Genomic DNA, 57671 nt, shown 5'->3' on the forward strand with positions numbered 1-57671 from the left:
CTTTGCCCACCAGATACAGCGCGAACGCCACGCCTAACGCAATCACTGACATCCAGAAGTATTTCCAACGGGCGATCAGTCCTTTGGTGTCTTTACGCACGACTTTGCGGTAGTCATCGACAAAACCGATAATGCCGTAACCCACCAGCACCACCAGCACGCACCAGACGTACGGGTTAGAAGGATAGGCCCACAGCAGAACGGAAATCACAATCGCGGTCAGGATCATAATGCCGCCCATGGTCGGCGTACCGCGTTTACTGAAGTGCGACTCCGGGCCATCGTTACGCACAACCTGTCCAAATGACATTTTTTGCAAGCGGGCAATCATGCGCGGGCCCATCCACAACGAGATGAACAACGCGGTCAGCAGGCTGACGATGGCGCGAAACGTCAGATAGGAAAAGACGTTAAAGCCGGAATAATATTTGACCAAATGTTCGGCCAGCCAAACTAACATGTCCCATTCTCCTGTAATGCGCGTACTACCTCTTCCATGGCGGCACTACGTGAACCCTTCACTAAAATCGTCATAACCTGATGCTCTGCAATCATTGCCTTAAGATGTGCGACCAGCGCGGGTTTATCCGCAAAATGTTCACCAACACCGCTGGCATCACTTATTGCCTGGCTCAGTTTCCCTGTACTCAATACGCGGTCAATACCCGCCGCCTTCGCAGCAGTACCCACCTGTACGTGACAGGCTTCACTTTCCGCGCCAAGCTCTGCCATATCCCCCACCACCAGCACCCGGTAACCCGGCATTTCGGAAAGTACCTGTACCGCAGCGGTCATCGAACCGACGTTGGCGTTATAGGAGTCATCCAGCAGCAGTTGATTTTCTGCAAGCTGGATCGGGAACAGACGTCCCGGCACCGCTTGCAAATCTTTCAACCCGGCTTTAATTGCTTCATGCGTCGCACCAACCGCCATAGAGAGCGCGGTTGCAGCCAGGGCATTGGCAATATTGTGACGACCCGGTAACGGCAACAGGACATCGATGCTGCCCGTAGGGGTTTGCAGCGTAAATTCAGTGCCGTGAGAAGTGACATGAATATTGGTGGCAGAAAAGTCGCTGTTGGCAGCATTCGGCGAGAAACGCCAGACTTTGCGATCGCCAATAATGCTCTGCCAGTTCAGCCAATCGTTGTTATCGGCATTCAGAATGGCGATACCGTTTTCCGTCAGGCCGGTAAAAATCTCACCTTTTGCCTTCGCAACGCCTGCCAGAGAGCCGAAACCTTCCAGGTGTGCGGCCGCAAGGTTATTTACCAGCGCCGCTTCCGGACGCGTCAACCCGACGGTCCAGGCAATCTCGCCCTGATGATTGGCGCCAAGCTCAATCACCGCATAGTCATAATCGTTGTTCAGTCGCAGCAGCGTCATCGGTACACCGATGTCGTTGTTCAGATTGCCAGCTGTGTATAGGGTATTCCCGCACTGGCTGAGAATCGCGGCGGTCATCTCTTTGACGGACGTTTTACCGGATGAGCCGGTCAGCGCCACGACGCGGGCCGGAACCTGGGCGCGAACCCACGCCGCCAGTTCGCCAAACGCCAGGCGTGTGTCTCTAACAATCACCTGCGGCAGGGAGATGTCCAGCGGACGGCTGACCAACAATGCGCCAGCCCCGCTCTCTTTCGCCCTATCGACAAAGTCGTGTGCATCAAAGCGTTCGCCTTTCAACGCCACAAACAGGCAGCCCGGCGTCACTTTACGCGTATCGGTAGTGACCGCATCGAGGGTGAGATCGCCCCCTTTCAGTTCGCCACCGAGGATCTCTGCCAACTGGCTGAGCGTTACGCAAATCATGCGATCACCCCCAGCAGGCGAGCGGCCGTCACGCGGTCAGAATAGTCAAGGCGATGCGCGCCGACGATCTGGTAATCTTCGTGGCCTTTACCGGCCACCAGCACGACGTCATTTTCTTTCGCCTGCATAATGGCGTTGGTGACCGCTTCAGCGCGACCTTCCATCACCTTCGCGTGCCCAGCATCCAGCATACCTGCCAGAATGTCGTTAATAATGGCGCGCGGCTCTTCGGTGCGTGGGTTGTCATCGGTGACCACCACAATATCGGCGAACTCTTCGGCGATGGCGCCCATCAGTGGACGCTTGCCTTTGTCGCGATCGCCCCCGCAGCCAAAGACGCACCACAGCTTACCAGTGCAGTGCAGGCGTGCCGCCTGCAGCGCTTTCTCCAGCGCATCCGGCGTGTGGGCATAATCCACCACCACCGTCGTTTTACCCGGCGCGCTGAACACTTCCATACGCCCGCAAACCGGCTGCAGACGTGCCGCCGTTTTCAGTAATTCCGCTAACGGATACCCCAGCGCCAACAGCGTTGCCAGCGCCAGCAGCAGATTGCTGACGTTGAATGCGCCCATCAGGCGGCTTTCAATTTCACCGTCGCCCCAGGACGAGGTAAAGCGGATCGTCGCACCGCTGTCGTGATAGTTAACATCAACCGCTTTCAGCCAACGACCGTGGCAATTCGGGTTGATATGGTCTTCCATCGAAACGGCAACCGCATCCGGTAATTTTGCCAGCCAGCGACGACCCACTTCATCATCCGCATTGACGATGGCCTGACCGCAATGGTGCGTGGAGTACAGCAACCACTTCGCGGCTTCGTAATGTTCCATATCACCGTGATAGTCGAGATGGTCACGGCTTAAGTTGGTAAATACCGACGCGGCAAACTTCAGGGCCGCTACGCGATGCTGAACCAGACCGTGGGATGAAACTTCCATCGCGCCTAACGTGGCGCCCTGCTCAACCAGTCCCGCCAGCACATGCTGAACATCAACGGCTGAACCGGTCGTATTTTCGGTTGGAATCACTTTGCCCAGCAGACCATTGCCTACTGTCCCCATCACGGCGCTGGTTTCGCCAAGCAGTTGGCCCCACTGCGCCAGCAGTTGGGTGGTTGTGGTTTTTCCGTTGGTGCCGGTTACCCCCACCAGACACATATTTTCAGAGGGCTCGTGGTAAAAGCGGCCCGCCAGTGCAGATAAACGTTCGTTAAGCTGGCTCAGATAGATAACCGGTACACCGTGCATTTCACGGATTTCGCCGTCGGTTGCCTCATCTTTTGCCTCTGCAATAATGGCAGCCACACCTTGCGCTATCGCCTGCGGGATATATCGACGCCCGTCCGCCTGATGACCTATCACTGCCACAAAGAGATCGCCCGATGCAGCCACACGGCTGTCGAGCGTCATCTCCCGCAGTGCTCGCTCCGGTGCACCCGACACCCATGGAGCAAGAAGGTCGCGCAAATTACGATCTGCCACCTGTCGCCTCGCCTTGATTATTCACAAATTCACTTTTATCGCCCGTTGCCAGCGCATCCGGCTCGATGTTCATGGTGCGCAGTACACCGCCCATGATTGCACCGAAGACCGGCGCGGAAACGGCGCCACCGTAATATTTACCCGCCTGCGGGTCGTTGATAACAACCACCAGCGCGAAGCGCGGCTGACTCGCAGGCGCAACGCCTGCGGTATAAGCAATGTATTTGTTGATGTAGCGACCATCTGGCCCTACTTTTTTCGCCGTACCGGTTTTAATGGCGATGCGATAGCCTTTAATCGCCGCCTTCACGCCGCCGCCGCCGGGCAGCGCCACGCTTTCCATCATGTGTACCACGGTGCGTACGGTAGATTCCGGGAAGATTCGCTCGCCCGGAACTGGAGGATCAACTTTGGTAATCGACAGCGGGCGATAAACGCCATAGCTGCCGATCGTTGCGTAGACTCGCGCTAACTGTAACGGGGTTACCATTAGCCCATAGCCGAAAGAGAAGGTGGCCCTCTCTATGTCAGACCACCGTTGTTTTTGAGGATATAAGCCACTGCGTTCTCCGACCAACCCCAAATTGGTCGCTTTTCCCAGCCCAAAACGTGAGTAAGTATCTACTAACGCTGAGGACGGCATCGCTAACGCCAGCTTGGAAACACCGACGTTACTCGACTTCTGTAGTACCCCGGTCAGGGTCAATTCGCTATAACGAGCCACATCTTTGATTTCGTGACCATTAATTCGATAGGGAATGGTGTTCAGCACGGTATTTTCACGCACCACGCCGCGCTGCAGTGCCGTCATCACCACCATCGGTTTGACGGTAGAACCCGGTTCAAACACGTCGGTGATGGTACGGTTACGCATGACATCTTTTTGCGTACCGGAGAGATTGTTTGGGTTGTAAGACGGGCTGTTAGCCATCGCCAGCACTTCGCCGGTATTCACGTCCACCAGCACGGCACTGCCTGATTCCGCTTTGTTAAACGCGACGGCATTGTTCAGTTCGCGATAGACCAGCGCCTGCAAGCGCTCATCAATACTCAGCGCGAGGTTGTGTGCTGCTTGACTGTCCGTTGACGAGATATCCTCAATAACGCGGCCATAGCGGTCTTTACGCACCACTCGCTCACCTGGCTGGCCGGTGAGCCACTTATCGAAACTCTTCTCAACGCCTTCAATCCCCTGGCTGTCGACGTTGGTAAAACCGATGAGGTGAGCGGTCACTTCCCCGGAAGGATAGTAACGGCGGGATTCTTCACGCAGATGAATCCCCGGTAGCTTCAGTTTTTTGATGTAGTCGGCCATGTCAGGATTGACCTGACGTGCGAGGTAGATAAAACGCCCTTTCGGGTTGGCATTGATTCGGGAAGCCAGTTGGTCGAGCGGGAGGTTCAACGCGGTCGACAGCGCTCTCCAGCGTTCGCCGACGCTCACGCCGCCAGCATCATGCACTTCTTTCGGATCCGCCCAGATGGCCTTCACCGGCACGCTCACCGCCAGAGGACGACCAGAACGGTCGGTAATCATACCGCGAGACGTGGAGACTTCCTGGACACGCAGGGAACGCATATCGCCCTGACGCACCAGCATGTCAGGCGCGATAATTTGCAACCAGGCAACACGCCCCAGCAAGAAGCACAGCGCCAGCAAAATACAGCCGCACAGTAACGCAAAACGCCAACTGATAAAGTTGGCTTGTTCTTCCTGACGTTTTGGTTTGTGCGTCTTTGCCGCTGCTTTCATGCGTCGCGTTTATCCTTATTTTTGTACTACGATATTTTCTTGTGAGGGATCCACATGCTGCATTTGCAGTTTTTCCGTTGCGATCCGTTCAACTCGGCTATGGTCGCCGAGGGCGTTCTCTTCAAGGATCAGGTTGCGCCATTCAATATCCAGCGCATCGCGTTCCAGAACTAACTGTTCGCGCTGTGCGGTCAGTAACCGCGTATGGTGCGCAGTCGTCACGACGGTGACCGCCGTCAAAATAATGCAAATGAACAGGCAGAGTGGCAGCTTCCCGAACCGCAAAAGATCGTCACCGATCACGCCAGGCAAGGCATGGCGCTCGTTGCTTCCTATTGATCCTTTAACTTTGCTGAGGGCTTCTGTCACTCTGCTGATCATGCGTTCGTCCTCTCTGCAATACGCAGAACTGAACTACGGGCACGAGGATTTTCTGCTACCTCTTCTTCTCCCGGCATCAACTTGCCTAATGCTCTCAACTCACGGCCGCCCAGCTTTTTGATCTGCGCTTCGGTCATCGGGATCCCCGCTGGAACCTGAGCACCGCGACTTTGTTCACGCATAAAGCGCTTCACAATACGGTCTTCAAGCGAGTGGAAACTGATGACGGAAAGGCGACCGCCTGGGGCCAGCACGCTGAGTGAGCTTTTTAGCGCCTGCTCTATCTCCTCCAGTTCACTGTTCACCCAAATGCGCACCGCCTGGAAGGTACGGGTCGCGGGATGTTTGAATTTGTCTTTTACCGGCATAGCCGCCGCAATGACTTCCGCCAGTTCTTTGGTACGGGTCATCGGTTCAACGCGGTTACGCTCGACAATGGCTCGCGCAATGCGTTTGCCAAAGCGTTCTTCGCCAAAGGTTTTAATCACCCAGGCAATATCCGCTTCATCTGCAGTTTGCAGCCACTCGGCGGCTGACTGACCGCGCGTTGGGTCCATGCGCATGTCCAGCGGACCATCACGCATAAACGAAAATCCGCGTTCCGCATCGTCAAGCTGCGGAGAAGACACGCCAAGATCGAGGAGAATCCCATCAATCTTGCCGGTAAGTCCACGCTCGCTCACGTACTCAGCCAGCGCAGAGAAAGGTCCATGAATAATGGAGAAGCGAGGATCGTTAATAGTCTGAGCAACGGCAATAGCCTGCGGATCGCGATCGATAGCCAGCAAACGCCCCTCTTCGCCAAGCTGCGAGAGAATCAGACGTGAATGACCACCGCGACCAAATGTGCCGTCAATGTATATGCCGTCCGGACGAATATTCAGTCCGTTTACGGCCTCATCCAGCAACACCGTTGTATGTTTAAAATTTTCCATCATCTTATAGAGACAAATCCTGCAATCGTTCCGACAGCGCGCCGGTAACAGACTGCTCAGCGTCGATATCTTCCTTGACCCGTTGATACCAGGTCGTTTCATCCCACAGCTCAAATTTGTTGAACTGCCCAACCAGCATCACTTCTTTCGTCAAACCTGCATGTTGCCGTAGAACAGGTGCTATCAGTAATCGACCCGCGCTATCCATCTGACATTCGCTGGCATGCCCCAACAGCAAGCGCTGTACGCGGCGCTCAACCGGATTCATGCTGGACAGACGAGATAGCTTCTGCTCGATAATTTCCCATTCAGGCAGGGGGTAAAGCAGCAGGCATGGGTGATGGATGTCAATGGTGCAAACCATTTGACCGGTAGCACTCTCGAGCAGTTGATCCCGATAACGGGTAGGCACAGATAAGCGCCCTTTACTGTCGAGATTAACTAACGTCGCTCCCCGGAACATGCCAGTCTCACCCCCGATTACCACTTTGCCCCACAAAATCCCACTAATAAGGAGTTTACGGAGCGGAGGAAAACCTTGTCAAGCAAGTCACGGCGCTTAGCGGAGCAAAAAACCCAATGTTTACGGCTAATATCAGCGTTGAACAAATTCCGTACAGCAAGCGAAGCAAATTAAAGTCATGAATATTTGTAAGAAAAAAATCCAACAACTCATCATTGTTTAAAACAACTCAATATCATCTCAAAAAAATATAAAGTGTCAGTTTGCGACGCGAGCGGCATTTTAAGACAATATGCAGTGAGATAACAGTACCAGTTAATCGGTCTGTACGCCTTGTACGACAAAGGCAGACGAGAAAAATCTGTAATACAGAAGGAAAGTGTTTGTTAATTCGGCAATTCCACACAAGCATGTAACAAAATAATACAACCGTAACGCGCCGTTACGTATCAATAACGCAAAAATTGATAGCACGATTTTAAATCGAGATATTTAAGAAATAAATTTCAGACAATTCTAAAGAATATTCTTAAATATAATGAGGTTATTTCTGAGAATTGAATAAATGACCGCGCCAGAAGGTTATCTTCTTCCGGCGCGCACAGCAGAGCGACTTAGCTGCGGCTGAGAATACCGCGATGATACAGATTACGTCGGATGCGCGTTAATCCTGGTTTTGGCTTACGCGGCTCATCCAGACTTGCCAACACGATTTCCAATACACGTTCTGCGACATCACGATGACGCTGCGCCACCGCCAGCACCGGACACTGCAGGAAGTCGAGCAGTTCATGGTCGCCAAAAGTCGCAATGGCAAGATCGGACGGTAACTGCCCGTCGCGACGTAATGTCACATCCATCACACCCTGTAGCAGAGCAAACGAGGTGGTAAACAACGCCTGCGGCATCGGGTGCGTTTCCAGCCATTTATCAAACAGCTGTGCGGCAGCTTCCCGCTCATAGCTGTTGGCATAGAGGAAATTCACTTCACGCGGATCGTCCTTCCACGCGGTACGAAAACCCTGTTCGCGCAGGAAACTGACGGATAATTCCGGCAGCGCGCCAAGATAAAGCACGGTTTCAGCCGGGAACTTACGTAATTCCTCGGCCAGCATTTCTGCATCGTCCTGATCGGCCCCGACAACGCTTGTGAAATGTTCACGATCCAACGCGCGGTCTAACGCCACAATCGGAAATGAGCTGTTGGCCCAACGCTGGTAGAACGGATGCTCCGGCGGCAAAGAGGTCGACACGATGATGGCATCAACCTGGCGTTGTAAAAGATGCTCAATACAGCGCATTTCGTTATCTGGCTGATCCTCAGAACAGGCAATCAGCAACTGATAGCCACGCTGACGCGCCTGGCGCTCCAGGTAGTTGGCTATCCGGGTATAACTTGTGTTCTCAAGGTCCGGGATCACCAGCCCGATAGATCGTGTGCGTCCAGCACGCAGCCCGGCAGCCACAGCATTTGGGTGATAATTATGCTCGCGCACCACCGCCATGACTTTTTCAACCGTTTTGTCGCTTACGCGATATTGCTTTGCTTTGCCATTGATAACATAGCTTGCAGTCGTTCGCGAAACGCCGGCCAACCGAGCGATTTCATCCAGTTTCACAATTGCCCCTTGCGTAAAATGTACAAACCATAACCTTTGAGATGGCATGGGTTAAATTTATTAACATCTAAGCGCAGAATAATGACTGCGGCAACCGCTTTTGTCTCTGGTTACTGCTGATTTCGCAAAAAAAGGCCCAACCGGTAGCATTGGGCTTGCGAATTAATAACAGGGCCATCATTAGCGCATGATTTTATCGCCACGGGAGAGCCCCACTACGCCAGAGCGCGCAACTTCGACGATTTTGGCAACTTCACGCAATGTCGCCAGGAAAGCATCCAGCTTATCGCTGGTACCCGCCAACTGTACGGTATAAATGGACGGCGTGACGTCGATGATTTGCCCGCGGAAAATCTCCGTATTGCGCATCACTTCTTCACGGCCATAACCGCTGGCCTGAATTTTCACCAGCATGATTTCTCGTTCAACGTGAGCGCCCTGCCCCAACTCACTTACGCGCAGGACGTCCACCAGTTTGTGCAGTTGCTTTTCGATCTGCTCCAGGACTTTCTCATCCCCAACAGTCTGAATCGTCATCCGTGATAGGGTTGGATCGTCCGTTGGTGCAACGGTCAGGCTTTCAATGTTGTAGCCACGCTGAGCGAAGAGACCAATCACACGTGACAATGCGCCCGACTCGTTTTCCAGCAATACTGATAATATCCGGCGCATAATCAGGTCCTCTCCGTTTTGCTTAACCACATTTCATCCATGCCGCCCCCACGAATCTGCATCGGGTAGACATGCTCACTGCCATCAACGGTTACATCGACAAACACCAGACGATGGTTACGCACGTGCTCCAGCGCCTCACCCAGTTTGCTTTCGAGTTCATCCGGATGGTTTATCTGGATCCCGATATGGCCATAAGCCTCAGCAAGACGAACAAAGTCGGGCAGCGACTGCATATAAGACTGCGAGTGACGCCCGGAGTAAATCATGTCCTGCCACTGTTTAACCATACCGAGGTAGCGATTGTTAAGATTGAGTACCAGCACCGGCAGCTCGTATTGCAGCGCTGTCGACAGCTCCTGAATATTCATCTGAATACTGCCATCGCCGGTAACGCACACCACTGTTTCATCCGGCAGCGCCATCTTCACGCCTAACGCCGCAGGTAAGCCAAATCCCATGGTGCCGAGACCACCGGAGTTAATCCAGCGGCGCGGTTTATCAAACGGGTAATACAGCGCGGCAAACATTTGATGCTGACCAACGTCCGAGGTCACATACGCATCCCCTTTCGTGAGACGCCAGATCGTTTCAATGACGGCCTGCGGTTTAATGCTCTCACTTTGCGTGTCATAATTCAGGCACTGGCGAGCACGCCATTGCTCAATCTGTTGCCACCAGTCGCGGTTATCATCGAGCGGCTGCTGCGATTTCTCCTGCGGTAGCAGTTCCAGCATCTGATCAAGCACCAGGCGGGCGTCGCCAACAATCGGGATATCCGCCGTGACGGTTTTTGAAATTGAAGTCGGATCGATGTCTATATGCAGCACGGTCGCATTTGGGCAATATTTTGCCAGATTATTAGTTGTGCGATCGTCAAAGCGGACGCCAACGGCAAAAATCACATCGGAATGATGCATCGTCATATTGGCTTCATAGGTGCCATGCATTCCCAGCATGCCCAATGCCTGACGATGTGTAGCCGGAAATGCGCCCAATCCCATCAACGATGAAACAACCGGCAGGTTAAGGGCATCAGCAATCTGCCCCAGTTGCTCATGACAGCCCGCATTGACAGCACCGCCGCCAACATACACCACCGGTTTTTTAGCGGCGACCAGCGTTTGCAGTGCACGCTTTATTTGCCCCTTGTGTCCGGTCGTCGTCGGATTATAGGAGCGCATGCTCACTGAGTCCGGCCAGCTATAGGGCAGTTTCTTCGCCGGATTCAGTATGTCCTTCGGCAAATCCACCACCACCGGGCCAGGACGGCCGCTTGCCGCCAGCCAGAACGCTTTTTTCAGTACCTGAGGAATATCTTCCGTTTGCTTAACGAGGAAGCTGTGCTTCACCACCGGACGGGATATACCGACCATGTCGCACTCCTGAAAGGCGTCATAGCCAATCAGCGACGTCGCGACCTGCCCGGAGAGGATCACCAATGGAATGGAATCCATATACGCCGTGGCAATCCCGGTGATCGCATTGGTTGCGCCCGGCCCAGAAGTCACCAGCACAACGCCGACATCCCCCGTGGCGCGCGCCAAACCATCAGCCATATGTACTGCAGCTTGTTCATGACGGACCAGCACATGATCAATACCCCCGACCGTATGCAGCGCATCATAAATATCGAGGACAGCGCCCCCAGGATAACCAAATACCTGCTTCACACCCTGATCGATGAGCGATCGCACGACCATCTCGGCTCCAGACAACATCTCCATGGCTTGCCTCCACTCTTATAATGACTAACGGTTTAACAACACATTAACCGCTGAGGATGACGCATGGCAATTGACAGCGAAGGGCCAGTATTCGCGTGAATAAGAATAAAAAGGAGGAAAGCGGCGAATAAATGGAGATTTAAACCAGCTTCAGCAAATGAAATGATAAATAATCTCTTAAAAATGAGGACTTACAGCGATTACTCTATTTTTTACAATTCTGGATTAACGTAAAAAAACAAATTCAGCACAAAATTTCAGATAAAAAGATAAAAGCAGAATAAACCAGACGTATCGCCCGATTTATTCTGCCAAATGCTACTGCTTACAGACGGAGACTAACAATTCTTCCATCCACTGATGGCCTTTATCTCTGCCCGCAGCTTCATGCCAGGAAAGATAGCATGTGCGGCTATTCAATTTTAAAGGTAAAGGTAATATTTGCAGATCTAACTGTTCAGAGAATTCTTCCGCTAACCAACGTGGCGCGATAGACACCAAGTGCGTTTGCGAAACAATATTCAACACGCTAATTAGTGCCATTCCTTGATAAGCGACACAAGATTGTTTATCCATAGTGTCATACCAAGGTTGGCTGAATGATGCAAAGCGATCGAGAGAGACTACTGCATGCTGTTCATTATAGACATCATTTTCCAGCAATGGACCGCTAATACGTGGATGCTTTCTGCTCGCCACTAACACCATCTCGTCGTTGAATAAGGGAATACTGGTGAATTCAGGGCGACGGAACTCTTCATAGCTAATAACAAACTCAGTTTCCTGATAGCGTAATTGATGTTCGGTATTTTGATTAAGCGAAGATTTAAATACGACATTAATGTTTGGCGCAACTTGCTCAACCCGATTATAAATCAAGGACGTCAGAATATTATCCAATGGGCTACATACACAGAGGTTGAATACGCGTTCGCTGCTGGCAGGTTCAAACCCCGACCCAGGCAGTTCATTCTGTACCAATTGTAATGCCTGGCGCACGGCGCCAAAGAGCTGGAATGCCCTTGCTGTCGGCTGGATCCCGCGACCATAACGAACAAAGAGTTCATCATTGAACATGATTTTCAGGCGAGCCACAGCATTACTGACTGCGGGTTGCGACATCCCCAGAGTATGCGCAGCACGTGTAATATTTTGTTCCTGCATCACCGCGTCAAAGACGGTTAATAAATTAAGATCAACCATACGAAGCTGCGGCTTCCCCATCTCGATAGAGATAGGTTTATCTATTATTTTCACTTCTGGCATATTTAACTCCACTGTCACTCTAAACTCCCTTTTCCCAAACGGAGTGAAGAAATAACCTCCGTTAATATGATTTACCATGTATATGAAATAAGAAAAAGGAAAAACATTAAAATTAGGAAAACATAAAGGTACAAACCTAAATGAGCAAAAGAGCAATGCGAGCACAGTGTGGCGGATGTCACTGCACGATGATTCATACGTTTAAATTTCACGAACAATATAACCATAAGCATGGCGAATACACAATCATACGAATGATGAATATATATTTAAGAATTAATTAAATGTTTATATTATTAATACATTAAAAGTTAACATTAATTTATCAATCACGGGTGAGTTCGCCTCCCACACCCATTCATGGTTACTATAAAAACAGATAAATCATAAAGATAAAAAACGTTTCTCTGCCCCACGTCCTCAGCATGCAGTTACAATAGTTGCAAACAAACATGCTCAAATATGTCAAAACATGAAAAGTATGTACGGCCATGCACTGATTTATTTTCTACAACCCTAAAAATTCAGCACAATTCGCTTAGATTACGAAGGGTATTTTCTTCTGAATGCGGATGTTTATCGGGGGCGGGGTTGACATCAGCTTTCATATCCAGTACCACTAAAAGCATATCGCATTCGCCTGGAGCTAGATTGATGACTTACATTGCTCGTTTTAACGGTCTACTACTACTAAACGCATCTTCGTTGCGCGGTAGACTGGTGAACGACATTTAGTATTAAGTCAGCTCCAGTTAAGACAAAAAACCCGCGCCGCTGCGCGGGTTTTTTTATGCTCGAAGCAAGGCGCCAATAAAGACAAAGGACCTAAACCATGAGCCAGCAAGTCATTATTTTCGATACCACCTTACGCGACGGTGAGCAGGCGTTACAGGCAAGCCTGAGTGTGAAAGAAAAACTGCAGATTGCTCTGGCTCTCGAGCGTATGGGCGTTGACGTGATGGAAGTCGGTTTCCCCGTTTCTTCCCCTGGTGATTTTGAGTCGGTACAGACCATTGCCCGGCAGGTCAAAAACAGCCGCGTTTGCGCATTAGCCCGCTGTGTAGAAAAAGATATCGACGTGGCGGCAGAGTCCCTGAAGGTGGCTGAAGCTTTCCGTATTCACACGTTTATCGCTACCTCGCCGATGCATATCGCCACCAAATTGCGCAGTACGCTGGATGAGGTTATTGAGCGCGCTGTCTATATGGTTAAGCGTGCGCGTAATTACACTGATGACGTGGAATTCTCATGCGAAGATGCCGGACGTACCCCTATCGCAGACCTGGCTCGCGTGGTAGAAGCGGCGATTAATGCCGGCGCCAAAACGATCAATATCCCCGATACCGTCGGGTACACCATGCCCTTCGAGTTTGGCGCAATCATTTCAGGTCTGTATGAACGCGTCCCGAATATCGACAAAGCGATCATTTCAGTGCACACCCACGACGATTTAGGTTTGGGCGTCGGTAACGCGCTGGCGGCGGTTCATGCCGGTGCGCGTCAGGTCGAAGGGGCGATGAACGGGATCGGTGAACGCGCCGGTAACTGTTCGCTGGAAGAAGTCATCATGGCGATCAAAGTGCGCAAAGATATCCTGAATGTACAGACCCGCATCAATCACCAGGAAATCTGGCGCACCAGCCAGTTAGTCAGCCAAATCTGCAATATGCCAATCCCGGCCAACAAAGCGATTGTCGGTAGCGGTGCCTTTGCTCACTCCTCCGGTATTCATCAGGACGGCGTGCTGAAAAACCGTGAAAACTACGAAATCATGACCCCTGAGTCCATCGGCTTGAACCAGGTGCAGTTGAACCTGACTTCCCGTTCTGGACGTGCTGCGGTCAAACACCGTATGGATGAGATGGGCTATAAAGAGAGTGAATACAGCCTGGATAACCTGTACGACGCTTTCCTGAAGCTGGCGGATAAGAAAGGCCAGGTATTTGATTACGACCTGGAAGCGCTGGCCTTCATTAATAAACAGCAAGAAGAACCCGAACATTTCCGTCTGGATTACTTCAGCGTGCAGTCTGGTTCAAATGATATAGCCACCGCCTCCGTCAAGCTGGCCTGCGGCGAAGAAATCAAAGCCGAAGCCGCCAACGGTAACGGTCCGGTCGATGCAATCTACCAGGCCATCAACCGTATTACCGACTACAACGTCGAGCTGGTGAAATACAGTCTGACCGCAAAAGGCCACGGTAAAGATGCGCTGGGCCAAGTGGATATCGTCGCCAACTTTAATGGCCGTCGTTTCCACGGCGTAGGTCTGGCAACGGATATCGTCGAATCCTCCGCCAAAGCAATGGTGCATGTGCTGAACAATATCTGGCGTGCCGAAGAAGTCGAAAAAGAATTGCAACGCAAAGCTCAAAACAACGAGAACAATAAGGAAACCGTGTGATGTCGAAGAATTATCATGTTGCTGTTTTGCCGGGTGACGGTATTGGCCCGGAAGTGATGGCGCAGGCCCTGAAAGTACTGGACGCAATTCGTACCCGTTTCGCTATGCGCATTACCACCAGCCACTATGACGTGGGCGGAATCGCCATCGACAACCACGGACAACCGCTGCCGCCTGCAACGGTTGAAGGTTGTGAACAGGCCGATGCGATTTTGTTTGGCTCCGTGGGCGGCCCGAAATGGGAAAATTTGCCGCCAAACCAGCAACCTGAACGTGGTGCACTGCTTCCATTACGTAAGCACTTCAAATTATTCAGCAACCTGCGTCCGGCTAAGCTGTATCAGGGACTGGAAGCATTTTGCCCTCTGCGTGCCGATATTGCCGCCAACGGTTTCGACATCCTGTGCGTGCGCGAACTGACGGGCGGTATCTATTTCGGTCAGCCAAAAGGCCGCGAAGGTAGCGGCCAACATGAAAAAGCCTTTGATACCGAGGTCTATCATCGTTTCGAGATCGAACGTATTGCACGCATTGCGTTTGAGTCAGCACGCCAACGCCGCTGCAAAGTCACTTCGGTTGATAAAGCAAACGTGCTGCAAACCTCTATTCTGTGGCGCGAAATCGTCAATGAAATTGCCAATGAATACCCGGACGTTGTCCTGACGCATATGTACATCGACAACGCGACCATGCAGTTGATTAAAGATCCGTCTCAGTTTGACGTGCTGCTGTGCTCCAACCTGTTTGGCGACATCCTGTCTGATGAATGCGCGATGATCACCGGCTCCATGGGCATGCTGCCGTCTGCCAGCCTGAATGAGCAGGACTTCGGCCTGTACGAGCCAGCCGGTGGTTCGGCACCGGATATCGCCGGGAAAAACATTGCCAACCCGATTGCCCAAATTTTGTCGCTGGCACTGTTGCTGCGCTACAGCCTGGATGCTAATAACGCTGCCACCGCCATTGAAAGCGCCGTCAACCGCGCATTAGCAGAAGGTATTCGCACCGGTGATTTAGCCCGTGGCGCCGCCGCAGTCAGTACCGATGAGATGGGCGATATCATTGCTCGTTACGTCGCAGAAGGGGTGTAATCATGGCTAAAACGTTATATGAAAAATTGTTCGATGCGCACGTGGTCTTTGAAGCGCAGAACGAAACTCCGCTGCTGTATATCGACCGTCATCTGGTACATGAAGTGACCTCGCCGCAAGCATTTGATGGCCTGCGGGCGCACAAGCGTCCAGTACGCCAGCCGGGTAAAACCTTCGCCACCATGGATCATAACGTCTCGACGCAAACCAAAGACATTAACGCTTCAGGCGAAATGGCGCGTATCCAGATGCAGGAACTGATCAAAAACTGCAATGAGTTCGGCGTCGAACTGTACGATCTGAACCACCCTTTTCAGGGTATCGTCCACGTGATGGGACCCGAACAGGGCGTGACCTTACCGGGTATGACCATCGTCTGCGGTGACTCCCACACCGCCACGCACGGCGCGTTTGGTGCGCTGGCGTTTGGAATAGGGACGTCCGAAGTCGAACACGTGCTGGCTACGCAAACCCTGAAACAGGGGCGCGCAAAAACCATGAAGATCGAAGTCAATGGCACTGCCGCGCCGGGGATTACCGCCAAAGATATCGTGCTGGCGATTATCGGTAAAACCGGTAGCGCAGGCGGTACTGGTCACGTGGTTGAGTTTTGTGGCGACGCCATCCGTGCGCTGAGCATGGAAGGTCGTATGACCCTGTGCAATATGGCGATCGAAATGGGGGCCAAAGCGGGCCTGGTTGCGCCGGATGAAACCACCTTTAACTATGTGCAAGGGCGCTTGCATGCACCAAAAGGTCAGGATTTTTCTGATGCCGTCGCATACTGGAAAACGCTGAAAACCGACGACGATGCGACGTTTGATACCGTCGTTACCCTGCAGGCAGAGGAGATCGCACCGCAGGTCACCTGGGGTACGAACCCCGGTCAGGTGATCTCAGTGAACGATAACATTCCCGATCCGGCATCTTTTTCCGATCCGGTAGAACGCGCGTCGGCGGAAAAAGCGCTGGCCTATATGGGGCTGAAGCCGGGCATTCCGTTGACGGAAGTGGCTATCGATAAAGTGTTTATCGGCTCCTGCACCAACTCCCGTATTGAAGATTTACGCGCCGCCGCTGAAATCGCCAAAGGGCGCAAAGTCGCTCCTGGCGTGCAGGCGCTGGTAGTGCCGGGTTCTGGTCCGGTCAAAGCACAGGCAGAAGCGGAAGGTCTGGATAAGATTTTCATTGAAGCCGGTTTTGAATGGCGTTTACCGGGCTGTTCCATGTGCCTGGCGATGAACAACGATCGTCTGAATCCGGGTGAGCGCTGTGCTTCCACCAGCAACCGTAACTTTGAAGGTCGTCAGGGCCGCGGTGGACGTACGCACTTAGTCAGCCCGGCAATGGCCGCCGCTGCCGCCGTCACCGGCCATTTTGCCGACATTCGCAGCATCAAATAAGGAAACTACCATGGCAGAGAAATTTACCCAGCATATCGGCCTGGTTGTCCCACTGGATGCCGCCAACGTCGATACTGATGCAATTATTCCCAAACAGTTTTTGCAGAAGGTAACGCGCACCGGTTTTGGTGCACACCTGTTTAATGACTGGCGTTTCCTCGACGAAAAGGGTCAGCAGCCTAACCCGGAGTTCGTGCTGAACTTCCCGGAATATAAAGGGGCGTCAATCCTGCTGGCACGAGAAAACTTTGGCTGCGGCTCCTCACGCGAACATGCGCCCTGGGCGCTGACCGATTACGGCTTTAAAGTAGTGATAGCACCAAGCTTCGCCGACATCTTCTACGGCAACAGTTTTAATAACCAACTGCTGCCAGTGAAATTACGCGACGAAGAGGTAGATGAACTGTTCACTCTGGTGCAGGCAAATCCGGGTATTCAGTTCGAAGTGGATCTGGAGGCGCAAGAAGTCAGAGCCGAAGGCAAGACCTACCGCTTTGTTATCGACGCATTTCGCCGTCACTGTATGCTGAACGGTCTCGACAGCATCGGGCTGACGCTGCAGCATGAAGCGGCTATTACCGAGTACGAAGACAAACAGCCAGCATTTATGCGCTGATTTCAGGATGCCGGATGCGCTTCGCGTTTCCGGCTCTCTCGTTAAACATCCTTCACCCGCCCGGTCATCACCAGTGTGACGACAGAAATTCCCGCAATCACCCAGTAGACGGCAAAATGCCCGTAACTTTGCGCCACCGCCCCCTGAATGACCCCTGCCAAAATCACGCCCGTAGAGATACTGTTAGTAAATAATGTGGTGGCCGAACCCGCCCTACCGGGCATCAGATCCTGAAACCACAGCATACCTATTCCGGCAATAATGCCGATGAATACCGCGTTAAACAGTTGCAGAACCAGCAGCGCCGTGTGGCTGTGGAAGAAGATCAACCCAAGGTAAAACATCACGCCTGCCGCCACGGCGACGATCATCATCCGCCGTTTGCCAAAGCGCTTCACGTAGTAGCCCGCCAGAATCATCGCCGGAATTTCCAACCCGGCAGCGGTACCCATCAGTATCCCGGCAAGTTTGTCCGGTAGCCCCAGTTCGAGGCTAATCCACAGCGGCATATCGATAATATACATGGTGTTGCAGGTCCACATCAGCGTGGAGGCAATAAATAACATGCGCACGTTTTTGTCCTGCCAGCCGCCGGTCTGTTCAAGCGGTACATCAACGGGCTGTTCGACCCGCGCCACCGACGGCAGTATCAGCGCGATCAGCACCAGGCTAATAGCAAAAATCCCGGCAGCAATAGAAAACATCATCGTGAAGCCGTAATTTAACGCCAGCATAAAGGCCAGCGGCGGCCCGATCACCCATGCCAGCGAAAGCTGCGCACGCATCACCGAGCTGAACATCACCACTTCGCGCGCCGAGTTATCGGCATACTCACGCGCCAGCGCAAACAACTGCGGCATGGCGGTATTTGCCAGCGAAGCAAGCAGCACACCGCAAGTAATCAGCGTTAAATAGTGGCGGTTAAAGGCAAACAGCAGCGCGTTGCCAATTGCCATCAGACAGCAGAACATGATCAGCTTGCGCCGATCGCCCCGGCTGTCAGAGCGTTTCGCGAGACCAAGACTGACCACGATCCCGGCAATTGCATTGACGGTGTAAAACAGCCCGACCCAAAACGGTTGCGCTCCCACTTCACGGCTCAGAAACAGGCTCAGCGTGGGCGCCTGTAACGCGCCCGCCACGCCCATCATAAAGGCGACCAGCATAAATGCCGCATATACGCCGTTGAGGCGCCGTCCCATGGTCATAATCCAGAGCATATTTATCCCTATAAGCGCGGCGGAAACGAAAAAAGCCAGCAGATAATACCTGCTGGCGCGGCGAATTAAGGCTGTATCCTGCCATTATACCTGGCATCGACGCTGGGTAAAAAACGCATTATCAAGGCGGAGGGCGCAGGGTATAGAAATCTATTCCCAAGCCTGACAACGCGGAGAATGCGTTTTTTACACGCGTCCCGGAGGGCTGGGGCTATTTTTTCACATTGCTGTGTTGCTCACACCTTATTTGGTTCACCAAATTTCACTGTTCGCGCCTTGCCATGTGAAAAAATAACCACCAGCGATGCTCAGGGATAATAGCAGGATACAGCCTGTACCAATACTCAGTCACACATGATGTCTGCAATTCCCAATTCAGAGGTCAGTCTCTCAGCTCCCACTGCATCAGTTCTTCGAGCATCTTTAAGCGCTGCGGCGCGCTCAGGCAAGCCAACCAGGACAATCGTTCTGTCGCGGTAAAGTATTTCAACCAGAACTGACGCATAGATGACCCCTTCGTTGTCTCATCGCTTCATCGGAATCTATTATTGGCTTAATATGGGGATAATAAAATTGCTGAGTTTTGTTCAGGAGTTCCCCTTTTATGTCTTCAGGTCGTTTGCAACAACAGTTCATCCGCCTGTGGCAATGCTGCGACGGTAAAACGCAGGACACCACGCTGAACGAGCTGGCGGAGCTGCTCAGTTGCTCCCGCCGCCATATGCGCACTCTGCTCAATACTATGCAGGAACGCGGCTGGCTAACGTGGGAGGCCGAAGTCGGTCGCGGCAAACGCTCACGTCTGACCTTTCTCTATACCGGGCTAGCGCTCCAGCAGCAGCGAGCAGAAGACCTGCTGGAACAGGATCGCATTGATCAACTGGTGCAACTGGTTGGCGACAAAACGGCCGTACGGCAAATGCTGGTTTCTCATCTGGGCCGCAGTTTTCGTCAGGGCAGGCACATCATGCGCGTCCTCTATTATCGCCCCATGCACAACCTGCTCCCCGGCTCGGCACTGCGCCGTTCCGAAACACACATTGCCCGGCAAATCTTCAGCGCTTTAATCCGTGTAAATGAGGAAAATGGGGAACTGGAAGCCGACATTGCGCATCACTGGCAACAAATTTCCCCTTTGCACTGGCGATTCTTCCTGCGCCCAGGGATCCATTTTCATCATGGCCGCGAACTGGAGATGGAGGATGTCATCACCTCACTGATGCGTATCAACAGCCTGCCGCTGTACTCGCACATTACGCACATCGCCTCTCCCACGGCCTGGACGCTGGACATCCACCTGGCCCAACCGGATCGCTGGTTACCCTGGTTACTCGGGCAAGTGCCCGCCATGATCCTGCCGCGCGAATGGGAAACGCTGAATAATTTTTCCAGCCACCCGATCGGCACCGGCCCGTATGCGGTCACCCGCAATACGAGTAACCAGCTAAAAATTCACGCCTTTGATGATTATTTTGGCTACCGGGCGCTGATCGACGAAGTGAATGTGTGGGTATTACCCGACATCGCCGAGGAGCCTGGCGGCGGATTAACGCTCAAAGGACCTACGGAAGATGAAAAGGCAATCGAAAGCCGTCTGGAAGAAGGTTGCTACTACATGCTGTTTGATTCCCGATCCCAGCGCGGGGCAAATAAGGAGGTGCGCGAATGGATAAGCCGCATTCTCTCACCGACGAATTTAATCTGCCACGCCGATGAACAGTACCAGCGACTGTGGTTTCCCGCCTATGGATTACTGCCTCGCTGGCATCATGCCAAACCCGGTCATGGTGAAAAACCAGCCGGGCTGGAAACGCTGACGATCACCTACTACCGCGATCACATCGAACACCGGATTATCGCGCAGATCATGAAAACGTTGCTGGCGGAGCATCAGGTACAGTTGAATATTCAGGAGATCGACTACGATCAATGGCACGCAGGCGAGACCGTCAGCGATATCTGGCTCAACAGCGCCAACTTTACCTTGCCGCTGGACTTCTCACTGTTCGCACATTTATGCGAAGTCCCGCTGCTACAAAACTGTATTTCTCTGGACTGGGAAAGCGATGCCGCCCGCTGGCGAACCGGCGAAATGAGCCTTGCGGCATGGTGCCAGCAACTGCTTGCCAGTAAAGCGATTGTGCCGCTGATCCATCACTGGTTGATCATTCAAGGGCAGCGCAGTATGCGCGGGCTACGGATGAATACCCTCGGCTGGTTTGATTTTAAATCGGCCTGGTTTGCGCCGCCGGATCCTTAATTGCTGCCGGGCAACAAAATCATTACACTAACGCCGTTCTCAACGGGGTGCTGCGCCGAGTGCGCGGGCTGAGAAAATACCCGTCGAACCTGATCCGGATAATGCCGGCGAAGGGATTTGAGGCTGCAACTCAAGTCCTTTGCCACCCAACTCTTGAGGTGCAAAGTGTTAAAAAAATGTCTTCCCCTGCTGTTGTTGTGCGCAGCGCCTGCCTTCGCTAAACCCGTTCTGACTGTCTATACCTATGATTCATTCGCCGCCGACTGGGGGCCCGGCCCAACCATCAAAAAAGCCTTTGAAGCCGACTGCAACTGCGAGTTGAAGCTGGTAGCACTGGAAGATGGTGTATCGCTGCTTAACCGCCTGCGCATGGAAGGAAAAAACAGTAAAGCCGATGTGGTGCTCGGTCTGGACAACAACCTGCTCGATGCGGCGATGCAGACCAAACTGTTCGCCAAAAGCAATGTGGCGAACGACGCCGTCGTTGTTCCTGGTGGCTGGAAAAACGACACCTTTGTCCCGTTTGATTACGGCTATTTCGCCTTCGTTTATGACAAAAACAAGCTGAAAAATCCGCCGAAGAGCCTGAAAGAGCTGGTCGAGAGCGACCAGAAATGGCGCGTGATTTATCAGGATCCGCGCACCAGCACGCCGGGTCTGGGCCTGCTGCTGTGGATGCAGAAAGTGTACGGCGATAAAGCCCCTGAGGCTTGGCAGAAACTGGCGGCGAAAACCGTCACCGTCACCAAGGGCTGGAGTGAAGCTTACGGCTTGTTCCTGAAGGGTGAAAGCGATCTGGTGCTGAGCTATACCACTTCCCCGGCCTATCACATCATCGAAGAGAAGAAAGACAACTACGCCGCCGCCAATTTTAGCGAAGGACACTATTTGCAAGTTGAAGTCGCCGCGCGCACTGCAGCCAGCAAGCAGCCTGAACTGGCGGAAAAATTCCTGACGTTTATGGTTTCTCCGGCGTTTCAGAATGCGATTCCAACCGGCAACTGGATGTATCCAGTGACCCAGGTCACGCTTCCCCCAGGCATTGCGCAACTGGAAAAACCGTCTACCGCGCTGGAATTCACCCCGCAGCAGGTCGCTACTCAACGTCAAACCTGGATTAACGCATGGCAACGCGCCGTCAGCCGTTAATTCCCGGCTGGCTGATCCCAGGGCTTTCGGCCGCTACGCTGATAGTGGCTGTCGCCCTGGCGGCATTTCTGGCGCTGTGGCTTAACGCCCCCCAGGGAGACTGGCGCACGCTTTGGCAGGACAGCTACCTGTGGCACGTGGTACGTTTTTCCTTCTGGCAGGCATTTTTATCCGCCGCGCTATCCGTGATTCCGGCAATCTTCCTCGCCCGCGCGCTTTATCGTCGCCGTTTCCCCGGACGTATGGCGCTGCTGCGCCTGTGCGCAATGACGTTGATCCTGCCGGTGCTGGTCGCCGTGTTTGGCATCCTTAGCGTCTACGGTCGCCAGGGTTGGCTGGCCTCTATCTGGCAGGCATTCGGCCTGGAGTGGACGTTTTCACCGTACGGCCTGCAGGGCATTCTGCTGGCCCACGTCTTTTTCAATCTCCCAATGGCGAGTCGTTTACTGCTGCAGTCGCTGGAGAATATTCCCGGCGAACAGCGGCAGCTAGCCGCACAATTGGGCATGCGCGGCTGGCATTTCTTCCGCTTTGTCGAATGGCCGTGGCTGCGCCGCCAGATCCCCCCCGTGGCGGCGCTCATCTTTATGCTGTGCTTCGCCAGTTTTGCTACCGTGCTATCACTCGGTGGCGGCCCACAAGCGACCACCATAGAACTGGCTATCTATCAGGCGCTGAGTTTCGACTACGATCCCGCGCGCGCCGCTATGCTGGCGCTGATCCAAATGATTTGCTGCTTAGCGCTGGTGCTGCTCAGCCAACGTTTGAGCCGGGCGATCGCCCCAGGCACGACGCTGGTCCAGGGCTGGCGCGATCCCGACGACCGCCTGCACAGTCGACTGGCCGACTCACTACTGATTATTCTGGCGCTGCTGCTGTTACTGCCGCCACTGCTGGCGGTGATTATCGATGGTTTCAACCGCCATATACTGGATGTGCTTGCACAGCCCATATTGTGGCAAGCCCTGTGGACCTCGTTGCGCATTGCGCTGGCGGCAGGAGCGTTATGCGTTGTACTCACCATGATGCTGCTGTGGAGCAGTCGCGAACTGCGTGCCCGACAGCAGGTACTGGCAGGTCAGGCGCTGGAGCTTAGCGGCATGCTGATCCTCGCCATGCCGGGCATCGTGCTGGCTACCGGATTTTTCCTGCTGCTCAACAATAGTATCGGACTGCCAGACTCTGCAGACGGCATTGTGATTTTTACCAATGCGCTGATGGCCATCCCCTACGCGCTGAAAGTACTGGAAAACCCGATGCGTGACGTGACGGCACGCTACAGTATGTTGTGTCAGTCTTTAGGAATTGAAGGGTGGTCACGGCTGAAAGTGGTTGAGTTGCGTGCACTGAAGCGTCCGCTGGCGCAGGCGATGGCTTTTGCCTGTGTACTGTCGATTGGTGATTTTGGCGTGGTAGCACTGTTTGGCAACGAGGATTTCCGCACGCTACCGTTTTATCTGTATCAGCAGATTGGCTCCTATCGCAGCCAGGATGGTGCAGTCACCGCATTATTGCTGCTGTTCCTGTGCTTTACGCTGTTTACCGTTATTGAGAAATTACCGGGTCGAAATGTTAAAACTGATTGATATCACATGGCTGTATCACCATTTGCCCATGCGCTTTTCGCTGTCGATCGCCCGCGGTGAGCAGGTCGCCGTGCTCGGACCCAGCGGTGCCGGAAAAAGCACGCTTTTGAACCTGATTGCCGGTTTTCTGGCACCAGCCAGCGGCACAATGTTGATTGAGGGAGAAGATCACACGATCACGCCGCCTTCTCGTCGGCCTGTCTCGATGCTTTTTCAGGAAAACAATCTGTTCAGCCACCTGAGCGTACAACAGAACATCGCTCTCGGTCTCAATCCGGGGTTGAAACTGAACGCACAACAGCGGGATAAAATGCACCACATTGCCCGGCAGATGGGGCTCGACACGCTGCTGGAGCGGCTTCCCGGCGAGCTTTCCGGCGGGCAGCGACAGCGCGTGGCGCTGGCGCGTTGCCTGGTGCGGGAACAACCCATTTTGCTGCTTGATGAACCATTCTCCGCACTCGACCCTGCGCTGCGTCAGGAGATGCTAACGCTGGTGGCCGACGTTTGTCGTGAGAAGCAATTGACTCTGCTGATGGTGTCACACAGCGTAGAAGACGCCGCGCGTATTGCGCCACGCTCAATCGTTGTCGCCGACGGACGCATTGCGTGGCAAGGCAAAACGGATGAATTGTTAAGCGGTCACACCAACGCCTCAGCATTGCTCGGCATTGAACGTCAGTAGCCAACGACTTTGCGCAAAATATTAATATAGACAGGCATCAATGGATGGCGCACCAGGGCAACCAGCGCCACAACACCGATACCGAGAACAAGCGGTGCCAGATACAGCAGACGACCTCGCGGCAACCAGGCGCTTAAGCGATCGACAGCGGCTTTGCCGCTTCGCCACAGTCGCCAGCACAACCAGCCCCCAACCCACAGCAGCAGCGCGGTCGCCAGCAACAGCCATTTGAAATCGCCACTTTGTACATCGGAGGGAATATCTATTGCCGCACCCGCCAGGATACCCGGCAGAAAATAGAACGGTGGCCACAGTACGCAGCCGATGATATTGGGCACAATAAATTTCGCGACAGGCAGATCCAGCATCCCCGCCACCATCGGCACCAGCGGTCGCGTCGGGCCAACAAAACGTCCTACCAGAATAGTAAACATGCTGTGCTGATGGAGCGCATGCTCAGTTTTATCCAGTAACGCTTTGTTCTTTTTCATAAAAGACCAGCGGTGCAGCGGCTTTTTAAAACGCCACCCCAACCAGAAGGAGATCCAGTCGCCCATCAGACAACCGACAATGCCCGCAAGCCAGGCGTGCCAGAAGTTTAGTTCACCGCTGCCAATCAGCGCACCCAGTCCGGCCATCAACACGGTGCCAGGCAGAATCAGGCCAACCAGCGCCAGCGACTCCAAAAAGGCCACCAGAAGTACGGCGATCAGAGAGTACAGGGCGGACTGGAGGATAAAGTGTTCCAGCAATGCTTGCATAATGTGTCCGTCAGATTTTCGAAGCAAGGATTCTGATAACCCTTCTCAACTTCGTCAAGCCATCATTTGTCTGAATAGTTTGCGAGATATGACAACTTTTCGGACACATCATTCACTTTTTATTCACAGCCGGCACGAAACTCGCTCGGGCTCGCGCCAGTACATTTTTTAAAAACGCGGGAGAAATATAGCTGATCGTCAAACCCGACGTTGCGACCGACGGTAGCAATCGGCATGCGCGTGGTGCTTAACAAGAGCTTCGCCTGGCTGATACGCTGATCCTCACGCCAGCTCAGTACGCTGATACCGAGCTGCTGGCGGAACAGATGCGACAAACGAGAAGGCGACAGACAGACATGCTGCGCGACGCTGGCAATATCAAAATTGCTGTCCGCCAGGTGATCGCTGATGTACTGGCAGGCATCGCGCACGCGGTTATCCATTGGCGGATGCAGCGATTCGTTAATCGCTTCCATACGTCTGAGCAGCAGTTGTTCAAGCAAGTTAATCGCCAGCAGTTCGGAGTAGCGTCCTTCCCGTTGCCCGGCACTGATTATCTGCCCGAATAGTTCGTTGAAGTGCGGCTGATGCGCTTCATCCGGTCGAAAGAAGCCGGTCTGGGCAAAAATAGCTGGCCAGGTGAGCCACTCCTGCCAGTAAGCACGAGGCCGAAAGTAGACCCACTGGTGATACCATTCGCTGGCATCGGGATGGCGGCCGTAATGGTGAACTTCACCCGGAGGAAACAGCAAAATATCACCCGGCCGGCAGACAAACTGCTTGCCCTGATTGTTGATGACCCCTTCCCCACGAATAGTCAGGTTCAGGATATAACCCTTCATACCCAGCGGCCTGTCGATAAAAAAATCCAGGTATCCGTTCGCCTCGATAGGGGTTAATCCCGCCACTAAATGTGCGTTAAATGAGTAGCCCGGCAACAGGGGATCGTTTTGCGGTTCAGCCATAATTTCAATACTCCCGGTGTTCTGATAAGAAACAAATCGTCCATATTATGCAAGACATCCTCGCCGTCGCCCCTGTAGACCGCTGTGGTTTCAGTGATGGACCATCAACCCCGCTTGTGAAAAGCACTTTGCAAAAAACATGTCCTACGCCAACGATAAAAATGGCTAACAAAAGTGTCTATAACTACGGCAGAAATGTCCACATTGAATATTTGCACGGCGTCACACTTTGTGATGTAACAGCATTTTAGTCCATAAGATTAGCGAATCCTGCCTGACGGTTTTTACCCCCATTATCTACTGTTTATCCATACCCGTATTTTTGGATGGAGTAAGACGATGGCGATTGCAATTGGCCTCGATTTTGGTAGTGATTCAGTACGCGCTCTGGTGGTGGAATGTGCCACCGGCGAGGAGATCGCCACCAGCGTAGAGTGGTACCCGCGTTGGCAGGAAGGACAATATTGCGATGGCCCAAACAACCAGTTTCGTCATCACCCGCGTGACTACATTGAATCCATGGAATCAGCGCTGAAAACCGTTCTTGCCGAACTGAGTGCAGAACAACGTGCAGCAGTGGTCGGGATTGGTGTGGACAGTACCGGCTCAACCCCAGCGCCCATCGATGCCGACGGCAACGTCCTGGCGCTGCGACCGGAATTCGCCGAAAACCCGAACGCGATGTTCGTCCTGTGGAAAGATCACACCTCAGTTGAAGAAGCCGAAGAAATTACCCGCCTGTGCCATACGCCGGGCAAGGTCGATTACTCCCGCTATATTGGGGGCATTTATTCCAGCGAATGGTTCTGGGCAAAAATCCTCCACGTGACTCGCCAGGACGACGCGGTCGCGCAGGCTGCCGTGTCCTGGATTGAGCTGTGCGACTGGATCCCAGCCTTGCTCTCTGACACCACGCGTCCGCAGGATATTCGTCGCGGGCGCTGTAGCGCCGGGCATAAATCCCTGTGGCATGAAAGCTGGGGTGGCCTGCCACCTGCCAGCTTCTTTGATGAACTCGACCCGCTCATCAACCAACACCTGCAATACCCGATGTTCACCGACACCTTCACCGCCGACCTGCCGGTTGGCACGCTGAGCGCCGAGTGGGCGCAGCGTCTGGGACTACCGGAAAGCGTGGTGATTGCTGGCGGCGCTTTTGACTGCCATATGGGCGCGGTCGGTGCGGGCGCACAACCCAATACGCTGGTGAAAGTCATCGGCACGTCGACCTGCGACATTCTGATTGCCGACAAACACAGCGTCGGCGAACGTGCGGTGAAAGGCATTTGCGGCCAGGTTGATGGCAGCGTCGTACCGCATTTTATTGGCCTGGAGGCGGGTCAGTCTGCCTTCGGCGATATCTATGCCTGGTTTAGCCGCGTGCTGAGCTGGCCGCTGGAGCAGCTTGCCGTGCAGCACCCGGAGCTGAAAACGCAGATTAAAGCCAGCCAAAAGCACCTGCTGCCTGCACTGACCGAAGCCTGGGCAAAAAATCCGTCTCTGGATCATCTGCCGGTGGTACTCGACTGGTTCAACGGCCGCCGTACGCCAAATGCCAACCAGCGCCTGAAAGGGGTCATCACCGATCTCAATCTGGCAACCGACGCACCGGCGCTGTTTGGCGGCCTGATTGCTGCAACGGCGTTTGGCGCACGCGCCATCATGGAATGCTTCACCGAACAAGGTATTGCGGTTAACAACGTGATGGCGCTTGGCGGCATCGCCCGTAAAAACCCGGTCATCATGCAAGCCTGCTGCGATGTGCTTAACCGTCCGCTACAGATTGTTGCGTCAGACCAGTGCTGCGCACTCGGTGCGGCTATCTTTGCCGCCGTTGCCGCGAAAGTACACGCCGATATCCCTGCCGCGCAGCAAAAAATGGCGAGTGCCGTGGAAAACACACTGCAACCTCGCCCAGAGCAGGCTCAACGTTTTGAACAGCTTTACCGCCGCTACCAACAGTGGGCGGTTAGCGCTGAACAACAATACCTTCCGACAGCCGCACCGGCGCAAAAAGCCCCGGTAGACCAGGCAACCCTGACACATTAAGGACACGACAATGACGATTTTTGATAACTATGAAGTGTGGTTTGTGATTGGTAGCCAGCACCTGTATGGCCCTGAAACCCTGCGTCAGGTAACCCAACATGCCGAGCATGTCGTTAACGCACTGAATACTGAAGCTAAACTACCCTGCAAACTGGTGTTAAAACCGCTGGGTACTTCACCTGACGAAATTACCGCTATTTGTCGTGACGCTAACTATGACGATCGCTGCGCAGGTCTGGTGGTCTGGCTGCACACCTTCTCTCCGGCCAAAATGTGGATCAACGGCCTGACCATTCTCAACAAACCGCTAATGCAGTTCCATACCCAATTCAACGCCGCCCTGCCGTGGGACAGCATTGATATGGACTTTATGAACTTGAACCAGACCGCACACGGCGGCCGTGAATTTGGCTTCATCGGCGCACGTATGCGCCAGCAGCATGCCGTAGTCACCGGTCATTGGCAGGATAAACAAGCTCACGAACGTATCGGCTCCTGGATGCGCCAGGCCGTGTCCAAACAGGATACCCGTCATCTGAAAGTCTGCCGTTTTGGCGACAATATGCGTGAAGTGGCGGTCACTGACGGCGATAAAGTGGCTGCGCAAATCAAATTCGGCTTCTCGGTGAACACCTGGGCTGTAGGCGATCTGGTACAGGTGGTAAATGCAGTTAGCGACGGCGAAATCAACGCACTGATCGACGAGTATGAAAGCACCTACACCATGACGGCAGCCACGCAAATCAACGGTGACAAGCGTCAAAACGTACTGGAAGCAGCCCGTATCGAACTGGGCATGAAGCGCTTCCTCGAACAGGGCGGATTTCACGCCTTTACCACCACATTTGAAGATTTGCACGGTCTGAAACAACTGCCAGGCCTGGCCGTACAGCGTCTGATGCAGCAAGGCTACGGCTTTGCGGGCGAAGGCGACTGGAAAACCGCCGCGCTGCTTCGCATCATGAAGGTGATGTCAACCGGTCTGCAGGGCGGTACCTCATTTATGGAGGATTACACCTACCACTTCGAGAAAGGCAACGATCTGGTACTTGGCTCGCACATGCTGGAAGTGTGTCCATCCATCGCAGTGGAAGAAAAACCGATCCTCGACGTGCAGCATCTCGGCATTGGCGGTAAAGACGATCCAGCCCGTCTTATCTTCAACACCAAAACCGGCCCAGCCGTCGTTGCCAGCCTGATTGATCTCGGCGATCGCTATCGCCTGCTGGTCAACTGCATCGACACGGTACAAACGCCGCACGACCTGCCGAAACTGCCGGTGGCGAATGCGCTGTGGAGAGCCCAGCCGGATCTGCCAACGGCTTCTGAAGCGTGGATCCTTGCCGGTGGCGCGCACCACACCGTCTTCAGCCATGCGCTGGATCTGAATGACATGCGTCAGTTCGCTGAAATGCACGATATTGAGATCGCCGTGATCGACAACGATACCCGCCTGCCGACCTTTAAGGACGCGCTGCGCTGGAACGACGTGTATTACGGTTTTAAACGCTAAGCGCTTTTGCCTGATGGCAGCGTTCATGCCGCCATCAGGCAGGGAGAAAAAAATGCTAGAAGATCTAAAACATCAGGTGCTGGAAGCCAACCTGGCGCTACCGAAACATAACCTGGTGACGCTGACCTGGGGGAACGTCAGCGCCGTCGACCGTGAACGCGGCGTGTTTGTGATTAAACCTTCCGGGGTCGATTACAGCGTAATGACCGCAGAAGACATGGTGGTGGTCAGTATCGCCACAGGTGAAGTTGTAGAAGGTAAGAAAAAACCCTCTTCCGATACGCCCACTCACCGTCTTCTGTATCAAGCATTCCCGAGCATTGGCGGCATTGTCCACACTCATTCGCGTCACGCGACTATCTGGGCGCAGGCAGGTCAGTCGATTCCGGCCACAGGCACCACCCACGCAGACTATTTCTATGGTTCAATTCCCTGCACGCGTAAAATGACCGATAGCGAGATTAACGGCGAATATGAGTGGGAAACCGGTAATGTGATCGTTGAAACCTTCGAGAAGCAAGGCATTGACGCAGCGCAAATGCCGGGGGTGCTGGTGCACTCTCACGGCCCATTTGCGTGGGGGAAAAACGCTGAAGATGCAGTACATAACGCGATTGTACTGGAGGAAGTGGCCTATATGGGCATCTTCTGCCGCCAACTTGCGCCACAATTGCCGGATATGCAGCAAACTCTGCTGGATAAACATTACCTGCGTAAGCACGGCGCTAAAGCCTATTACGGGCAGTAGCTGTACCAGTCATAACAACTGTATAAAACCACAGCAAACTCATTAGAACCAGGCTATAATAACGCCTGGTTTTTTGATGGATACACAGCGTGGCGCAGGCAGGTTTTATTTTAACCCGGCACTGGCGGGATACCCCGCAGGGGACAGAGGTTTCATTCTGGCTGGCAACGGACGATGGGCCATTGCTTGTCACGCTTGCGCCGCAAGAGTCGGTCGCGTTCATTCCTGCCGATCAGATTCCCCGCGCCAGGCAAATTTTACAGGGTGAGCAAGGCTTTCGTCTGACACCTCTGGCGTTAAAGGATTTTCACCGCCAGCCGGTGTATGGACTTTACTGCCGCGCCCACCGCCAGTTGATGAATTACGAAAAGCGCTTACGTGAAGGTGACGTCACCGTCTATGAAGCAGACGTGCGCCCACCGGAACGTTATCTGATGGAACGCTTTATCACCTCCCCCGTCTGGGTTGACGGCGATCGGCATAACGATACCCTGATCAACGCGCGGTTGAAGCCAAATCCAGACTATCGCCCGCCATTAAAATGGCTATCACTGGATATTGAAACCACGCGCCACGGCGAGCTTTACTGCATCGGTCTGGAGGGCTGCGGACAGCGTATTGTCTATATGCTCGGCCCGGCTAATGGCGATGCCTCGCAGCTTGATTTTGAACTTGAATATGTAGCGAGCCGCCCGCAGCTGTTGGAAAAACTCAACGCGTGGATCGCCCACCACGATCCTGATGTCATCATCGGCTGGAACGTGGTGCAGTTTGATTTGCGCGTCCTGCAAAATCATGCTGAACGTTACCGTATTCCCCTGCGCTTTGGTCGTGACAACAGTGAACTGGAGTGGCGCGAACACGGCTTCAAAAACGGTGTTTTTTTCGCCCAGGCCAAAGGTCGTCTGATTATTGACGGCATTGAGGCGCTCAAATCCGCGTTCTGGAACTTTTCCTCGTTTTCACTGGAAGCGGTGTCACAAGAGCTGCTGGGTGAAGGGAAGTCTATTGATAACCCGTGGGATCGCATGGACGAAATTGACCGCCGGTTCGCTAACGATAAGCCTGCGCTTGCCACCTATAATCTAAAAGACTGCGAACTGGTCACGCGAATCTTTCATAAAACCGAGATCATGCCGTTTTTGCTGGAACGTTCAACGGTCAACGGTTTGCCTGTCGACAGGCACGGCGGTTCGGTTGCCGCCTTTGGTCATCTCTATCTTCCGCGCATGCACCGTGCCGGTTACGTTGCGCCTAATCTAGGTGAAGTCCCGCCACACGCCAGCCCCGGCGGCTACGTAATGGACTCGCGTCCGGGTTTGTACGACTCCGTGTTAGTGCTGGATTACAAAAGCCTGTATCCGTCGATCATCCGCACCTTTTTGATCGATCCGGTGGGACTTATTGAAGGCATGGCGCAGCCGGATCCCGAACATAGCACCGAAGGGTTCCTCGATGCCTGGTTTTCACGCGAAAAACACTGCCTACCGGAAATCGTGACCCAGATCTGGCAAGGGCGCGACGAGGCAAAGCGCCACGGGAATAAACCGCTCTCTCAGGCGCTAAAAATCATCATGAACGCGTTTTACGGAGTGCTCGGCACCACGGCATGTCGATTTTTCGATCCCAGGCTGGCCTCATCGATCACCATGCGCGGTCATGCCATCATGCGCCAGACCAAAGCGCTGATTGAAGCGCAGGGCTACGACGTTATCTATGGCGATACCGACTCAACTTTTGTCTGGCTCAAAGGCGCGCACTCGGAAGAAGATGCAGCCCGGATTGGTCGGGAACTGGTGCACCATGTCAACACCTGGTGGGCGCACTCTCTGCAACAACAAAATCTGACCAGCGCACTGGAGCTAGAGTTTGAAACCCATTTCTGCCGCTTTTTGATGCCGACCATTCGCGGAGCAGATACGGGCAGCAAGAAACGCTATGCCGGGATGATTCAGGAAGGCGATGAGCAACGCATGGTGTTTAAGGGTCTGGAAACGGTGCGCACCGACTGGACGCCGCTGGCACAGCAGTTCCAGCAGGAACTCTATTGGCGGGTCTTTCGTCAGGAGCCGTATCAGGATTTTGTCCGGGAAACCATCGACAGCCTGATGGCCGGTGAACTCGACGATCAGCTGGTTTACCGCAAGCGCCTGCGCCGTCCGTTAAGCGAATACCAACGTAATGTTCCGCCGCACGTTCGCGCCGCGCGGCTTGCCGATGAACAGAACGTAAAACTGGGCCGTCCGCCACAGTATCAAAATCGTGGCACCATTAAATATGTCTGGACGGTAAATGGTCCAGAACCTGTGGATTATCAGCTCTCTGCACTGGATTATGAGCATTATCTCACGCGCCAGATACAGCCGGTCGCCGAGGGAATTCTTCCCTTTGTTGATGATAACTTTGCTACACTACTCACAGGGCAACTGGGGTTATTTTGACGCGTGACGAAACCGTCGCCATCCAGTACCATAGCGCCCTTTCCATTCCTGGACCCATTTTACACCACTACCACTGATTCATTAGCCTGGTAGCGGGGTCGTATGCTCTGAAAACTCGGGTTATCCGAAAAATGACGAGTATTACCTGCAATTAAAGATATAGAGCCGAACACATATGCCTTTTACACTTGGTCAACGCTGGATCAGCGATACTGAAAGCGAATTGGGACTTGGTACCGTTGTCGCCATGGATGCGCGAACCGTCACCCTACTTTTCTCCTCGACGGGTGAAAACCGTCTGTATGCGCGCAGTGACTGCCCCGTGACCCGCGTGATGTTCAATCCTGGTGATACGATAACAAGCCATGAAGGCTGGCAATTGCATGTCGATGAAGTAAAAGAAGAAAACGGACTGCTTGCCTATATCGGAACCCGCCTTGATACCGAAGAAACCGGTGTCGTACTGCGTGAAGTGCTGCTCGACAGCAAACTGGTATTCAGCAAACCGCAGGACCGTCTGTTTGCTGGCCAAATCGACCGTATGGACCGCTTTGCGCTGCGCTACCGTGCGCGTAAATTTCAGAGCGAGCAGTATCGTATGCCGTGGAGTGGTCTGCGTGGTCAACGTACCAGCCTGATCCCGCACCAGCTCAACATTGCCCATGATGTTGGTCGTCGCCATGCCCCGCGCGTTCTGCTGGCAGATGAAGTTGGTTTAGGGAAAACCATTGAAGCCGGGATGATCCTGCATCAACAATTGCTGTCCGGCGCCGCCGAACGCGTACTGATCATCGTCCCCGAGACGTTACAACACCAGTGGCTGGTCGAAATGCTGCGCCGCTTCAACCTGCGCTTTGCGCTGTTTGATGATGAACGCTATGCCGAAGCGCAGCATGACGCCTACAACCCGTTTGAAACCGAACAGCTGATCATCTGCTCGCTGGATTTTGCCCGTCGTAGCAAACAGCGTCTGGAACATTTGTGTGATGCAGAATGGGATCTGTTGGTTGTCGATGAAGCTCATCACCTGGTGTGGAGCGAAGATGCGCCAAGCCGCGAGTATATGGCGATTGAACAACTGGCTGAGCGCGTACCGGGCATCCTGCTGCTGACCGCAACACCGGAACAGCTGGGCATGGAAAGCCACTTTGCGCGTTTGCGTTTACTGGATCCAAGCCGTTTCCACGATTTTGAGCAGTTCGTTGAAGAGCAAAAAAATTACCGTCCGGTTGCCGATGCCGTCGCCATGCTGCTGGCGGGCAATAAGCTGAGCAACGATGAGCTAAACATGCTGGGTGAGATGATTGGCGAGCAGGACATTGAACCATTGTTGCAAGCCGCGAACAGCGAGAGTGACGACGCTCAGAGCGCACGCCAGGAATTGGTTTCGATGCTGATGGACCGTCATGGCACCAGCCGCGTACTGTTCCGTAACACCCGTAATGGCGTGAAAGGCTTCCCTAAACGCGAACTGCATACCATCAAGCTGCCGCTGCCAACCCAATATCAGACGGCGATCAAAGTCTCCGGCATTATGGGCGCACGTAAGAGTGCAGAAGAGCGCGCACGCGACATGCTCTATCCGGAACAGATTTATCAGGAGTTCGAAGGCGATACCGGCACCTGGTGGAACTTTGATCCCCGCGTGGAATGGTTGATGGGCTACCTGACCAGCCATCGTTCGCAGAAGGTACTGGTTATTTGTGCGAAAGCGACCACCGCGTTGCAGCTGGAGCAGGTATTGCGCGAGCGCGAAGGTATTCGTGCCGCCGTATTCCATGAAGGGATGTCGATCATTGAACGTGACCGCGCCGCTGCCTGGTTTAGCGAAGAAGACAGCGGCGCGCAGGTCATGCTGTGCTCGGAGATCGGTTCTGAAGGCCGTAACTTCCAGTTCGCCAGCAACCTGGTGATGTTTGATCTGCCGTTTAACCCGGATCTGCTGGAACAGCGTATTGGTCGCCTGGATCGTATTGGTCAGGCGCATGATATTCAGATCCACGTCCCGTATCTGGAAAAAACCGCGCAGTCCGTGCTGGTGCGCTGGTACCACGAAGGTCTGGATGCGTTTGAGCACACTTGCCCAACCGGGCGTACTATTTATGACACGGTCTATAACAACCTGATTGGTTATCTGGCAGAGCCGGAAAACACCGAGGGTTTTGATGACCTGATTAAAACCTGCCGTGAACAGCATGACGCGCTGAAAGTCCAGCTGGAACAAGGGCGTGACCGTCTGCTGGAAATTCACTCCAACGGTGGCGAAAAAGCGCTGGCACTGGCTGAGAGCATTGAAGAGCAGGATGATGATACCAGCCTGATCGCCTTCGCCATGAACCTGTTTGATATCGTCGGTATTAATCAGGACGATCGCGGTGACAATCTGATTGTGCTGACGCCGTCCGACCATATGCTGGTCCCTGATTTCCCGGGGCTGCCGGAAGATGGCTGCACGATTACCTTTGAACGTGATATTGCGCTGTCGCGTGAAGATGCGCAGTTTATCACCTGGGAGCATCCGCTGATCCGTAATGGTCTGGATCTGATCCTGTCTGGCGATACCGGTAGCAGCACGATTTCCCTGTTGAAAAACAAAGCATTACCGGTTGGAACCTTGCTGGTTGAACTGGTGTATGTGGTTGAAGCGCAGGCACCGAAACAGCTGCAGTTGAACCGCTTCCTGCCGCCGACGCCGGTGCGCATGCTGCTGGATAAAAACGGTAACAACCTCGCCGCGCAGGTGGAGTTTGAAACCTTTAACCGCCAGCTCAGCGCCGTTAACCGCCATACCGGTAGCAAGCTGGTCAACGCCGTGCAGCAAGATGTCCATGCGATTCTGCAACTGGGTGAAGCGCAGGTTGAGCAATCAGCCCGAGCGCTGATCGACGCCGCGCGTAAAGAGGCGGACGAGAAGTTGTCTGCGGAGCTGTCGCGTCTGGAAGCACTGCGCGCTGTTAACCCGAACATCCGTGATGACGAACTTGCCGCGATTGAAAGCAACCGTCAACAAGTGATGGAAAGCCTGGATCAGGCTGGCTGGCGTCTGGATGCCCTGCGCCTGATCGTCGTGACGCATCAGTAACGGAGCCATACATGGGGATGGAAAACTACAATCCGCCGCAGGAGCCCTGGCTGGTTATCCTGTATCAGGATGAACACATTATGGTGGTCAACAAGCCAAGCGGTTTGTTGTCCGTGCCGGGTCGTCTAGAAGAGCACAAAGACAGTGTGATGACGCGTATTCAACGCGACTACCCACAGGCTGAATCCGTGCATCGTCTGGACATGGCCACCAGCGGCGTGATTGTAGTGGCGCTGACCAAAGCGGCAGAGCGCGAGCTAAAGCGCCAGTTTCGCGAGCGCGAACCGAAGAAGCAGTATGTTGCACGCGTGTGGGGGCATCCCTCACCTGCCGAGGGACTGGTGGATTTACCGCTGATTTGCGACTGGCCGAACCGACCAAAACAGAAAGTGTGTTATGAGACGGGCAAAGCTGCGCAGACCGAGTATGAAGTAGTGGAGTTCGCGGCGGATAACACCGCTCGGGTGGTGCTAAAACCCATCACCGGACGCTCCCACCAGTTGCGTGTGCATATGCTGGCATTAGGGCATCCGATTCTGGGCGACCGCTTCTATGCCCCGCCGGAAGCGCTGGCGCTGTCGCCGCGTCTGTTGCTGCACGCAGAGATGTTAACCATTACTCATCCCGAATACGGCAACAGTATGACCTTTAAAGTCCCGGCGGATTTTTAAATCTCAGAGCCAATTTATGCCGGGGGCGCTCTGCTTGCCCGGTCTACTGGCTGTGTGCCTCGGGTTATAGACACAAATCATTCGAGATGCTTCGAGGCGGCAAGCGAAGAAATCCCCAGGAGCATAGATAACTATGTGACTGGGGTTTCACAGTGCAGCCAACAAAGAGGCAGCTTGAAGGATGCCGTGTATATTTACTTAAACCCTTTCTGTTCTTTAATTAGCTCGTAGGCTTTTTGGATTTCCTGCGCTTTTTGCTTCGCCATTTCCATCATTTCTGGTGGCAACCCTTTCGCGACCAGTTTGTCGGGATGGTGCTCGCTCATCAGTTTGCGATAAGCCCGTTTAATGGTGGTTGCATCGTCGGTGGCTTTAACGCCCAGCACGTTACACGCATCTTCCAGCGTCGGGCCGCGTTGCGCCTGCTGCCAGCCGCCGCCAGACTGCTGCTGATATCCACCGCCAAACTGTGCCCCACCCTGCATCATGCGCAGGTACTGATCAAATTGCGCACGCGAGATCCCCAGCTCCTCAGCAATCACATACAGCACTTCGCGCTCGTTAGGATGCAGTGAACCATCCGCAAACGCCGCCTGGATCTGGATCTCCAGAAACATACGGATCAGATCGAAGCGGCCAAAACAGACGCTGCGGAACTGGCGCATCTTTTCACGTAATGGGTAATTGTCTGATTTTCCCACCCGAAAGGCATGTTGTGCTGCGGTACGTGAGTCACCGTGTAAATTCATCCGGTCCATCAGCTGGCTGGCGATATGAATATCGGCTTCCGTGACGCGTCCTTTTGATTTGGTCAGGTGTCCCATCACCTCAAAGGTGGTGGCAAAAAACAGTGCCTGACGTTCACGTTGATTCGCAAACCATGCCATTTTGCGCATGCGGGCTTTGTCGAACATATGACCCACGAGCAGGCCTAAAACCACGCCCCAGAAGCCGCCGCCCATCATTAAGGCCACGGCTACACCAATAATCTTTCCCCAATACTGCATAGACTCCCCAAATCTTTACGCTGCCAGCCGGGCTATGTCCCACAATATAAGGTGCTTTTACCGTTTTACGGCAGCGGTCAATTGTGGGACATCGCCTATAATTTGCATTATCATACCTGTCATTCAATGCCGTGCCTAACACCACGGAGCCTTAATCGGCAGGATTAACACTAGCGCAGTGAAGATGAGATAAGTTAGGCTGTGACCGTTTGTCACGCGCGACGCTACTGATGATGGAACAATAAATACAACGTATGAAAAAACGTATTCCCACTCTTCTGGCCACCATGATTGCCACCGCCCTTTATAGTCAACAGGGTCTGGCAGCCGATCTCGCCTCACAGTGCATGTTAGGCGTGCCAAGCTATAACCGTCCTCTGGTGCAGGGCGAGACCAATGAATTACCCGTTACCATCAATGCCGATCACGCAAAAGGGAATTACCCGGATGACGCCGTGTTTACCGGCAACGTGGATATTGCACAGGGTAATAGCCGCCTGCAGGCTGACGAAGTGCAACTGCACCAGAAACAGGCCGAGGGTCAACCGGAGCCGGTTCGTACCGTCGATGCGCTGGGCAACGTCCATTATGATGACAACCAGGTCATTCTGAAGGGGCCGAAGGGTTGGTCGAATCTGAATACCAAAGATACCAACGTCTGGGAGGGAGACTACCAGATGGTGGGTCGCCAGGGGCGCGGGAAAGCGGACCTGATGAAACAACGTGGCGAAAACCGCTACACCATTCTGGAAAACGGTACCTTTACCTCCTGCCTGCCAGGTTCCGATACCTGGAGCGTCGTCGGTAGTGAAGTGATCCACGACCGTGAAGAACAGGTCGCGGAAATCTGGAACGCCCGTTTTAAACTGGGTCCGGTTCCGGTCTTTTACAGCCCGTATATGCAACTGCCAGTCGGCGACAAACGCCGCTCCGGTTTCTTGATCCCGAACGCAAAATACTCCACCAACAACTATTTTGAGTTCTACCTGCCGTATTACTGGAACATCGCGCCCAATATGGACGCCACCATCACGCCGCATTATATGCACCGTCGTGGCGGCGTGATGTGGGAGAACGAATTCCGCTATCTCAGCCAGGCAGGTTCCGGTTTAATGGAGTTCGACTACCTGAACTCCGATAAAGTGTACGAGGATGAACACCCGAAGGATGACAATTCACGCCGCTGGCTGTTCTACTGGCAACACTCTGGTGTGATGGATCAGGTGTGGCGTTTCAACGTCGACTACACCAAGGTCAGCGACACCAGCTACTTTAATGATTTTGATAACAAGTACGGTTCCAGTACCGACGGCTACGCGACGCAGAAATTTAGCGTCGGCTACGCGGTACAGAACTTTGATGCGACTGTATCGACCAAGCAGTTCCAGGTTTTTGATGCTGCAAACAGTAACAGTTACTCAGCGCAACCGCAGTTAGACGTCAACTACTACCAGAATGATGTCGGTCCGTTCGATACCCGTATTTATGGTCAGGCTGTTCATTTCGTCAATACGAATGACAACATGCCGGAAGCGACGCGTGTTCACCTTGAGCCGACTATCAATCTACCGTTGTCGAATGATTGGGGGAGTATCAATACCGAAGCGAAACTGCTGGCAACGCACTATCAGCAGACCAACTTGGATTGGTACAACACCAATAACGCCACCAAGCTGGATGATTCCGCCAACCGCGTCATGCCGCAGTTTAAAATTGACGGCAAGATGGTATTCGAGCGTGACATGCAAATGCTGGCGCCGGGTTATACCCAGACGCTGGAGCCGCGTGCGCAGTATTTGTACGTACCTTATCGCGACCAAAGTCATATCTATAACTATGACTCTTCCCTGCTGCAAGCTGACTACAGCGGCCTGTTCCGTGACCGTACTTATGGCGGTCTGGACCGTATTGCTTCCGCCAACCAAGTAACGACCGGGGTCACATCTCGCGTTTATGATGACGCGGCAGTTGAACGTTTTAATATTTCTGTGGGTCAAATCTACTATTTCACCGAGTCTCGCACCGGCGATGACAACATTAAATGGGAGAATGACGACAAAACTGGCTCGCTGGTATGGGCAGGCGATACCTACTGGCGTATCTCCGATCGCTGGGGTTTACGCAGCGGGATCCAGTACGACACGCGTCTGGACAGCGTCGCGACCAGCAGCAGCAGTATCGAATACCGTCGCGATGAAAACCGTATGCTGCAGTTGAACTACCGTTATGCCAGCTCGGAGTATATCCAGGCAACCCTGCCGTCGTACTACTCTACGGCAGATCAGTATAAGAACGGGATTTCACAGGTGGGTGCAGTGGCAAGCTTACCGATTGCCGATCGCTGGTCGATTGTCGGTGCTTACTACTTCGATACCAATGTGAACAAAGCGGCGGATTCAATGCTGGGCTTGCAGTACAACTCCTGCTGTTACGCCATTCGCTTTGGCTACGAGCGTAAGCTTAACGGTTGGGATGACACCCAGAAACACGCGATTTATGACAACACGATCGGCTTTAATATCGAACTGCGCGGCCTGAGCTCTAACTATGGCCTCGGCACCAACCAAATGTTGCGTTCGAACATTTTGCCGTATCAAAGCTCTTTATGATCTGATTGATTTAAAACGTAATCCGCATTGCGGTTAATTAATAATGGAAAAAGTATGAAGAACTGGAAAACGCTGCTTCTCGGTATCGCCATGATCGCGAATACCAGTTTCGCTGCCCCACAGGTAGTCGATAAAGTCGCAGCCGTCGTCAATAACGGCGTCGTTCTGGAAAGCGACGTCGATGGCTTAATGCAGTCAGTAAAACTTAATGCGGGTCAGGCTGGTCAACAGTTACCGGACGACGCCACGCTGCGCCATCAAATTCTGGAACGTTTGATCATGGATCAAATCCTCCTGCAGATGGGCCAGAAGATGGGGGTGAAAATCTCTGATGAGCAGTTGGATCAGGCCATCGCCAACATCGCCAAGCAGAACAACATGACGCTGGACCAGATGCGCAGCCGCCTGGCACAGGATGGCTTGAGCTATTCGACCTATCGTAGCCAGATCCGCAAAGAGATGACCATCTCTGAAGTGCGTAACAACGAAGTTCGCCGTCGCGTCACCATTCTGCCTCAGGAAGTGGATGCTCTGGCACAGCAGGTTGGCAACCAAAATGATGCCAGCACTGAACTGAACCTGAGCCACATTCTGATTCCGTTACCGGAAAACCCAACTTCAGACCAGGTAAACGAAGCTGAAAGCCAGGCGCGTTCTGTTGTCGATGAAGCGCGTAATGGTAGTGATTTTGGTAAACTGGCAATCACCTATTCCGCGGACCAGCAGGCGCTGAAAGGCGGCCAGATGGGTTGGGGACGTATTCAGGAACTGCCGGGCATCTTTGCTCAGGCATTAAGCACCGCGAAAAAAGGCGATATCATCGGCCCGATTCGCTCAGGTGTCGGTTTCCACATCCTGAAGGTCAACGATATGCGTGGTCAGAGCCAGAGCATCTCCGTGACCGAAGTTCACGCACGTCATATCCTGCTGAAGCCGTCGCCGATCATGACCGATCAACAGGCGCGTCTGAAGCTGGAGCAACTCGCGGCTGATATTAAGAGCGGTAAAACAACCTTCGCCGCAGCGGCTAAAGAATTCTCTCAGGATCCAGGTTCAGCAAACCAGGGCGGCGATCTGGGCTGGGCGGCAGCGGATATTTTCGATCCGGCCTTCCGCGATGCGTTAACCCGACTGAACAAAGGCCAGATGAGCGCCCCAGTGCACTCCTCTTTTGGCTGGCACCTCATCGAACTGCTGGACACGCGTAACGTTGATAAAACTGACGCAGCGCAGAAAGACCGTGCCTATCGCATGCTGATGAACCGAAAGTTCTCGGAAGAAGCGGCGACCTGGATGCAAGAACAGCGTGCCAGTGCGTACGTTAAAATTCTGAGCAACTAATGGCCTGCACTCAACGCGTTGTCATCACTCCCGGCGAACCCGCCGGGATTGGTCCAGATCTCGTGGTCCAGCTTGCGCAGCGTGAGTGGCCGGTAGAACTCGTCGTCTGCGCCGATGCCACGCTACTTTCCAACCGGGCAGCCATGCTCGGTTTGCCGCTCTCGCTCCTCCCCTACTCTCCGGATACTCCAGCCAGACCGCAATCAGCAGGCACATTGACGCTGCTACCGATTGCACTGCGCACGCCTGCTGTCGCGGGTCAACTGGCGATAGAAAATGGACAGTATGTGGTCGATACGCTGGCTCGCGCGTGTGATGGTTGCTTACAAGGTGAATTTGCCGCGCTGATTACCGGCCCGGTTCACAAGGGCGTGATCAATGATGCCGGCGTGCCGTTTACCGGACACACCGAATTTTTTGAAGCGCGCTCGCAGGCGAAAAAAGTCGTGATGATGCTGGCTACCGAGGAGCTGCGCGTTGCGCTGGCAACCACGCATCTGCCGCTCAGAGCCGTTGCCGATGCCATTACGCCCGCGCTACTGCGGGAAGTCATTGGCATTCTGCATCATGATTTACGCACTAAGTTTGGCCTGAACGATCCGCATATTCTGGTCTGCGGCCTGAACCCGCATGCGGGGGAAGGTGGTCATATGGGGACGGAAGAGATAGACACTATCATTCCGGTACTGGATGAGATGCGCGCACAGGGCATGAAATTACACGGTCCACTGCCCGCAGATACCTTGTTTCAGCCCAAATATCTCGATAGCGCGGATGCCGTATTGGCAATGTACCACGATCAGGGTCTCCCCGTGCTAAAATACCAGGGATTTGGTCGCGGTGTGAATATCACACTGGGCCTGCCATTTATTCGCACATCCGTTGATCACGGCACCGCACTTGAACTGGCGGGTCGTGGGCAAGCAGATGTCGGCAGTTTTATTACGGCGCTTAACCTCGCCATCAAAATGATTGTTAATACTAATGAATAATCGAGTCCATCAGGGCCATTTAGCCCGTAAACGTTTCGGGCAAAACTTCCTCAACGATCAGTTTGTGATCGAAAGTATTGTCTCTGCTATCAACCCGCAAAAGGGTCAGGCAATGGTCGAAATCGGCCCGGGCCTCGCGGCATTGACCGAGCCGGTAGGTGAACGCCTGGATAAGCTCACGGTCATTGAACTGGACCGCGATCTGGCCGCACGCCTGCAAACGCACCCGTTTTTAGGGCCAAAGCTGACTATCTATCAGCAAGACGCCATGACCATGAACTTCGGCGAACTGTCGCAAACCATGGGTCAACCGCTACGCGTATTTGGTAACCTGCCTTACAACATCTCCACGCCGCTGATGTTCCATCTTTTTACCTATACTGATGCCATTGCCGACATGCATTTCATGTTGCAAAAAGAGGTGGTCAATCGTCTGGTTGCAGGGCCAAACAGTAAGGCGTATGGTCGATTAAGCGTCATGGCGCAATATTACTGCCAGGTGATCCCGGTACTCGAAGTACCGCCATCAGCTTTCACGCCTGCGCCTAAAGTCGATTCCGCCGTTGTACGCTTGGTCCCTCACGCGACGATGCCGTACCCGGTTAAAGATGTTCGCGTCCTGAGCCGTATTACAACCGAAGCGTTTAATCAGCGCCGTAAAACGGTACGTAACAGCCTCGGTAATCTGTTCAGCGTTGAAGTGCTGACGGAACTGGGTGTTGATCCGGCGTTGCGAGCGGAAAATATCTCTGTCGCCCAATACTGCCGGATGGCTAACTATCTGTCAGAAAAAGCGCCATCGAAGGAGAGTTAAGCATGATCAATTCGCCCCGAGTGTGTATTCAGGTACAAAGCGTCTACATTGAGGCGCAATCCTCACCTGATGATGAACGTTACGTTTTTGCCTATACCGTAACCATCCGCAATTTGGGGCGAGCGCCGGTGCAGCTGTTGGGGCGTTACTGGTTGATTACCAATGGTCATGGCCGTGAAACCGAAGTTCAGGGCGAAGGTGTGGTTGGCGTTCAGCCCCACATTGAACCCGGCGAAGAATACCAATATACCAGCGGCGCGGTGATTGAAACCCCGCTGGGCACCATGCAGGGTCATTACGAAATGATCGATGCGCAGGGCATTGCCTTTACCATCGACATTCCCGTATTCCGACTCGCCGTTCCAACTCTCATCCACTAAAACAATAGCTATGGCAACATACCTCATTGGCGACGTTCACGGTTGTTACGACGAACTGATCGCATTGCTGCATCAAGTAAATTTTGCCCCTGGGAAAGATACCTTATGGCTCACCGGCGACCTGGTCGCTCGTGGGCCCGGCTCACTGGACGTGCTGCGCTATGTCAAATCGCTCGGCGACAGCGTACGGTTAGTATTAGGTAATCACGATTTACACCTGCTGGCCGTGTTTGCGGGCATCAGCCGGAATAAACCCAAGGATCGGCTCACATCGCTACTCGAAGCCCCGGATGCTGATTCGCTGCTGAATTGGCTACGTCGCCAGCCGCTGTTGCAGGTTGATGAAGAGAAGAAGCTGGTGATGGCGCATGCCGGGATTACCCCACAGTGGGACCTGCAGACGGCGAAGGAGTGTGCTCGCGATGTCGAAGCGGTCCTGTCGAGCGACTCGTATCCGTTCTTCCTCGATGCTATGTATGGCGACATGCCAAATAACTGGACATCAGAACTGACGGGACTGGCCCGGTTACGTTTTATTACTAACGCCTTTACCCGTATGCGCTACTGTTTCCCGAACGGCCAACTGGATATGTACAGTAAAGAGTCGCCGGAAGATGCGCCTGCTCCGCTGAAACCATGGTTTGCCATCCCTGGCCCCGTCAGTGACGCCTATAGCATTGCTTTTGGGCATTGGGCGTCGCTGGAGGGTAAAGGTACGCCGGAAGGTATTTTTGCGCTGGATACAGGTTGTTGCTGGGGTGGTGATCTCACCTGTCTGCGCTGGGAAGACAAACAGTACTTTACTCAGCCGTCAAATCGCCATCTGAAGCTGGATCCTGGCGAGGCGGTCAACGCCTGATATTCGTCTGCCGGAGGCGGTGCTAGCACCTTATCCGGCCTACGTATGTGCAATCTGTAGGCCTGATAAGCGAAGCGCCATCAGGCATCCAAATTAGCGACGTTCCAGGACTTCGAAGCAATAACTGTGAGAGTTTTGCGCGTCGGCATCGTGGAATTCGCTGAAAACAGATTCCCAGTCGTCCGGTTCGTAGTCCGGGAAATGCGTATCCCCTTCTACTTCTGCATCGATATGCGTCAGATACAGTTTCTGCGCTTTTGGCAGGAACTGCTCATACACGCGCCCACCGCCAATCACCATAATCTCTGGTTCATCGCCACAGGCCGCAATAGCCTCATCAACAGATGTCACCCACTGCACGCGATCGTCGGTGCCAGGTTTACTGCTGATGACGATATTTTTACGCCCAGGCAACGGTCGCCCGATGGATTCCCAAGTATGGCGCCCCATAACAACTGGCTTGTTTAAAGTATTACGTTTAAACCAGGCGAGATCGGCAGGTAGGTTCCACGGCATGGCGTTTTCCATACCGATGACGCGATCTACCGCTAACGCCGCAATCAGACTGATCATTGAATATTTCCCGGATACAAAAAAATTGTCGCCACTATACGGAAAGCGCAATCTTTCGTCGACTGGCGGAAAGAGGATGTGCACGAAAATTTTCCGTTCTGCTGGCGATCCGACCTATTTCAGGTGGAGCGCCAGCATTACAGTAGTTCAAAAACAGTCAATTAGCAGTAAAGTTTGCAGAACATCACATTTTTTACCCTATGCTGACGGTTTCACTTCCGGCTCATCGGCGGCGTCGCCCGTATGTTTACCTTCATCCGTGCCTTGCCAGCCATGGCGTTGAATGAGAGACAAATGCTGACGATCCTCGGTAATAATTTCACTCAGCATTGCGCTGGTGCGTTTATATACCGCCGCGCGCGAAATCGCGTCATTTTCACCCTTCACCATCTCTTCAACCATCAGCGTATTGAAGCGACGAAAGACATCGGCCCGCTCGCGTGCCTCATAGCGCCCAAGCCCCAGACCTTCCAGTGCCAGACGTCCGGTTTTCAGTGCTCCCTCAAAGGTTTCACGCTCGGGCATCTCTACCCCCGCTTGGCGCAAACGGATGTAATGATCAACATCGCGCGCCCGGGCTATAATTTGCAGATGCGGGAAATGCGCTTTCACCATTTCGGTCAGTTGCAGACTGGTTTGCGGATCGTCAATGGCGTTAATGATCACCTCCGCTTTCGCGGCCCCCGCTGACTCCAACAGATCCATCCGTGTCGCATCGCCATAAAAAACCTTCATACCAAATTTGCGCAGCGTTTCGATATGGTCTGGGTCGTGATCGAGTACCACCATTTTCACTCCACTCGACAGCAGCAAACGGCCAGTTATCTGACCAAATCGCCCAAATCCGGCGATGATCACCCGCGGCTGTTCCTCATCGATTTCATCCGCCTCGCGCGCTTCACCGGTAGACGATTTTTCCAGACGCGTCAGAACAACCAGTAAAATTGGCGTGGCAGCCATCGACAGCGCCACCGCCAGCGTCAGCGCTTTTGCCCATTCGGGATCGAGCACGTTTGCCATTTGCGCCGCGCCAAACACCACGAAAGCAAACTCACTGCCCTGCCCTAATAATACGGCAAACCAGCGACGCTGCTTATTCGGTACCTGCAACGGCCTGGCAATCACCCACAGCATGACGGTTTTGATAACCAAGAAACCAACCAGCAGAATGATAATGCGCAACGGATTATCAATCAGCGTACCGAAGTCGATAGACATGCCGACGCCGATGAAAAACAGCCCCAGCAACAACCCTTTAAACGGTTCGATATCGCTTTCCAGCGCATGGCGATACTCCGAACTCGCCAGCAGCACACCGGCCAGGAATGCGCCCATCGCCATCGACAAGCCAACTTCTTCCAGCAATAAGCCGAAGCCAAAAACAAGAAATAACGCGACGGCACTGAATACTTCCCGCAGCCCGGAACGCGCCACAAAACGCAATGCAGGACGGGTGACATAACGCCCTAACAGCACCACCAGCACCAGCGCACCGGCGACTTTCAGTGCGGATAGTGCAAACGCCCCTAGCGTTGTTGACGCGCCACTCGCCGCCAGTAAGGGGATCATCGCCACCAGGGGAATGGCCGCGATATCCTGGAACAACAGTACGGAAAACGCGCTGCGTCCCATTTGCGAAACCATCAGGTTACGTTCGTTCATCGCCTGCATGGCGATAGCAGTAGAGGAAAGCGCCAGCGTCATGCCAATCAGTTCTGCCACCTGCCAGCGCAGGCCGAGGAACATACAGAACAAGCCGATCAGTCCGCCGCAGACTACCATTTGCAGTGCGCCGCCGCCGAACACCGAGGCCCGCAGCTTCCACAATCGCTGCGGGTCAAGTTCCAGACCGATGACAAACAGCATTAGCACCACGCCGATCTCGGCAAAATGCAGGATAGATTCGGCATCCGTCACCAGTCTTAAGCCCCACGGACCGATGATGCACCCGGCAATGAGGTATCCCAGCACCGACCCTAACCCCAGCCGTACCGCAATCGGCACAATCAGCGCCGCTGAACCGAGATAAATCAGCGCCTGTATCAGCGTATGGCTATCCATGGTGTGCCTCCTGCCATTCCATTAAACGCTGCTTGTAATGACGTGCCTGCGCCTGCAGCGTTTCGTCATCACAGATAAACGTACAGTGCATCGCAAATGGCGGCAGCCATTTGAAACCACAATATAATGCCGTGGCTTGCAAAGGTTGGGAAAGCACATCAAAACCTGGATGGGAGCCGATATCAAAATGATTTTCACCGCCGCCGGTAGTGACCGCCCACAACAGATGTTTACCGTGCAGCGCGGTGCCACCATGACCATACGCCCAGCCGTGAGAGAGAACTTTGTCCATCCACAGTTTGAGGAGAGGCGGTGTGCTGTACCACTGTATAGGGTGTTGCCAGACGATAAGATTCGCGCGCGCCAGCGCATCCTGTTCAGCGGCGATATCGATATTGAAGTCGGGATAGAGTTCATACAGCGAACGAACTTCTACGCCCTCCAGCGTCCTTGCCTGCTCAAGCATCCGCTTATTCGCATGCGAGTGCTGCGGATAGGGATGTGCATAAATGATGAGAATCATGATTAGCCTGCTATTACTGCATTATTGTAATACCAGTGAGTTTAGTCAGTTAATCAGCAGGCTAAAAGTCAATATTATTGAGTAGATGAATGGAAAATATTGAGTTAGTTGTCCAGCTCACTCATGTCCTTAACCTGATCGCGGTTAATCTGTTCCGTTTTACCGGTTTCCGCATTCTTATACGACACCAGACCGGTATCGTCATCCACCTGCGGCTTGCCATCGGTAACAATGGTTTTACCATCGGTGGTTTTAACCGCCTGGTTTGAGGAACAACCGGCAACGGTGAACAGCGCTGCTGCGGTAAAAATGGAGGTGATCAGAATATGTTTTTGCATGGTGTTCTCCCTGCTTTTCAGTCATTTTCAGTGATATACCAATTAAGCTTAGGCTAACTGACTGAGTAACAGGGAAAATACAGAACACTCCTAATAACTCACTCTGGATACAGGCTTGCTGCGAATCGTCATTTGACTGGTTTGTGCCAGAGTCAGCCCCCGCGTTTCTGGCGCAAAGGCAATGGAAACCAACAGGCCGATCAGTGATATCCCGGCGCCCATTAGCATCACATGACTGATCCCGTATTTGCTGATAAAAACAGGGAGTGCCCAGGTGGAAACAATGGTTCCTACCCGGCTTAACGACATGATCACGCCGACGGCAGACGCGCGGATATCCGTGGGGAACAGCTCATTAGGGTACAGCCACTGGAGATTCCCCGGCCCTCCCGAGAAAAACGCATACACGGCAAACGCCAGCACCACCAGCCAGACGCCCATATCCGGGATCAGCCCCAACGCTGCCAGCGCCAGCGTCATCATAATAAAGCTGCCGATCAACAGCGGTCGACGGCCTGCGCTATTCAGCCAGAACATCGGCGGAATACAGCCCAGCATAAAAAACAAGCTAATTACCACGTTACCCAGCGCGGCACTTTTCCCGACCCCGAGGCCCAACAATCCGACAATCTGTGGACCAAAGGTGTAAATGGCGAACATCGGGATCACCTGGCAGGTCCAGATGGTGGCAACAAACAGAACAAATGGAAAATGGCGGCGATTAAATAACTGGAGAAAACGTGTTTCCTGCGGCGCTTCTTCATCGAATACTACCGGTTCACCGAACAGCTTGATCATCATCGCTTCACACTCTTTCACCCGGCCTTTACGCAGCAGCCAGCGTGGCGATTCGGGAAGATCGAAGCGACCAATCAGGATCAAAATACAGGGGATCACCGCGCTCCCCAACATCCAGCGCCATCCGCCCTCAACATCATACAGGCAGTAACCGACCAGATCGGCGCAGGTCGCACCGACATACCACATGGCGGCAATAAAACCGATGGAGAAGGCGCGCTGGCGAGTATTGGAGAACTCGGTGATCATCGAAGTGGCTATCGGATAATCAGCACCGATCACCACCCCGATCAGTACCCGCATCACCAGCAATTCAACGGGAGAAGAAACAAACATCGTCGCCGCCGATATCACGCCAATGGCGATGATATCGATGATGAACATTTTGCGGCGACCGACTTTATCGGAGATGTAGCCAAACAGCGACGTACCGACAAACAGCCCAGCCAGCGTACCGGCTCCCAGCAGGCCAATCCACTCAGCATCCAGATTTAATGCCGGTGTGAGCTGCTCAAGCGCCACGCCAATCATAACCAACACATAACCATCCAGAAACGGTCCGCCGCTTCCCCACAGCATTATCCGGCGGTGAATTGAGGTGAATTTGATGTCATCAAAGTTCCTGGGCTGCGGCATGGTGATGTCCTGTTTTATTTAACTTAATGCCTGATGGTGCGTAGCTTTAAGGCCTACGTACTGCGCCTGTAGGCCGGATAAGGCGAAGCCGCCATCCGGCACCAGGTTTAGCCGTAGCGAAACTCCACGCCAAACGTCCCACGCGGGTACTCCCATTTCTCCAGCGCCGTATCGAGTCCGAGAATTCGACACGTTCCGCATTCCAGACAACCGGCGTAATCAAAGCGCACGCTGCCGTCATCCTGCTTTTTGTACAATCCTGCCGGACAGGCTTTAATCAACACCTCCAGCACCTGTTTATCGGGCTGAGTTTTCAGAATGATGTGTGGGCTTTCTTCATCCACATTGAATTTATTGACGCCCAGTTTGACGTCCACATTGACGGGTGAAGTCATAATACGGTCACTCCTTTAAGGCCATCTTTCATCAGATTGATGAAACCCACTTTCTTCGCATGGCGCAGCAGTGTCTTACGCATCGGGACCGGCGCTGAGCCATCAACGGTGAACAGGTCGCGGGCAATATTGACTACCATTTCGGGATAGGCGGTAAACATGCGAGGATTATCGAGGAACGCAGGCAGCTTCTGATACATGCGCATATCGCGCATTGGGCCGTCATCCAGATGCTGGTGGTATTCGCCAAGCGCCTGCTTGCTAAAGTCGTCACGTTTCATGGCTGAAAGCACCGTTTTAGCTGCCGCTTCACCTGCTGAGATGGCCAAATCCATACCGCGAATGGTGAAACCGAGGTTCATGCACATCCCGGCGGCATCACCGGCAATCAGTACGCCGTCGCCCACCAGTTCCGGCTGCATATTCATTCCGGCTTCCGGTACAACGTGTGCAGCATATTCCACCAGCTTGCCACCGGCGATCAGCGGGGCAACGGCCGGATGCTGTTTAAAATCTTCCAGCATTTGTGGGACCGATTTTTTCGCGTCCTTCAGGTGGTGAAGACCGCATACCAGCCCTAAAGAAACGGTTGTTTCATTAGTATAGAGGAAGCCGCCCCCCATCAAACCGTCGGTTGGCGAACCGGCAAACAGGCAGGCTGCACCTTCATTGCCCTGCAGATGAAAACGATCTTCAATCACTGATTTCGGTAATTCGATAAGCTCCTTCACGCCAACGGCAACATGTGCCGCCTCGACGCGCCTGGCCATGCCCAGCTTTTCTGCCAGCAGCGAATTCACGCCGTCAGCGAGGATCACCACTTTTGCTTCAAGAATGTCGCCATCGGCTTCCACGCCTACGACTTTGCCATCACGCTGGACGACGTTATCCACGCGAATACCGGTGATCAGTTGAGCTCCCGCCTCCTCGGCCTGCTCCATCAGCCATGCATCAAATTTACTGCGCAATACGGAATAAGAAACCTGCGATGCCGTCGCTTCTTCTCCATTACAGTAATCCATAGTCATCGCCCCTTTTTCGGTCATAAAGGCGAGTTTTTCGTGGGTGATCATGCGTTCAATGGGGGCATGCTCAGCAAAGCCGGGGATAATGCGCTCCAGGCTATGCGCATACATGCGGCCACCGGTGACATTCTTCGCGCCAGCAGAATTGCCGCGCTCGATAACCAGCACCTGTGCACCTTCGCGAGCGAGCACCAGCGCCGCAACCGAACCGGCCAGGCCTGCACCCACGATGATGGCATCAAAGATATCTTCGGACATATGTACTCCTGTCAATGGCAGGTCACATACCCGCCGTCTTTCAAGCTGCATTTTTGTTGGCTACGTTAACTCCCCCCAATCACTTACTCCGGTAAGCTCATCGGGATTCGTTCTCTTACCGCCTCAATGCAACTCGAAATCCATTGGGTATAACCAATCCTGCCCGAAATGGTTTAGCGCGCTAATGCGGCCGTCAGCGCAGGCAGGATCTTCAGCGCATCACCGACGATGCCAAAGTCCGCGTACTGGAAAATCGGGGCATTTTTGTCTTTGTTGATGGCAAAAATCGTCTGTGCACCGTTCGCACCCACCATGTGCTGGATCTGCCCGGAGATCCCCACGGCCAGATATAACTCAGGTTTAAGCATCAGATTGGAGATACCGACGTAACGTTCATGCTCCATCCACTTCTCGTTTTCCGCCACCGGACGGGAACAGGCCAGTTCGGCACCCATGGCATGACACAGCGCTTCCGCCAGCGAGATATTCTCTTTGCTGCCAATACCGCGTCCCACGCTGACCACCAGACGCGCCTTATCGAGATCAACGCTATTACTTTTACGCGCCTGAGTAGCGGTGCGGGTAACGGCGGTGGCCGGAGCCTGCCACTGCACATCATGCTTTTCGCCGCTACGAGAAGCATCAGGTTGCATCGCTTCAAACGTTCCGCTGCTGAGCGTGATCACCGCAAATGGCGAGGTGATGGTTTCCGCCCCCATTGCCAGGCCACCGTAGACCATGTGTTTGACCGCCACATTGTCGTCCTGCAACGTCACCGCACTGGCATCGTTAGAGACTGCCGCCGACAAACGAAAGCCCAACTTTGCCGCCAGCAGTTTGCCGCGACGCGTATTCGGCAGCAGTACCGCGCCGCCCTCGCTGTGCTGACGAATGGTCTGGGCCATCACGCCCGCATAATCTTCCATCATGCGGTCATCTGGCTTTCCGCTGAGCAGCCAGACATGGTTCGCGCCCAACTGAATTGCCGCCGCGCTATCAGCCTCGTTCAGTACGAACGTATTAATTGTTTCACCTAAAGCCTGCGCACCATTCATCAGTTCCGGCAGACGAGAAGGGGTATCGCTGAATACCCAAACACTGGAAAACTTGTTCATAACATCCCCTGATAATTAAATGATTTTGCGCAGGTTCTCGACAAACGCGGCAATCTGTTCTTCACCGTCACCTTCAATCACTACGCGCTGACGCTCGCGTTGTTTCGGTGCAGCAACCTGCTGGACGGAGTATGCATCCACGCCATTAAGCGCAATATCTGCGGGCGACCAGACTTGAACCGGTTTTTTCGCCGCGCCAAGAATGGCTTTCATGGAAGGGATTTGTGGTGTGTTGATATCGGTAGAGACCGCAATCACCGCCGGAAGCGGGATGCTCAGGGTTTCAATTTCATCTTCCAGCTCACGCTCTACCGTGAGGGTGTTATCCGCCAGCGAGAGGATCTTGCTCACGCCATTAATCGCTGGGATATTCAGCGTTTCACCCACCAGCAGACCGACTTGCTGCGCATAAAGATCGGAAGATCCGTCGCCGCAGATAAGCAGATCAAAACCGGATTTTTGTGCCGCAGCGGCCAGTGCCGCCGCCGTATGCTGTGGCAGCGCCTGTTCGAATTGATCGTCAATCACCACGATCAGTTCATCCGGGCCGCGAGAGAGCACATCTTTGCGCCCTTTAGCATTGGTCAACGCTTTGCCGCCCACGCTCAGCGCAACAACCTGAGCCTCCCCCACTTGCTGTTTTAACTGGCAGGCAGCTTCAATCGCATTCAGGTCGTACTGACTAATTTTGGCGTCGGCCTTACTGAGGTCCAGCGAACCGTCAGCATTATTAATCACAATATCCTGTTCATCAGGCACACATTTGTAGCAAGTAATTATCTTCATTGCATCTCCAGAAATCATGAAGGAAACGTTATTCATATCGGCGGTGTTAAATACAGATATCACGCTCTTTAATTCGGAAATAAAACATTAATCACCAATATTGAAAATGTCACACATTGATATTCGTAACTTTCAATAGTGTTATGCATCTCACCAATATTGAAAACCGCCTGTCAAAAATGAAAGTTTTCAATATTGTTTGCTGGCTCAACAATATTGAAAGCCAACCACTTAAAAAACTTAAAAAACCAACACCAACTAGCTGATTAATAAGAACAAACAACGAAAAACAGTTCAAAATCATCAGCATAAAAAAGTGTGACGAACATAACAGAAGCTCCAGTAATGAATACCCATTATGAGTTACTCACCGAGGCGCCCCAGAGGTTAAATAGTTATCAACAAATTATTAATAATAAATATACAAAACAGCACAATCGGGAACGCTAAATAAATTTCGTTTTCACACTGGAATTCACTTATGAAAAATGAAAAGAAGAAGTCGGGAATAGAACCAAAGGTTTTTTTTCCGCCATTAATAATTGTCGGAATACTTTGTTGGCTAACAGTACGAGATCTTGATGCCGCGAATGTGGTTATTAACGCGGTATTCAGTTACGTCACCAACGTCTGGGGTTGGGCATTTGAATGGTACATGGTCATCATGCTAGGCGGCTGGTTCTGGCTGGTCTTTGGTCCGTATGCCAAAAAGAAATTAGGTGACGAAAAACCGGAGTTTAGCACCACCAGCTGGATTTTTATGATGTTCGCTTCTTGTACATCAGCTGCCGTGCTGTTCTGGGGTTCGATAGAGATCTATTACTACATCTCCACGCCGCCGTTCGCGCTAACGCCAGGATCGACACCGGCGAAAGAGATTGGTCTGGCCTACAGCCTGTTCCACTGGGGACCACTGCCGTGGGCAACCTATAGCTTCCTTTCTGTTGCCTTCGCCTACTTCTTCTTTGTACGCAAGATGGATGTTATCCGCCCCAGTTCCACGCTGGTGCCGTTGGTTGGTGAGAAGCACGCAAAAGGGTTATTTGGCACGATCGTCGATAACTTCTACCTGGTCGCACTGATCTTCGCGATGGGTACCAGCCTTGGTCTGGCGACACCGCTGGTTACCGAGTGTATGCAGTGGTTGTTTGGTATTCCGCACACGCTGCAATTAGACGCCATCATCATTACCTGCTGGATCATTCTGAACGCAATTTGCGTGGCCTGTGGCCTGCAAAAAGGGGTCAAAATCGCCAGCGACATTCGTAGCTACCTGAGTTTCCTGATGCTGGGCTGGGTGTTTATCGTCAGCGGCGCCAGCTTCATCATGAACTACTTCACCGACTCTGTCGGTATGCTGATGATGTATCTGCCACGCATGCTGTTCTATACCGATGCTATCGGCAAAGGCGGCTTCCCGCAGGGCTGGACCGTCTTCTACTGGGCATGGTGGGTGATTTACGCCATCCAGATGAGTATCTTCCTCGCCCGTATTTCTCGTGGCCGTACCGTACGTGAACTGTGCTTCGGCATGGTGCTGGGTCTGACAGCCTCCACCTGGATCCTGTGGACTGTCCTTGGCAGCAACACACTGCTGTTAATGGATAAAAATATCCTCAACATCCCGCAACTGATTGAGCAGCACGGCGTGGCGCGCGCCATTATTGAAACCTGGGCCGCATTGCCGTTCAGCACCGCCACTATGTGGGGATTCTTTATCCTCTGCTTTATCGCCACCGTCACACTGATTAACGCCTGCTCATATACCCTGGCGATGTCCACCTGCCGTGAAGTTCGCGACGGTGAAGAACCTCCGCTGTTGGTACGTATCGGCTGGTCAGTATTGGTAGGTGTCATCGGTATCGTTCTGTTGGCTCTGGGCGGATTGAAGCCCATCCAGACAGCGATTATTGCCGGAGGATGTCCGCTGTTCTTCGTCAACATTATGGTCACGCTGTCCTTTATTAAAGACGCCAAAGTGCACTGGAAAGACAAGTAAGTTTAATTAACCCATTACTGAAGAGGCTTGAAGATGGATTTCAATTTGAATGACGAGCAGGAACTGTTTGTCGCAGGTATTCGTGAACTGATGGCCAGTGAGAACTGGGAAGCTTACTTTGCCGAGTGCGATCGTGACAGCGTCTACCCGGAACGTTTTGTGAAAGCGCTGGCGGATATGGGCATCGATAGCCTGCTGATCCCGGAAGAACACGGCGGTCTGGAAGCAGGTTTCGTCACCGTTGCCGCCGTATGGATGGAATTAGGTCGCCTTGGCGCTCCGACTTACGTGCTGTATCAATTACCAGGGGGTTTTAACACTTTCCTGCGTGAAGGCACCCAGGAACAAATTGATAAAATCATGGCGTTCCAGGGCACGGGTAAGCAGATGTGGAACTCCGCCATTACCGAACCGGGAGCTGGATCGGATGTTGGCAGTCTGAAAACCACTTATACACGCAAAGATGGTAAGGTTTATCTTAATGGCAGTAAGTGCTTTATCACCAGTAGCGCCTATACCCCGTATGTCGTGGTGATGGCACGAGATGGTGCATCGCCGGATAAACCCGTTTACACCGAGTGGTTTGTTGACATGAGCAAAGCCGGTATCAAGGTCAACAAGCTGGAGAAACTCGGCCTGCGTATGGACAGTTGCTGTGAAATTACCTTTGATGACGTCGAACTGGATGAAAAAGACATGTTCGGTCGGGAAGGTAATGGCTTTAACCGCGTGAAAGAAGAGTTTGACCACGAACGTTTCCTCGTCGCCCTGACCAACTACGGTACGGCAATGTGTGCCTTTGAAGATGCGGCACGCTACGCCAATCAGCGCGTCCAGTTTGGCGAAGCGATCGGCCGTTTCCAGCTGATTCAGGAGAAGTTTGCGCATATGGCGATCAAACTGAACTCCATGAAAAACATGCTGCTGGAAGCCGCGTGGAAAGCAGATAACGGTACCATTACCTCAGGTGATGCAGCCATGTGCAAATACTTCTGCGCCAATGCCGCGTTTGAGGTCGTAGACAGCTCCATGCAAGTACTGGGTGGTGTAGGCATCGCGGGCAATCATCGCATCACACGCTTCTGGCGTGATCTGCGTGTTGACCGTGTTTCCGGTGGCTCTGATGAAATGCAGATCCTGACGTTGGGTCGTGCGGTACTCAAGCAATACCGCTAAGTGGGATGCCGGATAGCGCTGTGCTTATCCGGCCTACAACTAACTGCCAGGAGCTAAATTATGGACCATTTACCAATGCCTGCGTTTGGGCCACTTGCCGGAGTTCGGGTTGTCTTTTCAGGGATCGAGATCGCTGGGCCGTTCGCCGGGCAGATGTTTGCCGAATGGGGCGCTGAGGTTATCTGGATTGAAAACGTCGCCTGGGCCGATACCATCCGCGTGCAACCCAACTACCCGCAGCTCTCACGCCGCAACCTGCACGCCCTGTCACTCAATATTTTCAAAGATGAAGGCCGGGAAGCGTTTCTGAAGCTTATGGAAACCACCGACATTTTCATTGAAGCCAGTAAAGGCCCGGCTTTTGCCCGCCGTGGTATTACCGATGAAGTCTTGTGGGAACACAACCCGAAGCTGGTTATCGCTCACCTCTCCGGCTTCGGCCAGTTTGGTACCGATGAGTACACCAATCTTCCGGCTTACAACACCATCGCCCAGGCGTTCAGCGGCTATCTGATTCAAAACGGCGACGTAGATCAACCTATGCCTGCCTTCCCGTACACCGCCGATTACTTCTCGGGCATGACCGCCACCACGGCAGCCCTGGCGGCCCTGTATAAAGTGCGCGAAACGGGTAAAGGCGAAAGTATTGATATTGCCATGTACGAAGTGATGCTGCGTATGGGCCAGTACTTCATGATGGATTACTTCAACGGCGGTGAAATTTGCCCACGCATGACCAAAGGCAAAGACCCCTACTACGCCGGTTGCGGTCTGTATAAATGCGCTGACGGTTACATCGTGATGGAGTTGGTCGGCATTACGCAAATCAATGAATGCTTCAAGGATATTGGTCTGGCGCACATCCTCGGCACGCCTGAAGTCCCGGAAGGCACGCAGCTTATCCATCGCGTTGAATGTCCATACGGTCCGTTAGTCGAAGAGAAGCTGGATGCCTGGCTGGTCAAGCACACCATCGCCGAAGTCCAGGCGCGCTTTGCCGAGCTGAATATCGCCTGTGCGAAAGTTCTGACGATTCCGGAACTGGAAGGCAACCCGCAGTACGTTGCCCGTGAATCGATCACTCAGTGGCAAACGATGGACGGTCGCACCTGCAAAGGGCCAAACATCATGCCGAAATTCAAAAACAACCCAGGGAAAATCTGGCGTGGCATGCCATCACACGGCATGGATACCGCCGCCATTCTGAAAAATATTGGTTATAGCGAAGCA

General features: G+C 53.3%; 49 protein-coding genes and 1 riboswitch (2 of these 50 running past the window's edge). Of the genes, 24 read left to right on the forward strand and 25 right to left on the reverse strand.

Annotated features, from left to right (window positions below; translation table 11 throughout):
• The 11 genes from mraY to leuO form a co-directional block, all read right to left on the reverse strand.
• On the reverse strand, positions 1-460 hold the 5' portion of the coding sequence (mraY, locus tag E4Z61_RS13145) for a phospho-N-acetylmuramoyl-pentapeptide-transferase (RefSeq protein WP_135323160.1). Its footprint begins 623 nt before the window's first position; only the first 460 of its 1083 coding nucleotides appear in the window; its start codon is at positions 458-460; its stop codon lies off the left edge, out of view.
• A complete protein-coding gene (gene murF / locus E4Z61_RS13150) occupies positions 454-1812 on the reverse strand; it encodes a UDP-N-acetylmuramoyl-tripeptide--D-alanyl-D-alanine ligase (RefSeq protein WP_135323161.1) in 1359 nt (452 codons plus the stop codon). The genes mraY and murF overlap by 7 nt, the downstream gene beginning before the upstream one ends.
• Positions 1809-3296, reverse strand: a complete 1488-nt coding sequence (gene murE, locus E4Z61_RS13155) for a UDP-N-acetylmuramoyl-L-alanyl-D-glutamate--2,6-diaminopimelate ligase (protein ID WP_135323162.1) — start codon at positions 3294-3296, stop codon at positions 1809-1811. Before murE ends, murF begins: the two co-directional genes overlap by 4 nt.
• Positions 3283-5049, reverse strand: a complete 1767-nt coding sequence (ftsI, locus tag E4Z61_RS13160) for a peptidoglycan glycosyltransferase FtsI (protein ID WP_135323163.1) — start codon at positions 5047-5049, stop codon at positions 3283-3285. Before ftsI ends, murE begins: the two co-directional genes overlap by 14 nt.
• A 15-nt stretch (positions 5050-5064) precedes the next feature.
• Positions 5065-5430 carry a cell division protein FtsL gene (ftsL, locus tag E4Z61_RS13165; RefSeq protein ID WP_000625651.1) on the reverse strand — a complete coding sequence of 122 codons (366 nt, stop codon included), beginning with the start codon at positions 5428-5430 and terminating at the stop codon, positions 5065-5067.
• Complete coding sequence (gene rsmH, locus E4Z61_RS13170) at positions 5427-6368, reverse strand: 16S rRNA (cytosine(1402)-N(4))-methyltransferase RsmH (protein WP_135323164.1); 942 nt, start codon at positions 6366-6368, stop codon at positions 5427-5429. The genes ftsL and rsmH overlap by 4 nt, the downstream gene beginning before the upstream one ends.
• 1 nt (position 6369) lies before the next feature.
• A complete protein-coding gene (gene mraZ / locus E4Z61_RS13175) occupies positions 6370-6828 on the reverse strand; it encodes a division/cell wall cluster transcriptional repressor MraZ (RefSeq protein ID WP_135323165.1) in 459 nt (152 codons plus the stop codon).
• 614 nt (positions 6829-7442) lie between these two features.
• On the reverse strand, positions 7443-8447 hold the full coding sequence (gene cra / locus E4Z61_RS13180; RefSeq protein ID WP_135323166.1) for a catabolite repressor/activator: 1005 nt from the start codon (positions 8445-8447) through the stop codon (positions 7443-7445).
• Positions 8448-8627: 180 nt separating this feature from the next.
• On the reverse strand, positions 8628-9119 hold the full coding sequence (gene ilvN, locus E4Z61_RS13185; RefSeq protein ID WP_135323167.1) for an acetolactate synthase small subunit: 492 nt from the start codon (positions 9117-9119) through the stop codon (positions 8628-8630).
• 2 nt (positions 9120-9121) lie between these two features.
• Positions 9122-10846 (reverse strand): acetolactate synthase 3 large subunit, encoded by a 1725-nt coding sequence (gene ilvI / locus E4Z61_RS13190; RefSeq protein ID WP_135323168.1) that lies wholly within the window; start codon positions 10844-10846, stop codon positions 9122-9124.
• Between the two features lie 318 nt (positions 10847-11164).
• Complete coding sequence (leuO, locus tag E4Z61_RS13195) at positions 11165-12112, reverse strand: transcriptional regulator LeuO (RefSeq protein ID WP_135323169.1); 948 nt, start codon at positions 12110-12112, stop codon at positions 11165-11167.
• Between the two features lie 654 nt (positions 12113-12766).
• On the opposite strand from leuO, the gene leuL reads away from it, so the two are divergent.
• From leuL to leuD, 5 genes are all read left to right on the forward strand, one after another.
• Positions 12767-12847 carry a leu operon leader peptide gene (gene leuL / locus E4Z61_RS13200; RefSeq protein WP_135324939.1) on the forward strand — a complete coding sequence of 27 codons (81 nt, stop codon included), beginning with the start codon at positions 12767-12769 and terminating at the stop codon, positions 12845-12847.
• A gap of 97 nt (positions 12848-12944) precedes the next feature.
• Positions 12945-14516 carry a 2-isopropylmalate synthase gene (gene leuA, locus E4Z61_RS13205; RefSeq protein ID WP_135323170.1) on the forward strand — a complete coding sequence of 524 codons (1572 nt, stop codon included), beginning with the start codon at positions 12945-12947 and terminating at the stop codon, positions 14514-14516.
• Entirely contained in the window at positions 14516-15607 is a 1092-nt protein-coding gene (leuB, locus tag E4Z61_RS13210; protein ID WP_135323171.1) for a 3-isopropylmalate dehydrogenase, read from the forward strand. Before leuA ends, leuB begins: the two co-directional genes overlap by 1 nt.
• 2 nt (positions 15608-15609) lie before the next feature.
• Positions 15610-17010: a 3-isopropylmalate dehydratase large subunit gene (leuC, locus tag E4Z61_RS13215; protein WP_135323172.1), complete on the forward strand. Its 1401-nt coding sequence runs from the start codon at positions 15610-15612 to the stop codon at positions 17008-17010.
• 10 nt (positions 17011-17020) lie between these two features.
• Positions 17021-17626 carry a 3-isopropylmalate dehydratase small subunit gene (gene leuD / locus E4Z61_RS13220; protein ID WP_135323173.1) on the forward strand — a complete coding sequence of 202 codons (606 nt, stop codon included), beginning with the start codon at positions 17021-17023 and terminating at the stop codon, positions 17624-17626.
• Positions 17627-17667: 41 nt separating this feature from the next.
• On the opposite strand, the gene E4Z61_RS13225 is transcribed toward leuD, so the two are convergent.
• Together E4Z61_RS13225 and sgrT are read right to left on the reverse strand one after the other, a co-directional pair.
• Positions 17668-18846: a sugar efflux transporter gene (locus tag E4Z61_RS13225; protein WP_135323174.1), complete on the reverse strand. Its 1179-nt coding sequence runs from the start codon at positions 18844-18846 to the stop codon at positions 17668-17670.
• Positions 18847-19228: 382 nt separating this feature from the next.
• Entirely contained in the window at positions 19229-19351 is a 123-nt protein-coding gene (sgrT, locus tag E4Z61_RS13230; RefSeq protein WP_135323175.1) for a glucose uptake inhibitor SgrT, read from the reverse strand.
• A 99-nt stretch (positions 19352-19450) separates the two neighbouring features.
• Between sgrT and sgrR the strand changes: the two genes are divergently transcribed.
• The 4 genes from sgrR to thiQ all read left to right on the forward strand — a co-directional run bounded on the left by sgrR (position 19451) and on the right by thiQ (position 24526).
• Positions 19451-21106 (forward strand): HTH-type transcriptional regulator SgrR, encoded by a 1656-nt coding sequence (gene sgrR / locus E4Z61_RS13235; RefSeq protein ID WP_135323176.1) that lies wholly within the window; start codon positions 19451-19453, stop codon positions 21104-21106.
• Between the two features lie 33 nt (positions 21107-21139).
• A riboswitch (TPP riboswitch) is annotated at positions 21140-21240 on the forward strand.
• 31 nt (positions 21241-21271) lie between these two features.
• Complete coding sequence (gene thiB / locus E4Z61_RS13240; protein ID WP_135323177.1) at positions 21272-22255, forward strand: thiamine ABC transporter substrate binding subunit; 984 nt, start codon at positions 21272-21274, stop codon at positions 22253-22255.
• Positions 22231-23841: a thiamine/thiamine pyrophosphate ABC transporter permease ThiP gene (gene thiP / locus E4Z61_RS13245; RefSeq protein WP_135323178.1), complete on the forward strand. Its 1611-nt coding sequence runs from the start codon at positions 22231-22233 to the stop codon at positions 23839-23841. The genes thiB and thiP overlap by 25 nt, the downstream gene beginning before the upstream one ends.
• On the forward strand, positions 23825-24526 hold the full coding sequence (gene thiQ, locus E4Z61_RS13250; RefSeq protein ID WP_135323179.1) for a thiamine ABC transporter ATP-binding protein ThiQ: 702 nt from the start codon (positions 23825-23827) through the stop codon (positions 24524-24526). The genes thiP and thiQ overlap by 17 nt, the downstream gene beginning before the upstream one ends.
• On the opposite strand, the gene E4Z61_RS13255 is transcribed toward thiQ, so the two are convergent.
• On the reverse strand, positions 24520-25287 hold the full coding sequence (locus E4Z61_RS13255) for a DedA family protein (protein ID WP_135323180.1): 768 nt from the start codon (positions 25285-25287) through the stop codon (positions 24520-24522). The genes thiQ and E4Z61_RS13255 overlap by 7 nt on opposite strands.
• Before the next feature lie 119 nt (positions 25288-25406).
• Positions 25407-26252, reverse strand: a complete 846-nt coding sequence (gene araC, locus E4Z61_RS13260; protein ID WP_117342325.1) for an arabinose operon transcriptional regulator AraC — start codon at positions 26250-26252, stop codon at positions 25407-25409.
• A gap of 339 nt (positions 26253-26591) precedes the next feature.
• On the opposite strand from araC, the gene araB reads away from it, so the two are divergent.
• From araB to rluA, 6 genes are all read left to right on the forward strand, one after another.
• Positions 26592-28301 carry a ribulokinase gene (gene araB / locus E4Z61_RS13265; protein ID WP_135323181.1) on the forward strand — a complete coding sequence of 570 codons (1710 nt, stop codon included), beginning with the start codon at positions 26592-26594 and terminating at the stop codon, positions 28299-28301.
• 10 nt (positions 28302-28311) lie between these two features.
• The gene (gene araA / locus E4Z61_RS13270) at positions 28312-29814 is read left to right on the forward strand and encodes an L-arabinose isomerase (RefSeq protein ID WP_135323182.1); all 1503 of its coding nucleotides are present in this window, start codon (positions 28312-28314) and stop codon (positions 29812-29814) included.
• A 52-nt stretch (positions 29815-29866) separates the two neighbouring features.
• Positions 29867-30562 carry an L-ribulose-5-phosphate 4-epimerase gene (araD, locus tag E4Z61_RS13275; RefSeq protein ID WP_135323183.1) on the forward strand — a complete coding sequence of 232 codons (696 nt, stop codon included), beginning with the start codon at positions 29867-29869 and terminating at the stop codon, positions 30560-30562.
• A gap of 89 nt (positions 30563-30651) precedes the next feature.
• The gene (gene polB / locus E4Z61_RS13280) at positions 30652-33003 is read left to right on the forward strand and encodes a DNA polymerase II (protein ID WP_135323184.1); all 2352 of its coding nucleotides are present in this window, start codon (positions 30652-30654) and stop codon (positions 33001-33003) included.
• A gap of 175 nt (positions 33004-33178) precedes the next feature.
• Positions 33179-36085, forward strand: coding sequence for an RNA polymerase-associated protein RapA (gene rapA, locus E4Z61_RS13285; protein ID WP_135323185.1), 2907 nt, complete (start codon positions 33179-33181; stop codon positions 36083-36085).
• 11 nt (positions 36086-36096) lie between these two features.
• Complete coding sequence (gene rluA, locus E4Z61_RS13290) at positions 36097-36756, forward strand: bifunctional tRNA pseudouridine(32) synthase/23S rRNA pseudouridine(746) synthase RluA (protein ID WP_135323186.1); 660 nt, start codon at positions 36097-36099, stop codon at positions 36754-36756.
• A 194-nt stretch (positions 36757-36950) separates the two neighbouring features.
• Here the strand turns inward: rluA and djlA are convergent, their stop codons facing one another.
• Positions 36951-37763: a co-chaperone DjlA gene (gene djlA / locus E4Z61_RS13295; RefSeq protein ID WP_096758333.1), complete on the reverse strand. Its 813-nt coding sequence runs from the start codon at positions 37761-37763 to the stop codon at positions 36951-36953.
• Positions 37764-38017: 254 nt separating this feature from the next.
• Here djlA and lptD point away from each other — a divergent pair, with 254 nt between their 5' ends.
• From lptD to apaH, 6 genes are read left to right on the forward strand one after another with little or no spacing between them, the layout of a single operon-like run.
• The gene (lptD, locus tag E4Z61_RS13300) at positions 38018-40372 is read left to right on the forward strand and encodes an LPS assembly protein LptD (RefSeq protein ID WP_135323187.1); all 2355 of its coding nucleotides are present in this window, start codon (positions 38018-38020) and stop codon (positions 40370-40372) included.
• Positions 40373-40426: 54 nt separating this feature from the next.
• Positions 40427-41713 (forward strand): peptidylprolyl isomerase SurA, encoded by a 1287-nt coding sequence (gene surA / locus E4Z61_RS13305; protein ID WP_135323188.1) that lies wholly within the window; start codon positions 40427-40429, stop codon positions 41711-41713.
• Positions 41713-42705 (forward strand): 4-hydroxythreonine-4-phosphate dehydrogenase PdxA, encoded by a 993-nt coding sequence (gene pdxA / locus E4Z61_RS13310; protein ID WP_135323189.1) that lies wholly within the window; start codon positions 41713-41715, stop codon positions 42703-42705. Before surA ends, pdxA begins: the two co-directional genes overlap by 1 nt.
• The gene (rsmA, locus tag E4Z61_RS13315) at positions 42698-43519 is read left to right on the forward strand and encodes a 16S rRNA (adenine(1518)-N(6)/adenine(1519)-N(6))-dimethyltransferase RsmA (RefSeq protein ID WP_135323190.1); all 822 of its coding nucleotides are present in this window, start codon (positions 42698-42700) and stop codon (positions 43517-43519) included. The genes pdxA and rsmA overlap by 8 nt, the downstream gene beginning before the upstream one ends.
• A gap of 2 nt (positions 43520-43521) precedes the next feature.
• A complete protein-coding gene (gene apaG / locus E4Z61_RS13320) occupies positions 43522-43899 on the forward strand; it encodes a Co2+/Mg2+ efflux protein ApaG (RefSeq protein WP_135323191.1) in 378 nt (125 codons plus the stop codon).
• A 10-nt stretch (positions 43900-43909) separates the two neighbouring features.
• The gene (gene apaH, locus E4Z61_RS13325) at positions 43910-44758 is read left to right on the forward strand and encodes a bis(5'-nucleosyl)-tetraphosphatase (symmetrical) ApaH (RefSeq protein WP_135323192.1); all 849 of its coding nucleotides are present in this window, start codon (positions 43910-43912) and stop codon (positions 44756-44758) included.
• 93 nt (positions 44759-44851) lie between these two features.
• Here apaH and folA read toward each other — a convergent pair whose 3' ends face one another.
• The 9 genes from folA to E4Z61_RS13370 form a co-directional block, all read right to left on the reverse strand.
• Positions 44852-45331 carry a type 3 dihydrofolate reductase gene (folA, locus tag E4Z61_RS13330; protein ID WP_135323193.1) on the reverse strand — a complete coding sequence of 160 codons (480 nt, stop codon included), beginning with the start codon at positions 45329-45331 and terminating at the stop codon, positions 44852-44854.
• A gap of 198 nt (positions 45332-45529) precedes the next feature.
• Positions 45530-47392, reverse strand: coding sequence for a glutathione-regulated potassium-efflux system protein KefC (gene kefC / locus E4Z61_RS13335; protein WP_135323194.1), 1863 nt, complete (start codon positions 47390-47392; stop codon positions 45530-45532).
• Positions 47385-47915: a glutathione-regulated potassium-efflux system oxidoreductase KefF gene (gene kefF, locus E4Z61_RS13340; RefSeq protein WP_032490554.1), complete on the reverse strand. Its 531-nt coding sequence runs from the start codon at positions 47913-47915 to the stop codon at positions 47385-47387. Before kefF ends, kefC begins: the two co-directional genes overlap by 8 nt.
• Before the next feature lie 104 nt (positions 47916-48019).
• Positions 48020-48253, reverse strand: a complete 234-nt coding sequence (locus E4Z61_RS13345; protein ID WP_005124493.1) for a YgdI/YgdR family lipoprotein — start codon at positions 48251-48253, stop codon at positions 48020-48022.
• 90 nt (positions 48254-48343) lie between these two features.
• A complete protein-coding gene (locus E4Z61_RS13350) occupies positions 48344-49687 on the reverse strand; it encodes an MFS transporter (RefSeq protein ID WP_135323195.1) in 1344 nt (447 codons plus the stop codon).
• A gap of 107 nt (positions 49688-49794) precedes the next feature.
• Positions 49795-50082 (reverse strand): ferredoxin-like protein FixX, encoded by a 288-nt coding sequence (gene fixX / locus E4Z61_RS13355; RefSeq protein WP_096758345.1) that lies wholly within the window; start codon positions 50080-50082, stop codon positions 49795-49797.
• The gene (locus tag E4Z61_RS13360) at positions 50079-51365 is read right to left on the reverse strand and encodes an FAD-dependent oxidoreductase (protein ID WP_135323196.1); all 1287 of its coding nucleotides are present in this window, start codon (positions 51363-51365) and stop codon (positions 50079-50081) included. The genes fixX and E4Z61_RS13360 overlap by 4 nt, the downstream gene beginning before the upstream one ends.
• A 173-nt stretch (positions 51366-51538) precedes the next feature.
• Positions 51539-52480: an electron transfer flavoprotein subunit alpha/FixB family protein gene (locus tag E4Z61_RS13365; RefSeq protein WP_135323197.1), complete on the reverse strand. Its 942-nt coding sequence runs from the start codon at positions 52478-52480 to the stop codon at positions 51539-51541.
• 15 nt (positions 52481-52495) lie between these two features.
• Positions 52496-53266, reverse strand: a complete 771-nt coding sequence (locus tag E4Z61_RS13370; RefSeq protein WP_135323198.1) for an electron transfer flavoprotein FixA — start codon at positions 53264-53266, stop codon at positions 52496-52498.
• Positions 53267-53747: 481 nt separating this feature from the next.
• Here E4Z61_RS13370 and caiT point away from each other — a divergent pair, with 481 nt between their 5' ends.
• The 3 genes in view from caiT to caiB are tightly spaced (at most 60 nt apart) and all read left to right on the forward strand, a layout consistent with a single transcriptional unit that may run on beyond the window.
• Positions 53748-55265, forward strand: coding sequence for an L-carnitine/gamma-butyrobetaine antiporter (gene caiT / locus E4Z61_RS13380; protein ID WP_135323200.1), 1518 nt, complete (start codon positions 53748-53750; stop codon positions 55263-55265).
• A gap of 33 nt (positions 55266-55298) precedes the next feature.
• A complete protein-coding gene (caiA, locus tag E4Z61_RS13385) occupies positions 55299-56441 on the forward strand; it encodes a crotonobetainyl-CoA dehydrogenase (protein WP_135323201.1) in 1143 nt (380 codons plus the stop codon).
• 60 nt (positions 56442-56501) lie between these two features.
• Positions 56502-57671: the 5' portion of an L-carnitine CoA-transferase gene (gene caiB, locus E4Z61_RS13390; RefSeq protein WP_135323202.1), read on the forward strand. The gene runs 48 nt beyond the window's last position; 1170 of the gene's 1218 nt are visible here — the first part of the coding sequence; the start codon lies at positions 56502-56504; the stop codon falls past the right edge of the window.

Origin of the sequence: Citrobacter tructae (assembly GCF_004684345.1) — a bacterium.
Classification (GTDB): Bacteria; Pseudomonadota; Gammaproteobacteria; order Enterobacterales; family Enterobacteriaceae; genus Citrobacter; species Citrobacter tructae.

What these genes read in the sequence shown, in the direction of transcription:
- murF (WP_135323161.1), bottom strand. Translation starts at nt 1,812, where the DNA reads ATGATTTGCGTAACGCTCAGCCAGTTGGCAGAGATCCTCGGTGGCGAA.
- ftsI (WP_135323163.1), bottom strand. Translation starts at nt 5,049, where the DNA reads ATGAAAGCAGCGGCAAAGACGCACAAACCAAAACGTCAGGAAGAACAA.
- ftsL (WP_000625651.1), bottom strand. Translation starts at nt 5,430, where the DNA reads ATGATCAGCAGAGTGACAGAAGCCCTCAGCAAAGTTAAAGGATCAATA.
- rsmH (WP_135323164.1), bottom strand. Translation starts at nt 6,368, where the DNA reads ATGATGGAAAATTTTAAACATACAACGGTGTTGCTGGATGAGGCCGTA.
- mraZ (WP_135323165.1), bottom strand. Translation starts at nt 6,828, where the DNA reads ATGTTCCGGGGAGCGACGTTAGTTAATCTCGACAGTAAAGGGCGCTTA.
- ilvN (WP_135323167.1), bottom strand. Translation starts at nt 9,119, where the DNA reads ATGCGCCGGATATTATCAGTATTGCTGGAAAACGAGTCGGGCGCATTG.
- ilvI (WP_135323168.1), bottom strand. Translation starts at nt 10,846, where the DNA reads ATGGAGATGTTGTCTGGAGCCGAGATGGTCGTGCGATCGCTCATCGAT.
- leuO (WP_135323169.1), bottom strand. Translation starts at nt 12,112, where the DNA reads ATGCCAGAAGTGAAAATAATAGATAAACCTATCTCTATCGAGATGGGG.
- leuL (WP_135324939.1), top strand. Translation starts at nt 12,767, where the DNA reads ATGACTTACATTGCTCGTTTTAACGGTCTACTACTACTAAACGCATCT.
- leuA (WP_135323170.1), top strand. Translation starts at nt 12,945, where the DNA reads ATGAGCCAGCAAGTCATTATTTTCGATACCACCTTACGCGACGGTGAG.
- leuB (WP_135323171.1), top strand. Translation starts at nt 14,516, where the DNA reads ATGTCGAAGAATTATCATGTTGCTGTTTTGCCGGGTGACGGTATTGGC.
- leuC (WP_135323172.1), top strand. Translation starts at nt 15,610, where the DNA reads ATGGCTAAAACGTTATATGAAAAATTGTTCGATGCGCACGTGGTCTTT.
- leuD (WP_135323173.1), top strand. Translation starts at nt 17,021, where the DNA reads ATGGCAGAGAAATTTACCCAGCATATCGGCCTGGTTGTCCCACTGGAT.
- E4Z61_RS13225 (WP_135323174.1), bottom strand. Translation starts at nt 18,846, where the DNA reads ATGCTCTGGATTATGACCATGGGACGGCGCCTCAACGGCGTATATGCG.
- sgrT (WP_135323175.1), bottom strand. Translation starts at nt 19,351, where the DNA reads ATGCGTCAGTTCTGGTTGAAATACTTTACCGCGACAGAACGATTGTCC.
- sgrR (WP_135323176.1), top strand. Translation starts at nt 19,451, where the DNA reads ATGTCTTCAGGTCGTTTGCAACAACAGTTCATCCGCCTGTGGCAATGC.
- thiP (WP_135323178.1), top strand. Translation starts at nt 22,231, where the DNA reads ATGGCAACGCGCCGTCAGCCGTTAATTCCCGGCTGGCTGATCCCAGGG.
- thiQ (WP_135323179.1), top strand. Translation starts at nt 23,825, where the DNA reads ATGTTAAAACTGATTGATATCACATGGCTGTATCACCATTTGCCCATG.
- E4Z61_RS13255 (WP_135323180.1), bottom strand. Translation starts at nt 25,287, where the DNA reads ATGCAAGCATTGCTGGAACACTTTATCCTCCAGTCCGCCCTGTACTCT.
- araC (WP_117342325.1), bottom strand. Translation starts at nt 26,252, where the DNA reads ATGGCTGAACCGCAAAACGATCCCCTGTTGCCGGGCTACTCATTTAAC.
- araB (WP_135323181.1), top strand. Translation starts at nt 26,592, where the DNA reads ATGGCGATTGCAATTGGCCTCGATTTTGGTAGTGATTCAGTACGCGCT.
- araA (WP_135323182.1), top strand. Translation starts at nt 28,312, where the DNA reads ATGACGATTTTTGATAACTATGAAGTGTGGTTTGTGATTGGTAGCCAG.
- araD (WP_135323183.1), top strand. Translation starts at nt 29,867, where the DNA reads ATGCTAGAAGATCTAAAACATCAGGTGCTGGAAGCCAACCTGGCGCTA.
- rapA (WP_135323185.1), top strand. Translation starts at nt 33,179, where the DNA reads ATGCCTTTTACACTTGGTCAACGCTGGATCAGCGATACTGAAAGCGAA.
- rluA (WP_135323186.1), top strand. Translation starts at nt 36,097, where the DNA reads ATGGGGATGGAAAACTACAATCCGCCGCAGGAGCCCTGGCTGGTTATC.
- djlA (WP_096758333.1), bottom strand. Translation starts at nt 37,763, where the DNA reads ATGCAGTATTGGGGAAAGATTATTGGTGTAGCCGTGGCCTTAATGATG.
- lptD (WP_135323187.1), top strand. Translation starts at nt 38,018, where the DNA reads ATGAAAAAACGTATTCCCACTCTTCTGGCCACCATGATTGCCACCGCC.
- surA (WP_135323188.1), top strand. Translation starts at nt 40,427, where the DNA reads ATGAAGAACTGGAAAACGCTGCTTCTCGGTATCGCCATGATCGCGAAT.
- pdxA (WP_135323189.1), top strand. Translation starts at nt 41,713, where the DNA reads ATGGCCTGCACTCAACGCGTTGTCATCACTCCCGGCGAACCCGCCGGG.
- rsmA (WP_135323190.1), top strand. Translation starts at nt 42,698, where the DNA reads ATGAATAATCGAGTCCATCAGGGCCATTTAGCCCGTAAACGTTTCGGG.
- apaG (WP_135323191.1), top strand. Translation starts at nt 43,522, where the DNA reads ATGATCAATTCGCCCCGAGTGTGTATTCAGGTACAAAGCGTCTACATT.
- apaH (WP_135323192.1), top strand. Translation starts at nt 43,910, where the DNA reads ATGGCAACATACCTCATTGGCGACGTTCACGGTTGTTACGACGAACTG.
- folA (WP_135323193.1), bottom strand. Translation starts at nt 45,331, where the DNA reads ATGATCAGTCTGATTGCGGCGTTAGCGGTAGATCGCGTCATCGGTATG.
- kefC (WP_135323194.1), bottom strand. Translation starts at nt 47,392, where the DNA reads ATGGATAGCCATACGCTGATACAGGCGCTGATTTATCTCGGTTCAGCG.
- kefF (WP_032490554.1), bottom strand. Translation starts at nt 47,915, where the DNA reads ATGATTCTCATCATTTATGCACATCCCTATCCGCAGCACTCGCATGCG.
- E4Z61_RS13345 (WP_005124493.1), bottom strand. Translation starts at nt 48,253, where the DNA reads ATGCAAAAACATATTCTGATCACCTCCATTTTTACCGCAGCAGCGCTG.
- E4Z61_RS13350 (WP_135323195.1), bottom strand. Translation starts at nt 49,687, where the DNA reads ATGCCGCAGCCCAGGAACTTTGATGACATCAAATTCACCTCAATTCAC.
- fixX (WP_096758345.1), bottom strand. Translation starts at nt 50,082, where the DNA reads ATGACTTCACCCGTCAATGTGGACGTCAAACTGGGCGTCAATAAATTC.
- E4Z61_RS13360 (WP_135323196.1), bottom strand. Translation starts at nt 51,365, where the DNA reads ATGTCCGAAGATATCTTTGATGCCATCATCGTGGGTGCAGGCCTGGCC.
- E4Z61_RS13365 (WP_135323197.1), bottom strand. Translation starts at nt 52,480, where the DNA reads ATGAACAAGTTTTCCAGTGTTTGGGTATTCAGCGATACCCCTTCTCGT.
- E4Z61_RS13370 (WP_135323198.1), bottom strand. Translation starts at nt 53,266, where the DNA reads ATGAAGATAATTACTTGCTACAAATGTGTGCCTGATGAACAGGATATT.
- caiT (WP_135323200.1), top strand. Translation starts at nt 53,748, where the DNA reads ATGAAAAATGAAAAGAAGAAGTCGGGAATAGAACCAAAGGTTTTTTTT.
- caiA (WP_135323201.1), top strand. Translation starts at nt 55,299, where the DNA reads ATGGATTTCAATTTGAATGACGAGCAGGAACTGTTTGTCGCAGGTATT.